This window comes from Xenorhabdus innexi, assembly GCF_002632485.1.
GTDB classification, from domain to species: domain Bacteria; phylum Pseudomonadota; class Gammaproteobacteria; order Enterobacterales; family Enterobacteriaceae; genus Xenorhabdus; species Xenorhabdus innexi.
Window position 1 is genome coordinate 1 of sequence record NZ_NIBU01000004.1, and the last position, 57,671, is coordinate 57,671.

Here is a 57,671-nt window from a genome sequence, read left to right on the forward strand (position 1 = left end):
GGGGCACAGGCCATTAACTTTTTGATGCAACTGGGCAATGGAGGTGATTTTCCCCGAGCTAAGTGCCGTAATAAGGCTAAGGATAAACACATGAGGTTCGATATTTCTCACGCGTTGAATAAATCCACATCGAAAGGCAATCTTTTTCAGAGAAGCTTCATTGAAGAATTACATTAACTGGTGTTTTATAGCGATAATCATCACAAGCTTCATCCGTGGTTTTGATTTATTGTTTGGCGACGATTATCAGATCATAAATGAGGCCTTTTTTCTATCTAAAAATAAACGGTTATTGCTTAAGATCCTGTCTATGTAAGCTGGATAATCAGCAGCAAGAGCGCATCAATCACCTTGCAGAATTAGACAAGCCTCACATTCAGGAACTCGCTCATACCAAGACTGAAATCGAGACTCTTTGGGCTGATGTTGCCGCTGGTCATCGCAAGCAGCGCATCAAGGCCACCTGTCCTATGAGTGATGAGAGGACGGTAGGTAAACACCGTCCTACTGGGTTTTATTGGTCTGTTCAATTTGGTTAATTTGTCGGTGGAATAACTGGTATTACTGGAATGGGTATTACAGGTATTACAGGTATTACAGGTATTACAGGTATTACTGGTATTACATTGTCATCTGTGGATGTTAGAGCACCTATAAAACTATGCGATAAGGTATTTGGAGTATTAGCATAAGTTAGCATTGGAGCTAAAGTCGCTGAACCTGCCAATATGCAAAGAAGAAGATATTTTTTCATAATTACTCTCCATATCTTTTACAACGTTATTATCACAAAAAGCGATAGTTTAATAACCTCATTTCCCTTCAGCAACAAGCGAATAATATTTAACAATTAGTTAACGCTTGAAACTAAAACTAATATTTCTTTACCAATTCCCTTGAGTGGTTAAAGCGATAACCCCTGCCATCAATTCTCGGATGTGGTGGCGAATGAGCAACTGTCTTTCACTTTAAACAGTGTGGAGTGATTCGTCCCACAGTTTATTTGTTTTTACCATTGCATTATGGCCATCAATGCATTTTGTCCAGCCAAGAACAGAGATTCAGCAGGCGATGAGAGAGCTACATCGTGCCAGAGAATCACGCATCAGAGATATAGCAGAATCATAATGATATTCCATAATACCTAAATTCCAATGGCAGGCAGAATTGAGATGGGTTACAGTCTCGATTTCCGAAAAAGAGTCCTGACATACAAAGACAAACATTCGCTGACATTCGAGCGAACCAGCGCCCACTTGCTGACAGACACCAAGCTCAAAAGCCTCAAACTGCCTCTTTGAGAGATTGTGACTCTTTTCACGCTTTACTCCAGATAAAGAGAAAACTAGGAAATTTTCCTAGTTTATCTAAGACGATAGCTCAAGCTAATTTTTAACTCCTTTCTTAGAATCTCAGTAATAACAATACTTACGAAAAATTCGCGTTTTAGCGAGCCGCCTTTTTGATTTCCACCTGCATTAAAAAGGTCTTATTTGTCGTGGTTATCTGAGGATTTCATATGATTAAAATTCTGGAACAAGTTCGCCAACCGACGTTGGATCTTCCAGTCGATGTACGCCGTAAGATGTGGTTTAAGCCTTTTATGCAATCATATCTGGTGGTTTTTATTGGCTATATGGCTATGTATCTGGTGCGCAAGAATTTCAATATTGCCCAGAACGATATGGTTTCCACTTATGGCTTGTCAATGACGCAGCTTGGGTTGATAGGGCTGGGATTCTCTATCACTTATGGTGTAGGCAAAACGTTAGTTGCATATTATGCAGATGGAAAAAATACTAAACAATTTCTCCCATTTATGCTGATTTTATCCGGTCTGGCTATGCTCGGTTTTAGTATGAGTATGGGCAGTTCTGGTATTAGTATTTTCTTGATGGTGGCATTTTATGCATTGAGTGGTTTTTTCCAAAGTATTGGTGGGCCTGCAAGCTATTCCACTATTACCAAATGGACTCCGCGCAGTAAACGAGGCACCTATCTTGGGCTTTGGAATATGTCACATAATGTTGGTGGCGCAGGTGCGGCAGGGGTTGCTTTGTTTGGTTCCTATTACTTCTTTGATGGCCATGTCATCGGGATGTTTATTTTCCCTTCCATCATTGCCCTGATCATTGGCTTTATCGGTTTACGTTATGGAAGCGATTCACCTGAAAGTTACGGTCTGGGTAAAGCGGAAGAGTTATTTGGTGAGGATATCAGCGAGGAAGATATTGCGGCAGAAGAAAAACAAATGACCAAGTGGGAGATCTTTGTTGAGTACATCCTGAAAAACAAAGTGATCTGGCTTCTTTGTTTTGCCAATATTTTTCTCTATATCGTGCGGATTGGCATCGATCAGTGGTCAACAGTATATGCATATCAGGAATTAGGGCATTCAAAAGAAACGGCTATTTCTGGCTTTACTATGTTTGAAGTTGGGGCGTTAGTCGGAACGCTGATGTGGGGATATTTGTCGGATTTAGCAAATGGCCGCCGTGCTCTCGTTGCCTGTGTTTCACTCGGCCTGATTATTGTTAGTCTTGAATTTTACCAACATGCAACCAGCGAGTTTATGTATTTAGGCTCTTTGTTTGTACTCGGATTTTTGGTATTTGGGCCGCAATTATTGATTGGTGTAGCAGCTGTTGGTTTTGTACCGAAAAAAGCGATCAGTGTTGCGGATGGTGTTAAAGGTACATTTGCTTATTTAATCGGTGACAGCTTTGCTAAATTAGGTTTGGGTATGATTGCCGATGGAGTGCCTATTTTTGGGTTAACAGGCTGGAAAGGCACTTTTGTTGCACTTGATACTTCTGCCGTTATCTGTATTACATTACTTGCATTTGTTGCGATTGCTGAAGAGAGGAAAATCCGCAGCAATAGGAATAACAATAGGAATAAATAGTAACACCTTGTTAAACATCATTCTGGCGCTACTGTTTTATACGCAGTAGCGTCTTTGAAAGAAGCGCCTCGTTTTCAGTCTATTGCACAGCTATATTAATGAGAGTAATTTATACAGGTTTCCTGATCTGGCAAGAAATAACGATGATTAAAATAGCATTAGTCGATGACCACGTGGTAGTACGTTCTGGTTTTGCTCAATTATTAAGCTTAGAGCCTGATATTGAGGTTGTCGGTGAGTTCAGTTCATGTGCTGAAGCAAGGTATGGGCTACCCGGTTCAGGGGCAATGGTCTGTATCCTTGATATCTCAATGGCCGATGAAAGCGGGTTATCTTTGTTGCAGGATATTCCTTCCGGCATTAGTTGTATTATGTTGAGTGTCCACGATTCAGCCAATATGGTGGAAAAAGCCCTGAAATCGGGAGCCCGTGGTTATCTCACTAAGCGCTGTAGCCCGGATGAATTAGTACAGGCAGTACGTATTGTAGTGAATAATGGCTTTTATTTTTCACCGGATATTGTGCCTAAACTGACATCATCAAAAAGTAATCCAGCATCTTTGGATCACTTAACGAAAAGAGAGAGGCAAATCGCGGAAATGCTTGCCACAGGAATGGATGTAAAAGCAGTAGCAGCTGAATTAGGGCTGAGTCATAAAACAATCCATGTTCATCGGGCTAATGCGATAAGTAAATTGGGCGTGACAAATAACGTGGGCTTAGCTAATTATTTCGCCTCTAGTGATCTCTAATGTATCGATACCTGATCAACTCTTTTTGCGGTGGGTTACTGTTTTCTTGCTGGTGGTTCTGTTTGTGGGTAATAGCTTATTACTTTGTCAATGACTTAGAGTTGGCTATCTTGTTTTTTCCATTTGCGCTGCGCCTTGGCATTGCTTTACATCTCCCTCAAAAATATTGGCCGACATTATATGGTACAGAGTGGTTGCTCACGATTGGTCTGGCCTTACTAATGAAGCAGCCTCAGTGGCTGACTGTATTAACTGCCAGTATAGCAAGCCTTCCCATAGTCTGGGTTGCCTGTCGTTATTATCGGGGTAATCAGTGGCAACGATTGGCTGTTATGGCTCTTGTCATTATTGTCACTGCAATTATTAATGTGATATCCGTCATCAATCATAACCCGGCTTTAACCATTGCACTTTTGGTTAGTCTGACCGGCGGGGTGATGCTGGTTCCTTTGTGTTACTTGGTTTGGCACTATCTATTTCAGAATATCTGGTTACCGATGACTGCCAATGTTATTGCATATCAAATTCACTTCAATCTGAAACAAGTCATTTTTTACAGTCTGCTATTTATATTGAATATTTTTCTTCAGATCTGGATACCCAACGAACTGCGCTATTTTGCACCATTCTGTCTTGCTATTCCGATTATGTTATTGGCTTTTCGCTATGGCTGGCAGGGAGCATTGCTTGGCACTTTACTGAATAGTGTTGCTTTAATTGCTGCGCGTAGCGGTGTTTCCAATATGGAAATTACGGATTTGTTGTTATCCCTTCTGACTCAGACTCTGACAGGAATTATACTTGGAATGGCTGTACAGCGTCAGCGTGAACTGAATATGCAGTTAAAGAGGGAGCTATCCCGTAATCACAGTCTATCGCGTCAGTTAGTGAAAGCAGAAGAATCAGTTCGGCGGGAAATTGCCCGGGAGTTACACGACGAAATAGGTCAGAATATTACAGCAATCCGGACACAGGCTAATATTATTCAACGCGTTGAGGCAACGCCGATGGTTATTAATTGTGCCAAAACGATCGAAGTCTTATCCTTGAATGTTTATGATACCACCAAAATGTTATTGACCAGACTCAGGCCTAAAGTACTGGACGATTTTGGCCTTAAGGAAGCAATTGAACAGTTATTACGGGATATGGAGTTTGAAGCTCACGGTATATCAGTAGAAATTAATTGGGAGATTGATTCCGATGCTGTTATTGAGCAGTTAAGTGATGCAACGAAAGCCACATTATATCGCCTTTGTCAGGAAGCATTGAATAACGCATTAAAGTATTCTCAGGCTGATTATATTAAAGTCCATTTTTCCATTAAGGAAATGATCCGTTTATTGATCAAAGACAATGGTATTGGTTGTAAAGCTGAAGATCATATGAAAGGATTTGGCTTACGTGGTATGCGTGAGCGTGTACAGGCTCTCGGTGGTAAGTTTTCAATTCATAGTGAGTATAGAGAGAAGCAGCAAAATGAATTTAAACGTTCTGGTACGGATTTATCGATCATTTTGCCTAAACTTTAAGAAATGGTTATGACAGTTTTTTCTCAGCCTAAACGAATCAATCAAAATAATCTGTCTGCTGTAGAAATCAGAGAGCAATATCGTTATTGGCGTTTGCACATAATGTTGAGCTTGTATGTGGGTTATGCGCTATTTTATTTCACCCGCAAAAATTTTAATTATGCAATGCCAGCACTGATTAGTGATCTGGGTCTTGATAAAGGTGAAATTGGGCTGATTGGTACGTTATTTTATATTACCTATGGCTGCTCGAAATTTATCTCCGGTATTCTTTCTGATCGTTCTAATCCTCGTTATTTCATGGGAATTGGGCTTATTGCGACGGGTATCATTAATATTTTCTTTGGTCTCTCCAGCTCTATTGTCATGTTTACCTGCTTATGGGTACTGAATGCCTGGTTTCAGGGGTGGGCTTCTCCTTCATGTATTAAATTACTCACTACATGGTATTCTCGTTCGGAGCGTGGTTTTTGGTGGTCGCTATGGAATACATCTCATCATATTGGGAGTGCACTAGTTGCACTCTTTGTCGGTTTTGTTACGTGGCATTTTAGCTGGCGAGAAGGTTTCATTGTGCCCGGCTGTCTTGGGATTTTAGGCGGAATACTGTTGTGCTGGCGATTACGTGATAAACCGGCTTCAATGGGATTGCCAACTATTGGTCAGTATCGAAATGATTTTTTGGAAAAAAAACATGAAAATCAAGGGAAGGGATTAAGTACCAAAGAAATATTAAGGGATTATGTTTTCAGGAATAAATATATCTGGTTACTTTCCTGTAGTTATGTACTGGTTTACATTGTACGCACGGTTATCAACGATTGGGGAAACCTTTATCTGACTGAATATCATCATTATGATTTGGTAAGTGCAAACTTTGTTGTGTCGCTTTTTGAAGTCGGAGGGCTTGTGGGATCTCTGGTTGCGGGCTGGGGTTCTGACAAGTTATTTGGTGGTAACCGAGGACCTATCAATTTAATATTTTCAATTGGGATTTTCTTATCTGTGGCTGCGCTATGGTTGATGCCTGTAACCGATTTAGTATTTCAATCACTGGGGTTTTTTTCTATAGGTTTTTTCATTTTTGGCCCCCAGTTACTGATTGGTATGGCAGCGGCGGAATGCTCGCATAAAGACTCAGCCGGAGCAGCAACGGGATTTGTCGGTCTTTTCGCCTATACAGGAGCCGCTCTCGGGGGCTACCCTTTTGCAATTATCTTAGAGAATTACCACTGGACAGGGTTGTTTATTACGATCTCTGTGTGTGCTGTCATGATTGGTTTATTATTGCTGCCTTTTTTACAGACTCAGTTTTCTCAGCAAAAGGAGCAGAATTAACTGCTTTCACTATGATCTGATATCTGCCGGTTAAGCCACTCTTCTCTGGTTAACTCCCATAATTCACAATCATGCGTACCTGATACGTATTCTTTTTGCCCGGTTCTGATGACTTTCATACCTTCAGCTAATGAAATTTTTCTCGATTTTTCATTGACTTTAGCTTTGGCTACCCTGAGTGCAGTCTGACCTAACTCATTAAACCAATAGCTTGTGACTCTTTCACAGGCTTCGCGCATTAACCCGCAACCGTGGTATTCCTGAGCGAGCCAGAAACCGCGGTTATTATCCTGTTTATTATACAGCCCGATGATGCCAATGAGTTCATCAGGATTGGTTTTTAGTCTGAGTGACCAAATATAGACTTCTTGGTTCTGCATTGCAGGTATGGCAACGTTATTGACAAAAAATTCTCCGCCATTATCGGGATATGGCCAGGGTACGGCGTTTCTGTCTAAATATTTTACGATGTCCCAATGAGGAAACTTTTGCTGAATGTGAGCAGCATCGGTATTAGCCAATTTTTTTAATAAGAGGCGGTTAGTTTCCAAATCTTCAAATGGCATGTTTTCGATCACTTAATCAAGTGTTAATTTATTGTGAAAAGCATAATGAGCTTTAGTATTGGGATAGTCAATCTGAAGTTTTATAAAAACATGCTAAACCGAAACATGGTATAGTGCACCTCTGATTTATTCTTTATCTCATCGGAATGTTATGTCTTATCAATGTCCTTTATGTCATTTTCCATTACAGTTTTCCCACCATCAATGGCGTTGTGCAAGTAACCATCAATTTGACTGTGCAAAAGAAGGTTATGTGAATTTATTACCGGTTCAGCATAAACGTTCAAAAGAGCCGGGTGATAGTGCTGAGATGATGCAGGCAAGAAGGGCGTTTTTACAGGCAGGCCATTATCAGCCTTTACAGCAAAAAGTTATTGGACTGTTTGAACGTTTTTTACCCGAAAAGGCCGGGATGTTGCTGGATATTGGTTGTGGAGAAGGTTATTACACTGCTGCGGTACAAAAGGCGTTGAACCTAAAGCAGCCTGTAACAGTGTATGGTTTGGATGTGGCAAAAATTGCTGTCCGCTATGGAGCCAAACGTTATCCAGATGTTCATTTTTGTGTGGCTTCCAGTCATCGGTTACCGTTTGGAGATGCTTCTCTTGATGGTATTTTGCGGATTTATGCTCCCTGTAAAGCGGCTGAGTTATTTCGGGTGGTAAAATCAGGGGGGATTGTCCTAACTGTGACGCCCGGCCCACGTCATTTGTATCAGCTGAAGGAATTGATTTATCAGGATGTCCATTTACATCCTGAAAATACCGAGCAGTTGGAAGGATACGAATTGGTGACGGAAGAGACGCTGGCTTATGAAATGCAGCTTGATGGCAAACAGGCTTATAATTTATTACAGATGACTCCATTTGCCTGGAAAGCGTCAGAGGATGCTAAAAGCCGTTTGGTGGTTCAGGAATTATTTAATTGTGAAGCTGATTTCACGTTAAAGGTTTACCGCCATATTTAATTTTTGGCGGCCCATTCCCCGCTATTTATGGCGGGGAACTCATTTATATTATCAATAACATCAGGCATACATAAATAATTTGAGATGTTCAAATAATATATTGAAACCAATAGCAATTAACACTAATCCACCAATAAATTCTGCCCGTTTACCTAATAATGTTCCGATATAACGCCCGATAAGCATTCCCAAAGTCGCCATGATCATCGTCATTAGCCCGATAGTCATCGCTGTGGGCAATATATCAATTTGTAAAAAAGCGAGTCCAATACCAATTGCCATTGCATCCAGACTGGTTGCAATAGCTGTAAATATTAATGTTAATGAGCCATGACGGCACGGAGTAGTGGATTCTATAGTGGCTTCAGAGGGCCGTTTGAAACTTTCTCTCATCATCCGACAGCCAAGAATAAATAATAGCGTGAATGCCACCCAATGATCCCACTCCATAATATACTGGCTGGCATAAACTCCCAGAGCCCAGCCTATTAAAGGTGTACAGGCTTCAACAACACCAAAGATAAGGCCAGTGCGAATTGCTTCACGTAAATGAGGACGGTGCAGGGCTGCTCCTTTACTTACTGCGGCAGCAAACGCATCCATAGAGAGGGCTAGCGCAAGAATGAGTGTTGCATAGAAATTCATTAAAATAGCCTCGGCTGGGTAGTTCCATATACATATAAATCACCCCCAACCAATGGTGATATATATGTCTATGGTCTTGCCAACCGATTCGGCATTCGTACCACGTTTTATTAAAACGAGCATGTTGATACGAATTTTCCAGAGATATTCTGGAACAGGCTACTCCCCAATGACTGGGACGGAAGATAACATATTTAGCCTGAAAGGCAAAAAATATTTTGTAATACTCCAAATAATTAGTTGATAACAATTATCATTATCTACTTCGTGCTGAAAAATAAGGCCGATGTTATCTTACAGCCTTATTTAATATAAGAAGGGAGGCTATTTATTATTCAGTAGAAATTTATAAATTTTTTCAAGGTCATCTAATTTTGTTACAGAAATATATATTTTGTTGACCTCACAATCTATCATCAGGATGCCGTCTTCAGATAAGTTCATCGCTTTAATTTGTGCATAATTAAAGAAACGGTTGGAATAATAAAAACCTTCTTTTTTAAAGATAAGTTTAGGTGAGCGGATATAACCAAGGTATATTGTCATCAAGATGACAAATGATGATAAATAAGTTGTCAGAGATGCACTCAGTGAGGTCATATTATTGTAAATAACAATAATAATTAAAATGATAAATATTAAAGCGTCTACCCGATGTTTTCTTTTTAATTTTATGCTTAGCAGCGTCTTACCTTTGAGGCTATTGATAATAAATTCATCATAGATAGCAAAGGCGATCATTAATAAGATTAAAACTATCAATATGATATCATTCAGATTCATTTTTACTCCTGAATTCTCCTAAGCTGTTCTTATAATCTATTATTATAAATGGGAGAGGGAATTCATCCTCTCCCATATAGTCAGCTAGCCAATTAATTTTTGGAAAAACTACTTTGCTTTACCAAGGAAGCCAAAGTAATAACCAATAATACCGAGAACAAAAAAGCCAATAATGATCCAAAGAGGGTTTACTTTTTTCCGTAATAACCACATACAGCCGAATGTCAGCAGTAGGGGAGCAATACCGGGTAGCAACTGGTCGAGAATAGTCTGAACGGTTGATACTTTCATTTCGCCCGTTGTAGGATCAGGTAGTTCGGAAACAACAAGCGGAATATTGACTTTTGTCCAGCTAGTGACCAAGGCTCCCATTACAAATAATCCCAGAATTGAAGCACCTTCTGTTATTTTTTGCAGGAACCCACCCCCCATATCTTTAACAATATCCATCCCTTTTCTGTAACCATAGGAGACACCATAATAACGAACTAACAGACGCACCAGATTAAACAGGAAGAAGAATAAGACTGGCCCCATCCAGTTACCGGTTACGGCCATACCAGCGCCAAGGGCGGCAAAAACAGGGCGTACAGTACCCCAGAATATTGGATCACCAACACCGGCTAATGGTCCCATCAGGCCGACTTTAACTCCGTTGATTGCACCGGCATCGATATCAGCACCGTTAGCTTTTTGCTCTTCCATTGCCAGAGTAACACCCAGAATAGGCGCTGCGACATAAGGATGAGTGTTGAAGAATTCTAAATGCCGTTTGATAGCCAGCTTACGCTCTTCGGTATTCTCCGGATAAAGGCGTCGGATAGCGGGCACCATTGAGAAACAGAAACCCAGAGCCTGCATACGTTCAAAGTTCCACGAACCCTGAAATAGATTAGAACGCAGGAAGACAGCACCGATATCGCTTTTTGTCAGTTTTTTCTGACCTATGTTTGTTGTATCTGACATGTCTTTCATCCTCTTAATCTAATTCGTTATCAAGGTTATTCGGAGTATTACCGGCAGGAGCGGCTGCCTGAGATTGGTTGTATTTAGGGCTGAGCTGTATATATAGGACAGCCATAACAGCGCCGATGATACCGAGTATAACGAGGTTATGAACATATGCCGCGACGACAAAACCCAGATAGAAGAATGGCATCAGGTGACCGGCACGCATCATATTAATCACCATCGCGTAACCTACGACAACTATCATGCCGCCAGCGATATCGAGACCTGTGGTGACAACTTCCGGAATAGAATTCAGCATGTATTGCACTTCAGAGGTACCGACTGACAGCGCTACAACCAATGCGGGTAAGGCAATACGCATTGCCTGTAGCAAAAGGGCAGAAATGTGAAGCACTGTAATAGCCCGGAGATTACCATTTTCAGCCGCTTTATCTGCTGCATGCTGGAAACCAACGGTCAGAGTACGGACGATGATAGTGAGAACCTGCCCAGCGGCCGCCAGTGGGATCGCCAGCGCAATACCGGCACCAACTTCCTGACCACCAGCAATAACCAGAATGGTGGAAATAATGGATGCCAAAGCTGCATCAGGAGCGATTGCCGCCCCGATATTCATCCAGCCGAGAGCGATTAACTCCAGTGTGCCACCAATGATAATGCCTTTTGTGACATCACCAAGAATCAGACCGATTAATGTACAGGCAATTAATGGGCGATGAAACTGAAACTCATCAAGAATGGAGCCCATACCTGCGATACAGGCAACGAGGAATATCAAGAAAATTTGAACAACGGTAATTTCCATTGTTTTCTCCTGTAACCAAATATAATTTGGTAAGAATTTTGTTATTGAGTAATAGTGAGTAAAAAAATATCTTTATTCTTTAAACTTTTTTAAGTAAATCCATCATATTTAAACGTGTATCACTAGAGACTTTACGTGCTTCAAGTTCTATACCAAGCGAATTCAGTTTTTCAAAAGCAGTAATATCCGTTGCATCAACAGAGATGGCGTTATTAATTTGGGTTTTACCCTGACGGAAAGCCATACCACCAATATTGACAGACTCAAGCGAAACTCCGCCTTCTACAATACGCAGCACATCGGTAGGATTAGTGAATAACAACATAACGCGTTCATCGGTATATTTGGGATTGTTGTAAACACGGATGCATTTCGCAACATCAACCACATGAGCACTAACGCCGGGAGGTGCAACTTGTTTTAACAGAGTAGAACGTACAGTATCCTGAGCAACTTCATCACTGACGACGATGATACGTTTTACATTAGTTTCTTTTGTCCAGCGGGTTGCAACCTGACCATGAATAAGACGGTCATCAATACGTGCCAGTGCTATTTTCATATGACCGCCCGTAACCGGAGTGCTGACCTGAGGTGCAACGGAAACCTCTGGTTTGGCTGGTTCAGGTTTACTGGCTTCTTCTTCCGGCTCTGTTTTAAGAGTACGAATGCCTTCTCTTCCTGTTTCTAAGGCAACAGCAACTAATTCTTTCATCGATGGGTCATCATCACGGCACATGAAGGCTTCAACCAGCATGGGTACATTTACACCAGTAATGATTTCGTAATCCTCTTTGTCTACAGCAATCCGGTTTGCTGCGTTAAACGGGCTACCACCCCAGGTATCAACAAAAAACAGGACTCCTTGCGTTGTATCAAGTGATTCCAGTTTCTTATTGTATTTCTCGAATAACGTATCGGCATTTTCACCGGGCACGAAGTCAATATAAGAAACGTTTTCTTGTTCCCCAATCAACATCTCTGTGGTGCGTAGCAATTGCTCTGCCGCTGCCCCGTGGGTGCCAATCATAATGGCTATACTCACTTATTTTCCCCCTTTCTGTAACAATCGAACTCGGATTTATTGCAAGCTTATGCTCAATACTTCCAACCTGTTTTACTACCGATTAATAAACATAATAGTTCTATTAACAAACATGATAGTTACAAACATTATGTTTTATTGAGGATCCATCCCAATTATTTCATTTCTTATGGTCTATATTTTGTTACATAAGAAAATATGTCATTAGATTATCATTGGAATCATTCAAGAAAATTGCTATCAGTCAGAAAAATTAATTCAAACTGTTTTGACAGGTAAAAACGATACTTGGTTTTTATATTTGGCAAATAAAAAGAAGATGTATCTATTATTTTTAATTTTATGGATTTTTAATCTGTTTCCGGTAACATTTTGTTAATCTTTAAATAAAAAGAAAGTGATGTTTTAGATTGAAAAGAGGAAAAACGTACTTAATTGATCCGTTTCAGCCAAAAAAAATCCCTACTGTATAGCAGGGATTTTTTCCGGATAAGACAAATATGAACTTGAAAAAGGTTAGATATTTTCCTTATGTCGTATTGATAAATAACCGATTTGATTAGTCACACTGTACTTTTATGGCCAGACCACCACGTGATGTTTCACGATATTTGGCATTCATGTCTTTACCTGTTTCGTACATAGTTTCAATGACCTTATCAAGTGAAACTCGTGGTTCACTGGTGCGGCGTAATGCCATACGAGCAGCATTGATCGCTTTGACTGAAGCGATTGCATTACGTTCGATACATGGAACCTGTACTTGTCCCGCTACCGGGTCACAAGTTAAACCAAGGTTGTGTTCCATGCCGATCTCAGCGGCAATGCACACTTGCTCAGGGCTGGCACCGAGCAATTCAGCAATACCCGCTGCTGCCATTGAACAGGCAACCCCAACTTCTCCCTGACAGCCAACTTCTGCACCAGAGATAGATGCATTCATCTTATACAGAATACCGATTGCACCTGAAGCAAGGAAGTAACGTGTGTACAGCTCAGGCGTGACTGGTTCGATACAGTGGTTGTAATAAGCCAGTACTGCCGGAACGATCCCACATGCGCCATTGGTTGGTGCTGTGACAACACGGCCTCCAGCAGCATTTTCTTCATTGACTGCTAAAGCGAACATGTTGATCAGATCAACAACGTTCATCGGATCATTAGAAAGCTTATTTGATGATGTCAGCATACGATGCAGAGCTGCCGCACGGCGGGGTACACGCAGAGGGCCGGGTAAGACGCCTTCTGTATTCAGACCTCGTTCAATACAGGCCTGCATGGTATCCCATACATCTGCAAAGTATTCCGCAATTTCTTCTTTGCTATGTAGATCCAGCTCGTTTTTCATCATCAGGCCGGAAAGAGACAGGCCCGTTTTGCTGCAATTCATCAGCAATTCAGCAGCAGAGCTGAACGGATAAGAAACAGGTTTTGTATTCTGAGATGGCTTGCCGAAATGTTCTTCATCAACAATAAAACCACCACCGATAGAATAGTAGGTCTTACTGTAAACATTTTCGTCACCTGCAAATGCATGAATTTGCATGCCATTTTCATGTAATGAAAGGTTGTCGCTGCGGAAATTCATGCCTCCGTCGCGAGGAAAATCGACTATATGTAAACCATTTGCCAGCGGCAAACGTTGAGTTTGCTCAACATCACGAATAAAACCAGGGATTGAATCAATATCAACAGTTGCAGGCATATTACCGGCCAACCCCATGATAATGGCGATATCCGTATGATGACCTTTCCCGGTTAATGAAAGTGAGCCGTATACATCAACAGCTACACGCGTGATAGAGGACATAAGCCCCTGGTTTACAAGATCATCGACAAATTGTTTTCCTGCTTTCATAGGACCAACAGTATGAGAGCTGGATGGGCCGATACCCACCTTAAACATGTCGAAAACGCTAATCACGCCAGACTCCTTAAAGAAGAAAGAGATATAGTATATTTATAATAAAGCGCGTTACTTTACTGTTATTTAGTGGTGTTGATAAAGGAGTTTACAGTTTTTTTTTAATTATAATAGTTATTGGTATGATTTCGGACAATAAATGTGCAAATAATGTTTGTCCATAGTTATTTTTAGTGTAATTTTTGAACTTGCTGAGCCAGCCGATAAATAATCGCGGCAGTTAATCCCCAAATCATTTGCCCGCGATACCAATAAAAGTAGATCCGATGTTGGCGGTTATGCTTTTTAACATCCAAATACTGATAATTGGGAAGAGAGAGGGCATCAAAAAGCGGGATTTCGAAAAAATTGTCCACTTCAGTTGGATTGGCCTGAAAAGAGAAGGGAGGCGAAATCAATCCGACAACAGGGGTGACATGATACCCGCTGCTGCTTTCCATCGGGGCCAATTGCCCCAGAACCTGTACCTGATGATGCGGAATATTGACCTCTTCTTCAGCTTCACGTAGCGCGGTGGCAGCCAGTGAATGGTCTTCCGGGTCTGCCGCACCACCGGGAAAAGCAATCTGCCCTGCATGTGAACGCAGGTGCCGCGCTCGTTGGGTGAGTAAAAGTGTTGGCTCCGGCTTACCAATAATCGGCAGTAATACAGCTGCATTTCGCTGATTGTTGGCCGAGTGCCCGGGTTGTACAGGTAGTTGCAGTTGAAACCGATGAATAAAATCAGAAAGAGATGTCATGATATATGAAGTTCCCTTAATTTCGGCAAGATATGTGCAAGTTTATCAAATGTTTCCTGATACTCTTTTTCCGCAGTGCTGTCAGCAACAATACCACCACCCGCCCAACAGTACATTTTTCCTTTTTCTGTCAATAGAGTGCGTATAGTAATATTACTGTCCATTGTACCGCAGAAACTAATATAGCCGATAGCGCCACAGTATCCATGTCTGCGATGCGGTTCTAATTCTTCAATAATTTCCATAGCCCGGATTTTTGGCGCGCCAGTAATAGAACCTCCGGGGAAACAGGCTCGCAGTAAATCCGTTGCGTGATATTTATCCGGTAATGTTGCAGTAATAGTACTGACGAGGTGATGAACTGCCGGAAAAGGTTCAACAACGAATAATTCAGGGACTTTGACTGAGCCAGCCGCAGCCACACGCCCGATATCATTTCTGAGTAGATCAACGATCATCAGATTTTCAGCACGGTCTTTCCGCGAGTTGGCTAATTTTTCAGCCTGTAATCGATCTTTTTCCGGATCTTGTTCTCGTGGCAATGTACCTTTGATCGGTCGGGTCTGAATTTTATTCTCTTCCAGTAATAAAAATCGTTCGGGGGAGACACTGATAACGCAATTTTCAGGTAAACGAATGAAAGCTGAGAAAGGAGCACGATTAGATTCATTTAATTGCCTGAAAGCCTGCCATTCATCGCCCTGATAATCGGCGTGAAAACGTTGTGACAGATTAACCTGATAGCAATCGCCATTACGTAGATAACGGTGAATCTGAGCAATTTTTTCATGATATTGCTGTTCACTCATGTTGGACTGCCATGCACTGGTGAGGGCAAAATTTGTTTTACTGTGTTGGGAGTGTGCTTCCAGCCATGCCAAACGAGTATCAATATCGTGATAACTCAGTAAAGTTACTTTTTGCTGGTGGTGGTCAACGATAAGACACCAATCGTAGATCCCGATTGCCATGTCCGGGAAATTCAGTTCATTAATGGTTGTAGCGGGTAATTTTTCAGTCCATCGACCAAGATCATACCCCCATATTCCCAATGCTCCACCCTGAAATGGCAGGTCGGGATCAAATTGAGGGGTAATATTGCAGCCGTGAAGGTACTTTTTCAGTAAAAAAAAGGGATCTTCATGTGAATGGCAGACGGTATCATGGTTTTTGATCTCCGTAGAGTTTCCCTGTGTTACAAGAGTGATAACAGGCTCAGCGACAATAATATCGAAGCGATTATGTGAATGTTGAGCGGCTCCTGAGTGTAACAGCATTGCCCAGGGAGAAGTAGAAAGAGGCGCAAAATAGCTGGCAGCAAGATCAGGGGAATAAGGTAATTGGCGTTTTTGTAATGCAATCTTCATGGTGAACCCGTATTGGCAGGGCAATTCAAAAATAACTGATTAATTGGCGGAGATTATCATAGAATGGTACACCTGTTCACTTGCTGTCAGACAGTAACTTAAGATTGATTGTGTATATAATCACAATCATTACCACCAATTATTATTGTATATATGAGGGAAACTCTATGTTTTCAGGTATGCCAGCGCTGTCTCATGAAGAGCAGCAGGTTGCTGTAGAAAAGATCCATCAATTCATTTCGGAAGGGATGAGTAGTGGGGAAGCAATCGCTATTGTGGCTCAGGAACTACGGGAAAAACATCAGAATAAAGAGCAGATCCATGTTTTATTTGAGGATGACGTAAAATAGTGGCAACGCATTTTTAACAAAACTCACATAATTACCTTCTATTACATGTTAGTTTAACCTAACATTTAATCCACACTATTTGGATGGTAATAGGAGTTAACATGAAGATAAAACAATTCATTCATCGTGCAGGGTTATTGAGTATGGCCGTTGCACTTTCTTTTTCGTTTGCAACTACTGTATCAGCTGCTGAAAATGACCATGTTGCTAAATTTGTTTCCTGCAAAAATCTGACTAAAGATCAAATAGCGGCACAAGTTAAGCAGGATTTTCTGCAAAATCGCCTCAACCATTGGGAAAAAGACAGGAAGCAATTAGGTACTGCAAAACCCGTAGCATGGGTAAATGTGAATGATATTACCGATGATAAAGATGCATTACAGGTTCCGCTGACTGTCAGGGGAACTAAAAAAGACAAAAGCTACAATGTTACAATTGATTGTCAAAAAGAGACTATCAGTTATAGTGAAATCCGGTAGATAAATGTCATGATAGTTTCACATATGGTCGGGATACTGGAGAGGTATCCCTTTTTATACCTTCCCTCTTTCAGGTTGTTTCTTTGTTGGTTGTGATCTCTTAACCACATAATGGGTTATGTTTTATAGCGTTAATGAAAGGCTCCTGCTTCTCAATAGAGCCCGCTTTATCTGATCTGATGAGTTTGTCACACGTTTACTGACGGAGGCAACTTGGGACCCGGTGGCGATATTTAATGAATGAGAGGTCTTTATGACGGAATTGCGGAAACTTTATCCGGCTTATAATGCGTATAAGACCGGATATCTGGATACCGGAGATGGGCATAAGATCTACTGGGAATTGTGTGGTAATCCCAAAGGTAAACCGGCGGTATTTATCCACGGTGGGCCGGGCGGAGAAATAGCCCATTATCATCGGCAGCTATTCAACCCTGAACATTATCATGTCATGCTCTTTGACCAACGTGGCTGTGGGAAATCTAAACCTCATGCAAGCCTTGAGAATAATACAACCTGGCATTTAGTAGATGATCTTGAACGTCTACGCACAATTATGGGAGTTGATAATTGGCTGGTTTTTGGTGGTTCATGGGGTTCAACATTATCTCTGGTTTATGCCCAAAAACACCCTCATGCTGTATCTGAACTGGTATTAAGGGGAATATTTCTACTCCGGCCTCAGGAATTGCAGTGGTATTATCAGGAAGGTGCGTCACGATTTTTTCCGGAAAAATGGGAGCGTATGTTATCCATTCTTTCGGAGGAAGAACGTGCGGATGTGATAGGTGCTTATAGCAAGCGTCTGACAAGTGATGATCCGGCAGTGCAGTTGGAGGCCGCTCAATTATGGAGTATTTGGGAAGGTGAAACTATCACACTGTTACCTTCTGAACATGCTGATTCATTTGCAGAAGAGAAGTTTGCGCTGGCAATTGCCCGTATTGAAAATCATTATTTTATCAATAACGGTTTTATGGGTGAGACGTATCAGCTATTAGATCATATTGATGCTATCAGGCATATTCCTGCGGTCATTATTCATGGACGCTATGATATGGCCTGTCAGGTACAGAATGCCTGGGATCTGGCAAAAGCATGACCAGAGGCTGAGCTGCATATCATTGAAGGTGCGGGGCACTCTTTTGATGAACCGGGAATTATGCATCAACTAATTAAGACAACGGATAAGTTTATTGGAAAATAGGTGGGGTAACCACTCGCTCATGCAGTGGTTACTTTTTGTTAAATTTTCCCGATGGTTTTTATCGAATGACTTTAACGGCTTTTCGGCTCGTAAGGTAAGCGTGATAAAGCTCTTGATTGCTGGCGGTAGTGCCGTAACCGCTGCTGAAAATACTCCCTCAGGTGTTGGGGCTGAGTTTGCTCAACACTATCCGGAATGACAGGCATATTATAGCGCTCTTTAAATGCAACTCCTGATGCTGCTAAATCAGTATTGATTTTATCCATCTCATCTTTTGATAGTCTGGCTAAGTTATGCTCTATCATGTTATCTCCAAAAAAACTATGTATACCTTTCGTCTTTCAAGCCATCTATTGAAATCCATAAGGATATCCTTAGAAGATAAAACTAATGGAGTCTCGTTCATTTAGCAAGTCGTTATTTTGAATAAAAAACAAACCAGTAAATATTAATAATATCAATTATCATTTCTATTAAATTAGTTTTTCCTGAATAAATATTTAATCAAATAAAACTGATTATTATTTACTTATATTTAATGAGATTTATTCTTATTGAAAAATAAATATAAACACTTTATTATCATTATGTTATGAAATTTTAATTTATTTTTGTTTTATTGATTTTTAATAGGCATAATACGCTCCAGTTAATTAATCATCAGGAGATTGGGCTAATGTTGAAACAAGAAATGATCACGAAATTAAATGAGCAATTAAATCTGGAATTTTATTCTGCTAATTTATATCTGCAAATGAGTGCATGGTGTAGTGATAAAGGGTACGAAGGAGCGGCAGCATTTCTGAGAGTCCATTCGCAAGAAGAAATGCAGCATATGCAACGCTTATTTGATTATCTGGGTGATACCGGAGCAATGCCTGTACTGGGTGCAATTCAGGCTCCTCCTGTTGAATTTAATTCCATTTCTGAGGTATTCAATCAAACCTATGAGCATGAAAAGCTGATCACTGAAGAGATTAATAAACTGGCCCATTTGGCGATGACAACTCAGGATTACTCTACATTTAACTTTTTACAATGGTATGTGGCTGAACAACATGAAGAAGAGAAGTTATTCAAATCTATTCTGGATAAACTAGGCATGGTAGGTGAAAGCGGTAAATCTTTATTCTTATTGGATAAGGATTTGAAAGGATTATCTGTTCCTGCACATGCAGCTCATGCTTAAGAAAAGTTTATAACAAATCAGTCTGTATCTGATGACTCTTTTGGCCGTGCTTCCTGTTTTTGACCATTTTAAGCAGGAGTCACGGTTTTTCCGTTTTATTTCCTATTGTTATTTTTTGCGTGGTGCTTCACAGGTCCGGGCTTTCACCACAGATTAAACCTACCTTTTGATATAGAATCCCCCCAGTTATAAAATTCATCTGTATATTAAAAGGTTATAAGTTTATGACTATTTTTAGCATCCGCTCATTCTGGACTAAATTATCAGCCTTGGCGGTTTTGTTTGTTGGTATATCCTGTCAACAAGCTTTAGCCCATGCTCACTTAAAAGATCAGACTCCTGCTGAAAACACAACGGTTGAAGCTGCACCACAAGCTATAACACTGAGTTTTTCGGAGCGTATTGAACTTGGGTTCAGCAAAGTAAAATTATTTGGCCCGGAAAAAGAAGAGATTAAAACCGGAAAACTGGAGCTTGATCCGGAAACTAAAACCAGACTGATCCTGCCGGTTGAAGCCAAACTGCCTGCTGGAGAATATCGCGTTGACTGGAATGTACTATCAGTTGATGGTCATAAAACAAAAGGTGTTTATAACTTTACTGTAAGATAATGATTTCACTCGAGGCATTATACATACTTTGCCGTTTCTTCCATTTTGTGACTGTAATGCTAATGTTCGGGCTTAGCCTGTGTATTACTTTACTCACGTCAGACCATCTTTCAGTATTAATTAGAAAACGGCTGAAGGCCGCTTTAAGTATTAGTACGGTAGCGGCTTTCATGACTTCAATCGTCTGGTTTATTGTACAGGCCGGGCTGATGGGTGATGGGTGGCACGATGTTTACCAGCCTGAAATATGGCAGGCAGTATTAGGAACTGCTTTTGGCAAGGTATGGCAGTGGCAATTACTGATTGCAATGCTCGCTGTGGGAGTAATACTTTTTTTACGTAATAATGCCTTATGTACTAATACCAATGCCTCTCAGACAACGCATTTCTTATTATTAGGCTGTTCCGTTATTTTACTTTCAAGCCATGCGTTCATTGGGCATGCTGCTATGTATGAAGGGGAGCTTGGTCAACTGTTGCAGTTGAATCAGGTTATCCATTTGCTCAGTGCAGGTTATTGGTTTGGCGGATTATGGCCGTTTTTGCTGTGTCTGCAGTTCTTACAACTGAAAAGTACCCGCGTTTTGAATTCAACTTCTGAAAAGGTGGATAATCCTGATAAGGTGAATAGCGGGAACATAGCAAAGAGCCTATATGATGAAAGTGTTGCTGCAATGAGACGATTTTCTAATTATGGGCATCTGGCCGTTTTTCTGGTGATCGTCACTGGCATTGTCAGTAGCGTCATTTTAATTCCGGGCTGGCCATTCTTTGCTGTTCCGGTTTCCGAATATCAGTCCATGCTATGGCTGAAAATTATACTTGTTACAGGTATGGTTATTTTAGCTTTAGTCAATCGCTATATTCTGGTGCCTAAATTAAAGCAAAAAGGACGCTATGAATTATTAATGATTAACAGCTGGCTGGAAATCATTCTGGGTACAGCAGCCTTACTATGTGTTGCTATTTTTGCAACAGAACCTCCTGTGTGATCCTTATGGATTGATGTGGGCCAATGATTTTGGTCAGTAGTGTCACTTTTTCAATCTACGCACATAAGCGCAGAGTTTCTGCGCTACTATTCCTTTACCTGAATGATGCAGTTAAGTGTATTGCTTATGGTAATGAATGTAGTCTTAGCTATATAAACAGGAAAAAGGGCGTTAGAATTCGGGCCATGTATTTATCCGGGGAATGACAATGAAACGAGTATTTTGTGTTTTATCTTTTTTGTTTTTTACTTTTCAGGGAGTAGCAGCTCCAATACAAACGGTAAGTAAGCTACAGTTCGGCAAACAATGGGCTTTTACTCGGGAAGAGGTTATGCTTGATTGCCGTTCAGGAGGTGCATTGTTCGTGATCAACCCCAGCACGCTTATGCAATACCCTCTTAATAAGCGAGCAGAAGAGCTTGTGCAGACCCGTCAGGCGATAGCAACACCGCTAAATACAATCCTTTTGGATGACCCTGAACATAGTAACCAGAAAATGAGTATTGAACCATTTCAAAAAGCAGCTATGGCTCTATGTGATTACAAGTCAGATAGTAATAAATTCAGTGATAAAAAAGAGAAATGATTTTTATTTCTAATATGAATGAAATGTCAATTAATGTATTAATAAACTAGCCAAACTTGGTAAATTATCCTGTGTCAACTACTCTATAAGAGGTAAGTTGTTCTACGTCTCAATGGCATTTTAGCGCACGGCTCTCTAACAGAGCCATTTTCCCTAGGCCGGGTTGAGGAATAAGCTCGGCCTTTTTTTATTATGCTTACCATAAATAATGAATGATTTTACTCTTTTTTCACAAAATCATTTTTCACCTGACTTATATAATGTATTCAAGAGACTTTGAATGGGCAAGTAGTGACAAATAAACGCAAAAATTCTAATAAACCGTCAGTCGCTTTTTGAAGACATATCAGATAATAATTTGAGCGGGAGCGCGGTTTTGACTGTAAATCAGGTAATTTCCTGATATAAGCTGTGATAACTAACTGAATTTTAAAAATGTATGCTGGTAAAATTCCTGAAAGAAAACTCTAATTCTGAGCTTCGGGCATTATGCTGGGGCAGCGAGTACAGGGGAGTAGAAGATTTATCGGAGTGATTGAGAACTTTGAAACAATCCCTGCTCGTTAATTTATTGTTGTTCATTTGTTGTTCTTGACTACTTTATATAGGTACATATGGATAAGTATAAACACTATCAGAATTTGTCAGATAGCTTGATAGCATTATTATCGGGCGAGTATGACCTCATCGCATCTCTTGCAAATACAAGTTCATTGTTATATGAACATTTGGATAATGTTAATTGGGTTGGCTTTTACTTGGTAGATGGTGATACCCTAGTTTTAGGCCCATTTCAGGGTAAAATTGCCTGTGTTCGTATTCCTATAGGAAAAGGGGTGTGCGGAACCGCTGTAGAAAAGAATTGTATCCAGCGTATTTCAGATGTACACGCTTTTCCCGGTCATATAGCCTGTGATGCAACCAGTAATGCTGAAATTGTCCTTCCTTTGGAAATTAATGGGCAAATTATTGGTGTTCTCGATATCGACAGCACGGTTTTTGATCGGTTTGATGAATGCGATGAACATGGCTTGAAAGTGCTTGTCAGCAGGCTTTGTGAGCATTTGGGGCAATGTGTTGTGCCAAAATATCTGCAACAGAATGTAACTTAAATTATGTATGACGTGGCATTTATCGGCAACACCATTATAATGTCGCCTGTTCATGCCTGCGCTGGTTGGCAAAACCGTTGTAATCAGGAAATTTCATGGAAAATCAACCTAAGTTGAACAGTAGTAAAGAAGTCATTGCTTTTTTGGCTGAGCGTTTCCCGTTATGTTTCGCCGCAGAAGGTGAAGCACGTCCTTTGAAAATCGGGATCTTTCAGGATATCGTTGAACGTATTCAGGGCGAAGAGTGTTTAAGTAAAACACAGCTCCGTTCTGCTCTGCGCTTGTATACTTCCAGCTGGCGTTACCTTTATGGTGTAAAAGAAGGTGCTCAGCGTGTTGACCTTGACGGCAATACGTGTGGTGAGTTGGAAGCAGAACATGTTGAACATGCGCGCCAGCAGTTAGCGGAAGCTAAAGCTCGTGTACAGGCTCAACGGGCTGAACAACGTGCCAAAAAACGTGAAACAGAAAACGTATCTGACAAGAAAAGCGAACGTCCTGTAAATAAAAAGGCTGCGCCTCGTCGCCGTCCAGAATCAGGTAAAAAAGATGATAAACGCCCATCTCGTTCGCAAGAGCGTCCGCAACAATCGCGTAAACCAGCAGATAAGACTACCAAAAAAATTGCACAACCTGAGTTAACCTCAGTGACAGATGTATCCTCTTTGAAAATCGGTCAGACAATCAAAGTAAATGTAGGTAAAAGCCTAATGGATGCTTCTGTTCTGGAAATTGCAAAAGATGGTGTAAGAGTGCAGTTACCTACTGGTCTGGCAATGATTGTACGCGCAGAACACTTAAAGTTCTGATACGGAGGCCAACTTGGGCATGAACAAACTCATTACTTTGGCTTTCGTTTTAGGGCTATCATTTTCTGGTACAGGGTATTCAGATACTGTCAATGACGGTACTGCTAGCAGTAATGTTTCGAATGCAGCTGTGCCTGCTGGTGGAACAACGGTTGGAAATCAGTCAGTTACTTTTACTATCAATCAGTTACCTGATCTAAAACCGGAACCACAACATGTGACAGTGAGTAAACGGATTGTCTCCCGTTTTATCCGCTCTCATTACCGCCATTTTAATCTTGATGCTGATTTCTCAGGTAAGATCTTTGATCGTTACTTAAATATGCTGGATTATGGGCATAATGTTTTTTTGGCATCAGATATCTCGCAATTTTCTTCCCAGAAAGGGCTCTTAGGTAAAGAGCTTGAAAATGGGGATTTACACCTTCCATATGCATTATTTAATTTGCAGCAAAAGCGTCGTTTTGAACGCTATCAATATGCTCTTTCCAGGTTAGAGCAGCCTATCTACTTAGATGGCAATGATAAGTTAGAAACTGAACGTGATAAAGCACCATGGCCTACAAGTGTTGAAGCATTAAATAATCTTTGGGATGCCAAGATTAAGTCAGACTGGATAAATCTTAAACTGTCAGGAAAAAATGACAAAGAGATTAAGGAAACACTGACAAAACGTTATAGGACTTTGCTGAAACATTTGACTCAGAGTAAAAGTGAAGATGTTTTTCGAATCATAATGATGGCTTTTGCTCGTGAAATAGATCCTCATACTAGTTACCTTTCACCTCGTGATACAGAGCAGTTCAATTCAGAAATGAGCCTTTCACTTGAAGGTATCGGTGCTGTTTTACAGTATGATGATGAATATGTCACTGTCCGCTCACTTGTAGCGGGAGGCCCAGCCGCCAAAAGTAATTTGCTCAAAATCGGCGATAAAATTATTGGCGTGGGGCAGGCAGGTAAACCTGTTGTAGATGTTGTTGGCTGGCGCTTGGACGATGTTGTTGCTCTGATTAAGGGGCCGAAAGGCAGTAAAGTACGCCTTGAAATTATCCCAAGTGCAAAAGGGGCAAAAAATCATATTATCACTTTAACCCGTGAAAATATTCGCCTCGAAGACAACGCTGTCAAAATGTCAGTTAGAACTGTTGGTAAAGAAAAAGTTGGAGTTCTTGATATTCCGAGCTTTTATGTTGGTTTGACTAACGATGTAAAAGTACAGCTGCAAAAGCTGACCAAACAAAATGTTTCTGCCATTGTTATTGATTTACGCGGTAATGGTGGTGGGGCGCTGACAGAAGCTGTTTCGCTTTCTGGCTTATTCATCAAAACCGGCCCGATTGTACAGATCCGGGATAATACAGGTCGGATTAAAGAAGATTCAGATACTGATGAAGCGATATATTATAAAGGCCCTTTGGTTGTTTTAGTTAACAATCTGAGTGCTTCCGCCTCTGAAATTTTTGCGGCGGCTATGCAGGATTATGGGCGTGGTTTAATTGTTGGTGAGCCTACTTTTGGTAAAGGAACGGTTCAGCAATATCGTTCTCTGAATCGTATTTATGATCAAATGCTGAGCCCTGACTGGCCTGCAATTGGTTCAGTGCAATATACCATTCAGAAGTTTTACCGGGTAAATGGTGGCAGCACTCAGCTTAAAGGTGTAACACCTGATATTCTTATGCCTACAGGTGAAGAACCTGCGGATATAGGTGAAAGTCAGGAAGATAATGCTTTGCCTTGGGATAGCATTCAGCCCGCAACTTATTCTTTCTCAAAGAATATTTCAGAATTAGTACCATCATTAACCAAACTGTATCGTCAGCGTATCGCTAATAATCCTGAGTTTAAATATATTGATCAGGATATTGCCTACTATAAGCTGCTAAAAGCTCGTCATGGTGTTTATTCATTAAACTATGCAGAGCGAGAGAAAGAAAATAAAGAGTATGAAGCGATTAAGCTAAATCGTATCAATGAGCGTTTCAAACGAGAAGGCAAAAAACCACTTTTGTCACTGGATGATTTAGCGAAAGATTATAAGGGTCCCGATCCTTATTTAGATGAATCGGTACAGATTGCTCTGGATTTGGCTCATCAGTCAGCTGAAATGACTCATAAAAAGTAGTCATTCTGAGTTTTATTTCGAATAAAAAACCGGCTTTTATAGTCGGTTTTTTACTTTTGCAGACTTGGCCGGATCTTATGTAAAATTGTAAAGTTATGTTGATTTTATCGCTTAACATCTTAAAAAAATTGAATAATATGGCCTTAGTCCCCATCTTATGATTTACTTTTTGTTGAACTGTCTGATTATTAAAGGAAGCAAATTTATATGATGAGAATTGCCTTGTTCCTGCTCACTAACCTCGCTGTCATGGTAGTGTTTGGGATAATACTTTCACTTACGGGAGTACAGCGCAGTAGTGTTGCTGGCCTCATGATTATGGCTGGTTTGTTTGGTTTTGGTGGTGCATTTATTTCTTTATTAATGTCAAAATGGATGGCATTACGCTCTGTTGGTGGTCAGGTTATTGAAAAACCGTCTAACGAAATGGAATTTTGGCTGATGGAAACTGTTCGCCGTCAGTCTGATCAGGTTGGTATCACTATGCCACAGGTTGCTGTTTATGATGCACCGGATATTAACGCATTCGCCACAGGAGCACGCCGTAATGCGTCTTTAGTTGCTGTGAGCACGGGCTTGCTGAATAATATGAGCCGTGATGAAGCTGAAGCTGTTATTGCTCATGAAATCAGTCACATCGCTAATGGTGACATGGTAACAATGACGTTACTGCAAGGGATTGTAAATACATTCGTTATCTTTATTTCACGTATCATTGCACAAGCGGCTGCAAGTTTCCTGTCCAACAGTGACGATGAGAGCGAAAGCAGTAGTAACGGTAATCCTATTGTTTATATGATCCTTTCCATGGTTCTGGAAATTGTGTTTGGTATTCTGGCAAGTATTATCACCATGTGGTTTTCACGTTACCGTGAATTTCACGCAGATGCAGGGTCCGCAAAACTTGTCGGACGTGAGAAGATGATTGCAGCATTGCAACGTCTTAAAACGAGTTATGAGCCTCAGGAAGAAGGCAGTATGATGGCGTTTTGTATCAATGGTAAGTCAAAGAGTTTTAGTGAGTTATTCTTATCTCACCCACCATTGGATAAACGTATCGAAGCACTGCGTAATGGTGAATATATTAAATAATACTGTCAGGCTCTTATCTATGCTGAGAGTGAGCAGTTAAAAAATAAAATGAAAAAAGCCGGAATTTATTATAAATTCCGGCTTTTTTACCATCAGATTGTTTAATCCTGATTAAATATCTTTTTATCAGTTTTACCCATCAATTGGCTGGTAATAGTACCGGCAGTCATAGCTCCGTTAACATTTAACGCAGTACGACCCATATCAATAAGTGGTTCGACCGAGATTAATAAAGCGACCAGAGTGACAGGTAACCCCATTGCCGGCAGAACAATAAGTGCGGCAAACGTAGCACCGCCACCAACGCCCGCAACGCCCGCAGAGCTGATAGTCACAATTCCAACGAGAGTCGCAATCCACAGAGGGTCAAAAGGATCAATACCTACGGTTGGGGCAATCATAGCTGCCAGCATAGCGGGATAAATCCCTGCACAACCATTTTGGCCGATAGTCGCACCGAATGAAGCGGAAAAACTGGCTATAGATTCAGGAACACCAAGACGACGAGTTTGTGTTTCCACATTTAACGGAATACTGGCAGCACTTGAGCGGCTAGTAAAAGCGAATGTCAGAGCAGGGGCTGCTTTTTTAAAGAATTTGAGCGGGTTTATGCCTGTTATAGCTAAAAAAATGCCGTGTACAACAAACATCAAACCTAAAGCAATATAGGAAGCAACAACAAAGTTACCTAATTGGGCAATATCGTGAATATTAGAACTGGCAACGACTTTTGTCATTAATGCCATTACTCCGTATGGGGTAAGGCGCATAACCAGTCTGACCAGTTTCATTGCCCATGCCTGCATCGTATCAATCGCGATAAGAGCACGTTCACCACGTTCACGATCATCTTTCATCATTTGCAGAGCTGCAATTCCTAAAAATGTTGCAAAGATTACTACACTGATGATTGAAGTCGGATTTGCTCCGGTAAGATCTGCAAATGGGTTCTTAGGAATAAAAGAGAGAATTAGTTGCGGCACGCTCAGGTCTGAAACCCGGTTAATATAGTTTGTCTCGATTGCTGACAGGCGTGCTGTTTCCTGTGTTCCCTGAATTAATCCAGCAGCGGTCAGCCCAAACATATCGGCAATAACAACACTGATTAAAGCAGAAATAGCGGTGGTCAGCAGTAAAGTACCAATAGTCAGCAAACTGATTTTGCCTAAGGAAGATGCTTTATGCAGACGTGCAACTGCACTCAGTATAGAGGCAAAGACTAATGGCATAATGACCATTTGTAACAATTGCACATAACCATTGCCGACAATATTGAACCATTTAATTGATTCTTTCACGATCGGATTATGTGCACCATAAATAACATTCAGTGCTAACCCGAAAAAGACACCAACAACTAAGGCGATAAGAACTTTTTTGGACAGACTCCATTGGTCTGAACTCGTTTTTGCTAAAATAACGAGTAGTGCTGTAAAAATAAGCACATTAATAATGAGTGGTAAATTCATCCCTAGTCTCCAATATTCTGACTAAATATTTTTGTATGGTATATATTCACTGCGCGATATAGCGAAAAGTTTTACCATTATTTTATTAAAGAATTATGGTATCAATATAAGTATTTGCTTTCTTATAATTTTAGAGAATATAATATAATTATTTATCACTATATAGCACTATTGGTTATATGTATTTATGTGATGTTTTTTTATTTTCATTCAAGGTTAACCAGTATCTTTAGAGATTGTTTTATGGATGATAAAGTTTATGGTCTTATCTAATTAATATATACGTTTATTTATCCAAAATGACAGGAATGATTAAAAAGTTAGCCGACTGGATAGTGAAATTAATAAATGAAAATAAAGAAATAATATTTATGATTTTGATTGACCCTATTGTCAAAATAGGGCCATGATTTGATTAAAAATAGACTCAATTACTTACTTGTACAAATTTTGTAATTTATCGATGTGTAATTTGTCGAGTTGCAGTTTATCGAATGGCAACTTATCTAAATAGTCCATAAATGAGAAATCGATATGCTGTGGAATAAGAATAGCAATCACGACAACTAAAACGGCGATAAATCGTTCTGCCTTTTTGCGCTCTTTTCCTCTCAATATAGGAATTCGGAAGCGTGTTTTTAGGGGCCATAAGAGAGGAATACCTGCTGGTGTCAGCATGTCTGCAACCAAGTGGCTGATATAACCGATGATCATGGCATGGAAAAAATCAGTTGGTACAGGCCATTCAGGGGGAATTTCAGTCTGAAATAGCACAACACCGACGACAAGCGCAAGTAGGCTATGGGTGAACCCTCTGTGCCCGCAAAGCCGTGCGATAGGAATGGAAATAAAACGGAATAGTCTGCCTAAAGTTGAATGTGGATGGTCAATATCTGGTAATAAAGCAGCCAAAAGTACACCGGGAAGCATGTGTAACCAATCTCCCTGTGCTATTTCTGGCGTGATTTCTAGCTGGTGAGCCAATACAAGGCTGGCAACTGAAAAGAGAAGATGCCCTTCTGCTGTCATAATTATTTATACTGGATTATCTGTTATATTGGTTATTGGTACTGATTGCTGTTTATGTATACAGTGCGCTAGTATAGAAGGTTTTGCACAAGTTGAACAGGGGGTAAATAAGAAATCAGGCAGTTATCTGTTACCCGTATTTCCTGCTATAGACCTGACAGGCATAGCTCTGCCTTGTGGCTGGTATGGTATGTATCAGCACTAAGCTTCAAATTGTAGTGGTATATTAAATCCAGACACCTCAAAGTGGTCGCTGGTTTGCTCAAATGTCAACGCATGCTTGTTTTTATATGCCAGTACTCTTTTTCGGAAATCCAGACTGTAACCCATTTCAATCCTGCCTCATCATTGGAATTCAGGTATTATGACATAGTATTATGATTCCGCTATAAGTTGTTCATAGTCTGTTCCTCCTCGGAGCTGTTTCGGCATGCACCAAAACTTTGCTCCTGGAACAGGCTCCCGTCAATTTCTTATCCAGAATTCAGGTTATCTACATTGATGACAAGGTGAACAAGGACGGCAGTATCACCATTGAGACGTTCCACCGTCAGCACAATCATTTACCCGAGCGCTTTCAGAACAAGCGCATCAACGCCCTGATTGACGGGGAGAAGGTCTACTATCAGGGTGGGGAATCCTGTGATATTCCCGAAGGTTGCCGGTTAGACGTCCGTGTCCAGATGCCGGCGAACTCGGTGTGGAACCAGCGGCAGAAGGCAGCGGCGGAGACAGTTGCTGATATTGAGCCGCAGGAGCAATAGTCAGAAAAGGGGCGGGTTGCTGATACCATTGTAGTGCAATCAACCAGCAGAGAATTACGGGCCTTAATGAAGATTACTTATCATTTCTTGAAGTTAATGCGCTTAAATTTATAATCAGGTAGTAAGAGCCTAACATATGGTGTCATCAAATACCGTAATTCCTCTGGAGGTTTGTAGTGCCCACTAGCGTTTGACCAAAATAATAATTCACCTTGACGAAATGTTAAAGTTCCCGCATAACGGACTGGTCTTCTATAACCTATTGAGGTATGTCCATCCACTGAATCATACCAATGATAATTAGGGTCTCGTGCGCTTTTAGCGCAGCGGATAGTATGTGGATCATCGGTTGAAATAACAAATATGTATATTCCATCAGCGAGTTTTAAGTTTTTGGTTATATAATTTCTTAAAAAATATTTTTCAGTTTTCTCTAAAGAATAAAGAGCCTCAGGTCTCGCGGCACGTTGTAAGTCTTTATTTTTTCGTACTGAGATAAAATTCTCTGCACTTGCCATGCTGTGTTTATTTGATAGAAAAATATCAATGAGTTCATCGAATGTCATTTCATCATCTTCATCATTACCAATCATAACGGGTTCCTTGAATAAATTTTCAGCTTTAGTGTGTTATTTGACTGATGAATTACTAGAGATTAAAGGTAGGGATTACGTATCAGCAACAAATAGGCTACAAACACTCATACTCGGCATAGCGACCCATCATAGCAACACGCTAAAAATAGTTTACCCATGTTATTTACATAGTGAGTAAATAAATGATATTTCATAGCCCCTGATTTCATCGATCTCCGGTTCTCTGACGGAAATAAGCAAAATCAAATAGTTGCGTTAAACAGGAGAATCCTCCTCTTTAATTCATTGATATATATTCAGAAGACAAATTTGGCGTTTGGTTATACTTTGGCAGACCCAATAACTGTAGGTTAGTTACGTAACTCATTGATTATTTAGAATTCCTCACTTTGGGTTCTTCAGCATTGAGGGAGGTAAATCCAATATCCGATAATCGGGCTTTGGTCTTTACTGTGTGATGAAGGGCTTAATTTCCAATTCCCCGATTTGAAATCGCAAAATTCCACCTCTCCTACATACGGGGTTATCCTATAGTAATTATTTCCTTTTCCTGTACACACCTTGACGACCTCCACTTCACTTGTCTAATGTTGTAAAATTGATTGTTATATGCCCCAGTGAGTACATTTTTCATTTGTACATAATTTGTCTATATTTAAATTTTATAGACCTTAAAATAATACTAACTAGTTGTTTTAAATGGATAATTTATCATGTATAAGTATTCGCAAGCAAGATATGTTGCTATCACGAAGCGGCTGTTGGGATGGATTATTTTTGTACCCGCTTTTTTGTCAACTTTGGTCTCAGTGGTTAACTTAGTATCCCTGCATGGGGTTAAGGGTGAGGGTATCAATGCGGTTCTGAATGATTTTTTAAAAATGATGGCTGAAGTGATTAAGTTCAATACATCATTTTTAGATTTTTTCTGGCGGAATTCTCCGACACCGGATTATATGACGGTTATCACCGGAGAAAATGTTAGTTTTTTAGTCATCTATTTTTTAATGTTTGTGGGTTTGGCGATGAGTGCATCTGGTTTGAGAATATACCGTCAATTCAAATTTATTAAGGAACAGATTGAAGATCATGTCATTCTTGAGAAAGCAAAAGAGAGTGATGTTACTAAAGAGCAATTGGAAGCCAAGGTTAAATTCCCGCGCCACTCATTATTCAGTCAAATATTTACTCTTTATATATCACCCGTTATTGTTGGTGCAATTGCTTATTTTTTATCAAAATTATTAGGTTGGTGATGTAACATATGGCGGTGAGTGTTATTCAGATAATATATTATCAATAATACTTTGTGCAGTGATGAAGCTTTCTCCGCCAAAAAGGTTACAGCGATTTAATAAATAATAAAGTTGATAGAGAGGTTGTCGTTCAATGAAATCTGGCGGAAGTGGCCAGACACTTTGATAGCCATCCAGAACCTGTAAAGGGAGTTCAGGGTAAAAAGGGAGCATAGCAAGATCACACTCACGATCACCCCAATAACATGCAGGATCAAATGCAACAACACCGCTGTTATTTAGGGATGCACAGTTTGTTGGCCATAAATCACCATGTAATAAAGAGGGTTCAGGCTGATGAGAGTGCAGTTTGTTACTCACTTTTTCGACGATTGTATCGATATTTCCGAATACCATGCCATTATCTGATGCCAGTTGTAGTTGCCAGCCAATACGCTTTTCTGCATAAAACTGATTCCAGCGTTTCTGCCACCCATTAGGCTGGATTGTCGTACCAAGCATATTGTCAAAATCAAAACCAAATTTGGGCTGCTCATTCCATTGGTGAAGTCTGGCAAGCTGTTGGCCAAAGCAGTATGCGTTGTGAGCATCAAAGGGTTTGATAGGAAGATATTCGAGTAAAAGGAAACTATGATTACGGTCATGCCCGACACCATAAACCACAGGGACTTTGGTTGTGTTGCTGCGAGCCAATAATTCCAGTTGTTCTGCTTCTGTTTTAAAAATAGGCAACATCTCTTTTGTATTGGATTTAACAAAGATCTGCTGATCACCATACTCAATAGACCAAGAACGGTGAATATCTCCGCCTGATAATTCCGTTTTGTTACGGATTTCTGCCTTTTCAAAATGTTCACTTAATAGATGGCTAACAGTTTGCCACATGACTCACCTCATTAAGTTGACAATTGCTATGCTCATATTACATACAGATACAGCGATTGAACAGGTTTAAACTGAAATCTTGATTGGCAGGGGCACTTTTAAATTAGATATGGCCCCTGATTTGGTTTTACTGAAGACTCACGCTAATGGGGATAATATATCTTTGGCCTGTTTTCCCTGCATTTTTTTTCTGGCTAATTTTATTTGGTCAAAAATAACAGCAAATGCGAAAAAGATTGCCTGAATGATAACAATGCATGCTCCCGTTTCACCATCAATGTGGAAGCTGATTATTGTACCAAGAACACTGGATGTGACTGATGCTATTACGGCAACAATCATCATACGTTCAAAATTCCGGCATAAGATAAAGGCAATAATACCGGGGGATATTAACATTGCAATAACCAGAATAATCCCAACAGCTTGTAATGAAGCAACAATGGTTAAAGCTAAAAGAGACAATAAGCCATAGTGCAGCAGTTTCACTGGCAGACCAACAACTTTTGCCTGATTAGGGTCGAAGCAATATAGCATAAAATCCTTACGTTTCAGAAGGATAGCCGCCAGAGTAAACCCTGCAATGCACATTATTTGGATCAGTTCATTTTGAGTAATACCGAGAATACTGCCGAATAGAATATGGGTCAAATGTTGTTCTGTATCTATGCGGGTAAAAAGCACCAGACCAAATGCAAACATACCAGAGAAAACAACACCCATGACGGTATCTTCTTTAACCCGGCTGTGCTCTTTCAGGTATCCGGTGGCAAATGCGCAGAATATTCCGGAAAGGAAAGCGCCGATAGCAAGTGGTATACCTGCAACAAATGCCAGAACAATTCCCGGTAATACCGCGTGGGAAATGGCATCTCCCATTAATGACCAGCCTTTTAACACTAAATAGCATGATAGGACTGCGCAGACAGTGCCTACAACGATAGCGGCTACAATGGCACGTTGCATAAAATCATGCATAAAAGGTTCTATGATGAACTCAATCACTGTATTCATGAGTGTCCTCCCTGAGTAAGCGCCTGAGATTCTTTTCTGGCTCGTTGGCGGGAGGCCAGCATGCCGTGCTTAGGTGCAAAGAAGAAAGCAAGCAGAAAAATCAGCGTTTGCAAAGTCACAATAACGCCCCCGGTTGCACCATTAAGGAAGTAGCTTATGTAAGCTCCTATACAACTGGTTAAGGCACCAATGGCAACTGAAATGATAAGCAGATTCTTAAAACGGTCTGTCAGCAGGTATGCTGTTGCTCCCGGAGTCACGACCATTGCAATCACCAGAATAGCCCCGACAGTCTGTAAGGCAGCAACAGTGCAGGCGCTTAATAAGGTGAAGAAAATAATTTTCAGGCGCAGCGGGGATAACCCGATAGATCGGGCATGGTTTTCATCAAAGAACACAACCAGCAGGTCTTTCCAGAGCAGCATCAAAACAATAAAAGAGACAGCAATAATAATTTCTACCTGTAAAACATCTTCATCCGCGATGCCCAGAATATTGCCAAGTATGATGGTTTGTACATTGACTGACGTTGGGTTTAAAGAAACGATCAATAACCCAACAGCGAAAAAAGTGGAAAATATGAACCCGATAACGGCATCTTCACGTAATCGTGTGATGTGACGTACTAATGTCATAGATAGTGCCGCAAGCATACCGGTAAAAAAAGCACCACCCGCATAAGGTAAACCGAGAGCATAAGCACCGGCAACGCCGGGCACTACGGAGTGGGAGAGAGCATCCCCCATCAGGGACCAGCCTTTTAACATTAAATAGGCTGACAGAAAAGCACAGACAGCGCCGACAATAGCACTTACCCACATGGCTTTCACCATATAGTTATAATTAAAAGGTTGTAGCAACAGTTCCATCATGGCTGGCTGTCCTTCTGTTTTTGACTTTGTCGTGGAGGAACATGACCGTCATGACCATAAAATACAGCAGCGCGCTCGTCATCTGTAATAACGGTCAGGGAGCGGGGATCATCATCGTCATGCAGTTCGGGGCCAGAGAGATTGATATGACGTAAAACACCACCAAACGTGACCTCCAGATTCTTCTGGGTGAATGTGGTTTCAGTTGGGCCGCTGGCCAGAACGGTTCGATTGATCAAAATAACATGGTCACAAAATTCGGGAACACTGCCGAGGTTATGTGTTGATACCAAAATTAAATGCCCTTCATCACGCAGATCACGAAGCAAATCAATGATGGCATTCTCGGTTTTAACATCGACACCGGTAAAAGGTTCATCTAAAAGTAAGACTTTTCCCTCCTGAGCCAGTGCGCGCGCCAGAAATGCACGTTTTTTCTGCCCGCCGGAAAGTTCACCGATCTGTCTGTCACGCAGTTCAATCAACCCGACACGCTCAAGTGAACGGTTTACGATTTGATGGTCGAGTTTGCTCGGCCTACGAAGAAAACCCATTTTCCCGTAGCGTCCCATCATCACAACATCAGAGACCAGAACCGGAAAGTTCCAGTCTACATCTTCGGTTTGTGGAACGTAGGCAATGATATTCTGCTTCAGTGCTGTTTTGATGGATTGATCATTAAGGCTAACTTTCCCCTGAGATGGCGTAACTAACCCCATAATGGTTTTGAACAATGTAGATTTTCCACTGCCATTCATTCCTACCAATGCACATATGGTACCGCCCGTGATATCAAAGCAAGCATCATAAATTGCAGTATGGCCGTTGTTATAAGTGACAGTCGCGTTATCAACTAATAAATGTGGTTTTTCAAATAATGACGATGCGTTTTTCATTGATTAAATCCTTTTGCAATAGTATCGACTGTCATATTCAACAGATCTATATAGGTAGGAACTGGGCCTTTTGCGGTGGAGAGAGAATCAACATAAAGTACGCCACCATAGCGGGAACCGGTCTCTTTACTGACTTGTTTTGCAGGCTTATCTGAAACAGTACTTTCACTGAAAACAACAGGGATTTTATGTTTTATCATCGTATCAATGACACGGCGAACCTGCTGTGGTGTACCTTGCGCTTCGGCATTAATCGGCCATAAATAGACTTCTTTGAACCCATAGTCTTGGGTGAGATAGCTAAAAGCACCTTCACTGGTTACCAGCCAACGTTCATTTTCAGGAATACGAGAAAGACGTTCTCTTAATGGCGCATCCAATTTTGCTATCTTATCGGCATAAATTTTGGCATTACGGTTATAAGTATCTGCATTTTTCGGGTCGTTTTTGACTAAAGCTTTACGAATATTTTCAATATAAATAAGGGCGTTACTTGGAGACATCCACGCATGAGGGTTAGGGTTCTGATTATAAGGCCCCTCACGGATCGGAAGTGGTGTAATACCTTCGGTAATTACAGCGACGGGAATATCCTGCATATTTTCAAAAAAGCGCTCAAACCAACGTTCTAAATTTAACCCGTTCCAGAGGATCAGATCTGCCCGTTTTGCTTTAATGATATCTTTCGGAGTGGGTTGGTAATCGTGAATTTCTGCTCCGGGCTTTGTAATCGATTCAACAATTGCAGCATCTCCTGCGACATTCTGAGCCATATCTTGAATAATGGTAAATGTAGTAACAACCCTGAATTTTTTATCTGCGTGGGCTTGCAGACTAAATAAGGTGACAGTAAAGAGGGTAATAGCCATACTGAGTATCGGGAAGACAGAAAAAGAGCGTTTTTTGTTCATTATTGTAAGCCTTATTTGTTATACATGTAATTATTGATAATGATTATCAATATCATCTTTGTAAAGTCAAGGTGATACGGTGATATGGGTGATAATTTTGCAGATTGGCCTGAATTTTTGTGATTTATAAAATCACTATGCGAACAAAAAAACAACATGTTGTCTAGTCTTTTGAAGTTTATTGAATATAACTACCTCAATTTATTTTGATGAGATATATAAAAATATTTTCATTTTACTCATAAAATTATATATGCTTTATAAGGTTAATTTTAGTTTAGGAGAACTTTTCGTGAGATTAAAGTTTATTCATACTCATATTTTTCTGATGATATTGTTAGCCGGGTGTACAAGTCAGGAATCTCAGCAAGTAAAGAATGACAACAAATCAATATCGAGAGGAATATTCAGCGGGGATGGCACGTTGGGTTCGCAGAATAAATTGAACCGCCAGAGAAGAGCATCACCCTTTGATCATTTCATTGAACAGGCTGCAAAACGCTATGGAATAGATGAAACTTTGATCAGGGCGATTATTCAGGTGGAATCCGGTTTCCGTCCAGAAGTTATCAGCAAATCCAATGCAGTTGGATTAATGCAGATTAAAGCCTCTACAGCAGGTAGGGATGCTTACCGTTTGAAAGGAAAGTCAGGGCAGCCAACTCTGCGCGAATTGAAAGATCCTGAGACAAATATTGATCTTGGTACTGCTTATATCAGTATTTTGAAAAAACAGCATTTAGATGGGATTATCAATCCTGAAACTTTATATTACGCCACAATCGTTGCCTATGTTAATGGAGCAGGGGCATTATTGCGGACATTTGACTCAAATCGTAAATTGGCAATTAATAAAATTAACCGAATGACACCAGATGAATTTTATCAATATGTCCAGAATAATCATCCTGCCCCACAGGCACCACGTTATTTATGGAAAGTGAAAAATGCTTACAGTGCCTTAGAATAATGTGATTTTCAGCTCACCTGAATATTTATTGTATTGGCAACATTAACGAAAACTTTATGATTTTTTCGTAAAAAACATAACCATTCATTACTCTCATTCCGTTAACTAATCTAATGATTAGAGAAAAATAATATAATTACTTACTTTGATTAAAAATCATTTATAGGAAGAGTTAATGTCACTAAAAAAAGAAAACAGAAGACCCGCATTTATTCAGCACTGGACACAGAACGAAGAAGAAGAAAGCCCCGGATATCACTGATAGTGATGAAATATTTACTATAGGCTCTGCGCTTGGAGAATCTTTGGGTCTGAAGAAACTGGGTATTCACCATGAACGGGTTTTACCCGGTCGCAGAACATCATACCCTCATGCAGAAAAAGATGAAGAAGAGTTTGTATATGTTCTCGAAGGAACTCCTGATGTGTGGATTAATGGGGAATTATATCGGTTAGAACCGGGGGATGCCGTTGGGTTTCCTGCTGGTACGGGGATCTGTCATACAGTCATTAATAATACTGAGTCAGAAATCAGATTATTAGTTGTAGGAGAGAAAAGTAAACCTGAAAATAAAATTTGGTATCCGCTAAATCAGGAACATCAAAAAACCAGAGATGATGGATGGGATTTTCCTCCTGAGCAGATATTTGGTGAGCATAACGGTAAGCCAGATAATAATAAGTAAACGATCATAAGTTATTATCTCTGAGCCACCGGCTATTCAGGTGGCTTTTTACATGGACACCAGAGTAGATTTTGCCAATAAAAGATAACACGAAAGAGGAAAATCTGAGTATGACATTCATACTATAGTTATCTGCTCAAACTATAGTGGTGAATGTATGCTTAATGATCTTCTTGATTGGTCAATAAAAAATTATTCTGCTATCGCATCAGTATTATCTGCTTTGACTGCATTTCTTGGTGGTATTTGGATCATGCTTAAAAATGTCTATAGCAGTTTGAATTTTCTTAGAAACAGGAGGATTACCAATAATATTGACTACCTTGAAAAATATGATGAATATCTGAGTCAGGAAGATAAAACCTACATTAAAGAGATTATTACTTCTGAGATTATGCTTAAAGTTACTAAGATTAAATCGAAGGAGCTTAGGCATTTAGTTATAAAATTAACGGAACTTGGTATCGAATCAGGTTATATATTCGATATTAAAAGATTAAAAAAATATGTCATTGTGAATTCGGATTTTGCAAAAATAAAAATTGATGCTTCTTATGTTTTCAATTATTGGATCGAAAAACTAATGTCAGTAGTTATTTTTGCTTTAATGGTTTTTATTGCGTTTAAAATATTATATGTGGATAGTCAGGTTATCAGTAGCCTTAATACGGTAGCCATGATATTTCTGATGATTATTCTGGAACTCTTGGGGATCTGTTTTTTAACATTAAGTGTATCACCGGGGCGAATAAGAAAAATAAATGCAGAGTTATCGAAGCATAAACTGAGTAGTTAGCGTGCAATTATGCCTGAAAGCAGAAAATTCGGGGAAGTAAAGAATTAATCGAAGAAATGCCGGTTTTTTGACGAAAAGGATTTTATGCCCAGTGAATAACTATACCTATGTTGTTCTTTTTATTTGTTGCTGAATGATATGGGTGATAACATTCTTCATCGAGTTAAAGCGGTGTACATGAGTCGTTTGTCATTTTGTGTACTTAACTGTGTGCATAACTTGCATGGTGCAGCAAGTGCCCGCAATTAACGTATTAAATTTTTTTAAGGTAAATATTTCATACAAGTGATCTTTCGTGTGGGTCACCACTGTAGATAAGGATTTTAAATGCCTGTAATTACTCTTCCTGATGGTAGTCAACGTCAATTTGAGCACGCTGTTTCTGTGATGGATGTTGCTCGCGATATCGGTACTGGTTTGGCAAAAGCGTGTATTGCTGGCCGTGTTAATGGCGAATTGGTGGACGCGTGTGAATTAATTGAAACTGATTCCACACTTGCCATTATTACCAGCAAAAATGACGAAGGTCTGGAAATCATCCGCCATTCATGTGCGCATTTGTTGGGTCATGCAATCAAACAATTATGGCCTGATACTAAAATGGCAATCGGCCCGATAATTGATAATGGCTTCTATTACGATATCGACTTGGACCGCTCTTTGACGCAGGAAGATATTGAGCTGCTTGAAAAACGTATGCTGGAGCTTGCCAAGAAAGATTATGATGTTATCAAAAAAAGGGTAACCTGGCAGGAAGCTCGTGATGCTTTCGCAGCTCGTGGTGAAGAGTATAAAATCCAGATTCTGGATGAGAATATCAGCCGTGATGATCAGCCGGGCCTCTATCATCATGAAGAATACGTAGACATGTGCCGTGGTCCGCATGTACCTAATATGCGTTTCTGCCATCATTTCAAATTGCAGAAAGTTGCGGGTGCATACTGGCGTGGCAACAGTGACAACAAAATGTTGCAACGTATTTATGGCACTGCATGGGCAGATAAAAAGCAGCTGAATGCTTATTTATCGCGTCTGGAAGAAGCGGCAAAACGTGACCATCGTAAAATTGGTAAGCAGCTTGATCTATATCATATGCAGGAAGAAGCGCCGGGTATGGCTTTCTGGCATAATGACGGCTGGACAATTTTCCGTGAACTGGAAACGTTTGTTCGTGTCAAACTGAAAGAGTACCAATATCAGGAAGTAAAAGGCCCATTCATGATGGATCGCATCCTGTGGGAAAAAACCGGGCACTGGGAAAACTATAAAGAAAATATGTTTACCACCTCATCGGAAAACCGTGAATACTGCGTAAAGCCGATGAACTGCCCGGGACACGTCCAGATTTTCAATCAGGGGCTGAAATCCTATCGTGACTTACCGCTGCGTATGGCTGAATTTGGTAGCTGTCATCGTAATGAGCCTTCAGGCGCTCTGCATGGTTTGATGCGGGTTCGCGGCTTTACTCAGGATGATGCGCATATTTTCTGTACTGAAGATCAGATTCTTCAGGAAGTCAGCAGCTGCATCAAAATGATTTATGATGTATACGGTACATTTGGTTTTGAGAAGATTGTTGTTAAACTATCGACTCGTCCGGAAAAAAGAATTGGCACTGAAAAACAGTGGGATGAAGCAGAAGCTGATCTTGCTGAGGCCTTGAAAACAAATGGTATTGAGTTTGAGTACCAACCGGGTGAAGGTGCATTTTATGGACCTAAAATTGAATTTACTTTGTATGATTGTTTGGATCGAGCGTGGCAATGTGGTACTGTGCAGCTCGATTTTTCATTGCCAGCACGCTTAAGTGCATCGTATGTCGGTGAAAATAACGAACGTAAAGTTCCTGTAATGATCCACCGGGCTGTTTTGGGTTCCCTTGAACGCTTCATTGGTATCCTGACAGAAGAATATGCCGGGTTTTTCCCGACATGGCTGGCACCGCAACAGGTGGTTGTCATGAATATTACTGATGGTCAGTCAGATTATGTACAGGAATTGGTTAAAAAACTTCAAGACGCAGGCATTCGTGCAAAAGCAGACTTGAGAAACGAGAAGATTGGCTTTAAAATTCGCGAACACACTCTGCGTCGTGTACCTTATATGCTTGTCTGTGGTGATAAAGAGGTCGAGTCAGGAAAAGTTTCCGTTCGTACCCGCCGCGGTAAGGATTTAGGTAGCATAGATGTCAGCGATTTCTCAGAGAAATTACTGGCAGAAATACGCAGTCGCAATCTTCGTCAATTGGAGGAATAAGGTATTAAAGGCGGAAAAAGAATTCAACCGGCGCGCCCAAATCGCATTAATGAAGAGATTCGCGCCTCTGAAGTTCGTTTAACTGGGTTAGATGGCGAGCAGATTGGTATTGTCAATCTGAGAGAAGCTCTTGAAAAAGCTGAGGAAGCTGGTGTTGATTTGGTGGAAATCAGCCCAAATGCCGAACCGCCGGTTTGTCGTATCATGGATTACGGCAAGTTCCTCTATGAGAAGAGTAAGTCAGTCAAAGAACAGAAAAAGAAACAAAAGGTTATTCAGGTCAAGGAAATTAAATTCCGTCCTGGTACAGATGAAGGCGACTATCAGGTCAAACTACGCAACCTGATTCGTTTTCTGGAAGATGGCGATAAAGCCAAAATCACCCTGCGTTTCCGTGGACGTGAAATGGCGCATCAACAGATTGGTATCGAAATGCTTAACCGCGTTCGTGAAGATTTGAGTGAACTGGCAGTGGTCGAATCCTTCCCATCGAAGATCGAAGGCCGCCAGATGATCATGGTGCTCGCTCCTAAGAAGAAATAGTCAGGCAAACCAAGTAGCAGGCTCCAACCAGTTTGGGGGGAGTCTGTTCGCCTTACTAGTTCGTTGTAATTAACAATGCGAAGTGGATTATTAAAATGCCAAAGATTAAAACAGTACGCGGCGCAGCTAAACGCTTCAAGAAAACTGCCAGTGGTGGTTTCAAGCGTAAGCACGCTAACCTTCGTCACATTCTGACTAAAAAATCAACCAAGCGTAAACGTCATTTACGTCCAAAAGGCATGGTCTCCAAAGGTGATCTGGGCCTGGTTGTTGCTTGTCTGCCATACGCATAAGCAATAGCATTTTTTTTAGATTAGAACTCAGAGACGATAGGAGAAGTATATGGCTCGCGTAAAACGTGGTGTTATTGCCCGTGCACGTCACAAGAAAATTTTGAAACAAGCGAAAGGTTACTACGGTGCCCGTTCGCGCGTTTACCGTGTTGCTTTCCAGGCAGTTATCAAAGCTGGTCAGTACGCTTACCGTGACCGCCGTCAGCGTAAACGTCAATTCCGCCAATTGTGGATTGCTCGTATTAACGCTGCTGCACGTCAGAACGGCATGTCTTACAGCCGTTTCATCAACGGCCTGAAGAAGGCTTCGATTGAAATCGACCGTAAGATTCTGGCTGATATCGCTGTATTCGACAAAGTAGCATTTGCTGCTCTGGTTGAAAAAGCAAAGGGCGCTCTGGCATAAGTCAGGTTAAAAGAGGGAGCCTTTGCTCCCTCTTTTACTTTTTTCCAAAATATGCTTACTATTAGCCAGCTCATAAATAGTCAGGTTGACAAGGATACAGGGGAGAGAATAAAAATGATGAAATTGGCTTTTTTTCGTTTCTTTTTTTACTTTAGCGCCTGAAATTAGGGGGCTTTGCGCGTAAGAAAAGAAACGAAAAACAGCGCTTGAGCCTCCGGTCTGGAGGCTTTTTTATTTTTATGACCTCATTAAGAGCAACAGACTTTGAGGGCATAGTCGATAACAACTAAAAGGCCATCTGGCCGAAGGAAGAGGAAAACGATGTCACATCTTACTGAGCTGGTTGCAAAAGCAAAAGCAGCCGTAGAAGAAGCCCAGGATGTTGCCGCGTTGGATTTGGTGCGAGTTGAATACCTGGGAAAAAAAGGCCATTTAACTCTCCAGATGTCATCGTTGCGTGACTTGTCCGCTGAGGAACGTCCAGCGGCAGGGGCTGTTATTAACCAGGCAAAACAAGAAGTGCAGGAAGCTTTGAATGCACGTAAAGCCAAATTGGAAGCAGATGTTCTGAATGCCCGTCTGGCAGCAGAAAAAATTGATGTTTCATTGCCTGGCCGTCGTATGGAAAATGGCGGATTACATCCAGTCACTCGTACGATTGAACGAATTGAAACTTTCTTTGGTGAGTTGGGCTTCTCTGTTGAGTCAGGCCCGGAAATTGAAGACGACTATCATAACTTTGACGCGCTGAATATCCCTGCACATCATCCGGCGCGTGCTGATCATGACACATTCTGGTTTGATGCAAAACGCCTGCTGCGTACGCAAACTTCAGGTGTTCAGATCCGCACTATGAAAAATGGTCAGCCGCCTATCCGTATTATTGCGCCGGGTCGGGTATACCGGAATGATTATGATCAGACACATACCCCAATGTTCCATCAGATAGAAGGGTTGATTGTTGATAAAAATATCAGCTTCACCAATCTTAAAGGTACGTTGCATGACTTTTTGAATAACTTCTTTGAAGAAGATATGCAGGTTCGCTTCCGCCCGTCTTATTTCCCGTTTACTGAGCCATCCGCAGAGGTTGACGTGATGGGTAAAAATGGCAAGTGGCTGGAAGTATTAGGCTGTGGCATGGTTCATCCGAACGTATTGCGTAATGTTGGCATCGATCCCGAAGTTTATTCTGGTTTTGCCTTTGGTATGGGAATGGAACGCTTGACGATGCTGCGTTATGGCGTCACCGATCTACGTGCTTTCTTCGAAAATGATTTGCGTTTCCTCAAACAGTTTAAATAAGGCGGGAATATTTCATGAAATTCAGTGAACTCTGGTTACGCGAATGGGCGAATCCTGCCGTCAGTAGCGAAGAATTGTCTGATCAAATCACTATGGCGGGTTTGGAAGTTGATGGCGTTGAAAAAGTAGCGGGTCAATTCCACGGTGTTTTTGTCGGTGAAGTTGTTGAATGTGGTCAGCATCCGAATGCAGATAAACTGCGCGTCACAAAAGTTAATGTTGGCGGTGATCGTCTGTTGGATATCGTCTGTGGCGCACCAAATTGTCGTCAGGGGCTGCGTGTAGCGGTTGCTACCGTTGGTGCGGTATTACCGGGTGATTTTAAAATTAAAGCTGCCAAATTGCGTGGTGAGCCATCAGAAGGTATGCTGTGCTCGCTTTCCGAGCTGGGAATTAGCAGTGATCACGAAGGTATCATTGAATTACCTGCTGATGCGCCGATTGGTTCCGATTTACGTGATTACATGAAATTGGATGATAGTGCGATTGAAATCAGCATTACGCCTAATCGTGCAGATTGCCTGAGTATTCAGGGAGTTGCCCGTGATGTTGCTGTTATCAATAAACTGACCATGAATGAGCCGGTCATTGAGCCGGTTAAACCGGCTACAGATGCGTCATTTGCTATTCGTGTTGATGCTCCAGAAGCATGTCCGCGTTATTTAGGGCGTGTTATCAAAAACGTCAATGTTAAAGCAGTAACACCATTGTGGATGCGCGAAAAACTGCGTCGTGGTGGTGTTCGTTCTATTGATCCTGTTGTTGATATCACCAACTATGTGTTGCTTGAGCTGGGTCAGCCATTACACGCGTTCGATTTAGAACGTTTGGACAGTTCTATCGTTGTCCGTCTGGCAGAGCAGGGTGAAAAATTAACCCTGTTGGATGGTAATGAAGTGGAACTTTCTGTTGATACTCTTGTGATTGCTGATGAAAAGCAATCACTTGCAATGGCAGGGATTTTTGGCGGCGAATATTCTGGTGTTAGTACAGAAACTCAGCATATTCTGCTGGAGTGTGCTTTCTTTGCACCATTGGCAATTACTGGTCGTGCTCGTCGTTACGGCTTGCATACCGATGCCTCTCATCGCTTCGAACGTGGCGTTGACCCACAGCTGCAATTTAAAGCAATGGAATATGCAACACAGTTACTGCTTGCTATCTGTGGTGGGGAAGCTGGTGAGATTATCGATGTTACCAGTGAATCTCATTTACCGAAGCCAGCAACTATCACACTGACTCGTAATAAATTGGACCGCTTGATTGGTCATCATATTGTGGATGAACAAGTCACGGACATCCTGACCCGTCTGGGTTGTCAGGTAACGATTCAGAGTGGTAACTGGGAAGCTGTAGCGCCGAGCTGGCGTTTTGACATGCAGATTGAAGAAGATCTGGTTGAAGAAGTTGCCCGTATTTATGGCTATAACAATATTCCGGATGTACCGGTACGCGCTGATTTGGTTATGACTTCACACCGTGAAGCGGATCTAGCCCTTAAGCGCGTCAAAACCATGCTGGTGGACAAAGGTTATCAGGAAGCCATTACCTATAGTTTCGTCGATCCGAAGCTTCAGCAGCATTTACATCCGCAACAGGAAGCGCTAATCCTGCCAAATCCGATTTCGGCCGATATGTCAGCAATGCGCTTGTCTTTGTTGACCGGTCTGCTGACTACAGTTGCTTATAATCAGAACCGTCAGCAGAATCGAGTACGATTATTTGAATCAGGTCTGCGTTTTGTACCTGATGAAAGTGCAGAATATGGTATTCGTCAGGAATTGATGCTTGGTGGTGTTATAGCCGGAAATCGTTTTGATGAGCATTGGTCGATTGAAAAACAAGCAGTTGACTTCTTCGATTTGAAAGGTGATTTAGAATCCGTTTTAGAACTGACGGGTAAACTATCAGAGGTTTCCTTTAAAGCGGAAGAACATCCTGCCTTGCATCCCGGACAAAGTGCTGGGATTTATCTGGGAAATAAATACATTGGTTACATCGGGGTCGTTCATCCGGAGCAGGAACGCAAACTTGACTTGAATGGCCGCACCGTGGTATTCGAATTGTTGTGGAACAAACTTGCGGACCGCATAATTCCTGAAATGAAGGAAGTTTCTCGCTTCCCATCCAATCGCCGTGATATCGCGATAGTTGTGCCTGAAAATGTAGCCGCAGAAGATATTCTGGTTGAATGTAAGAAAGTTGGCGTAAATCATATAGTTGGCATAAACTTATTTGACGTGTATTGTGGTAAAGGTGTCGCGGAAGGCTATAAAAGCCTTGCTATTAGCTTAATCTTGCAGGATACCTCGCGTACACTGGAAGAAGAAGAGATTGCTGCGACCGTTAGCAAATGCGTTGCTGCATTAGAACAGCGATTCCAAGCATCCTTGAGGGACTGAACTTATGGCGCTTACTAAAGCTGAAATGTCAGAAAATCTGTTTGAAAAACTGGGTATTAGCAAGCGTGACGCTAAAGATCTAGTGGAAATGTTCTTTGAAGAAGTGCGTCGTTCTTTGGAGAATGGGGAGCAGGTTAAGTTATCTGGATTTGGTAACTTTGATTTGAGAGATAAAAATCAACGTCCGGGTCGTAATCCGAAAACTGGTGAGGATATTCCTATTACTGCTCGCCGGGTTGTCACCTTTCGCCCTGGGCAAAAGTTGAAGAGTCGGGTAGAAAAAGCGTTACCAAAAGAATAAAATCTAAAAAGGCCGCAATTATGCGGTCTTTTTCTTGCCTTTTATCCTGAATAATTTCACTTCTCATGTTACCGAAACATCATTTACCGACATATTCTGTTTCTGAACTCATCACCCGTCAGAAAAAACGTGACTATCGAGTGATCGCTCTCCTGTTTATTTTATCCACTATATTATTTATTTTATCGCTGTCTGCCGGTGAAATATGGTTCTGGCCTACTCAATGGTTGTCTGATTCTGCCCAGTTATTTATTTGGCAGTTGAGATTACCCAGAGCACTGGCAGTATTTACTGTTGGTGCAAGTCTGGCTGTGTCAGGTGCGGTAATGCAGGCGTTATTTGAAAACCCATTAGCTGAACCCGGATTATTAGGAGTCAGCAATGGTGCCGGGGTCGTGGTTGTTTTTTTGATACTTATTTTTCATGGCATTGCGCCATTATGGCTATTAAGTGTTGGTGCAGTTTTAGGTGCTCTTTTTATGACGGCAATTTTGCTGGGCTTCGCTAAAAGGCATCAAGTCACTAATGCGCGCTTACTATTAATAGGTGTTGCTTTCGGAGTGGTATTCGGTGCTGTGATGACATGGATGGTTTATTTCAGCACCAGTCTCGACTTACGCCAATTGATGTATTGGATGATGGGCAGTTTCAGTGGTATTGACTGGCGCCAGATATGGCTGGTGGTTGCACTATGCCCATTGATTCTCTGGTTAAGTGGAACCGGAAAAACACTTAATTACCTCTCTCTTGGTGAATTACAGGCACAGCAATTAGGGATATCACATCATAAGTGGCGTAATTTATTCGTATCGGCAGTAGGGTTATTGGTTGGTTTGAGTGTAGCTCTTGCCGGGGCGATTAGTTTTATCGGATTAGTCATCCCCCATATTTTAAGATTAACAGGGTTGACCGATCATAAAACTTTATTGCCAGCCTGCACATTAGCCGGAGGAAGTTGTTTATTACTGGCAGATTTATTCTCCCGTTTATCTTTATCCCATGCTGAAATACCGATAGGTGTTGTTACTGCAACTTTGGGAGCACCTGTTTTTATCTGGTTGTTATTAAAAACATCGAGAATATAAACAGGTTAAGAAAATGTTGGAAAATCATCAGAAAAATCAGAATAGGGAAGAAAGTATGATCCGGGCAGCGCTTTTAGTATTGGATAATATTACTGTCCACAATAGACTGAATTCGTTATCTGCCTCCGTTAAGGCGGGAGAGAAAATTCATTTGGTTGGGCTGAATGGTTCCGGGAAAAGTACCTTACTTACAGCTATTGCCGGGATGCTACCCTATAATGGCTCTATTTACCTTAATGGAAAAAATTTATGTGATTATCGGCAGAGTGAACTGGCCAAATGTCGGGCATGGTTCTCTCAATCGGTTTCGGCTCCTGTAATGCCTGTTTTTCAATATCTCGATATGTATCGTCCTGAGTCAGCTTCCTTGTCTGAAAGCGAAAAAGTATTACATGAAATTTGTCAGCAACTGAAACTGACTGCTTTACTGACTTCAACAATCGGCCAATTATCTGGAGGAGAGTGGCAGCGAGTGAGGTTAGCAGGTGCTTTTTTGCAGGTATCGCCTGAACTTAATCCGGCCGGTAAGCTGCTGATTCTTGATGAGCCGACCAATAATCTTGATATTACACAGCAAGCTATTTTAGATAAATTAATTAACCAATTTTGTGTATCAGGTGGGACAGTTTTAATGAGCAGCCATGATCTTAATCACACTTATGAACAGGCTGACAATGTATGGTTGCTTGCTCGTGGTGAGTTATTTTTATCGGGTGAGCCACATAATACGATGAATGAAGTAAATTTATCCGGAATTTTTGAAGTAAACATTAGACATATCCAAAATACTAGCTATAAATTATGGAGGGTAGATCATCTCTAATCTTTAAAGGTAGAAAGTCACTTAGGTTGACTGTTTTTTCTCTCTTTTTTCTGTTGATTGCCCTTAGTTTGTTTGCTTGTAGTTATTTTGTCTATGAAGTGTTCGTCAGAATCTCTTTAATTATAAAATGAGTCAGGCTACGCAAGGCGATTATGAACAATTTTTTACCATTCTCCCGTCCATCGATTGGACGTGAAGAAATTGAGGCAGTAGAACAGGTTTTACGTTCAGGTTGGATTACCACAGGGCCACAAAACCAGCAGCTAGAACAGAATTTTGCCCAAATGTTTGGTTGCAGACATGCTATTGCCCTGTATTCTGCTACGGCTGGAATGCATCTGGCATTACTGGCATTGAAAATAGGCTCCGGTGATGAAGTCATCACACCTTCTCTAACTTGGGTCTCCACCATTAATATGATTTGCCTGTCAGGTGCTGAACCGGTCATGGTCGATGTGGATCGTGACACATTGATGGTCAGCGCAGAGACGGTCAGGCAGGCGATTACTCCAAAAACTAAAGCGATTATTCCCGTCCACTATGCCGGGGCTCCCTGTGATCTCGATGCATTGCGCGAGGTTGCCAAAGAGGCAGGCATTCCCTTAATTGAAGATGCGGCTCATGCAGTCGGAACCCGTTATAAAAATGAATGGGTAGGCGAGCGGGGAACCGCTATTTTTTCTTTCCACGCTATCAAAAACATGACATGCGCTGAAGGTGGCATGTTTGTGACTGATAATGATGAACTTGCGAAGAAGATCCGCAGCCTGAAATTCCACGGTTTGGCTGTTGATGCATTTGATCGGCAGGTTCAGGGCCGGAAGCCACAGGCTGAGGTTATTGAACCCGGTTTCAAATACAACCTGTCGGATATTCATGCGGCAATGGCGGTTGTTCAGTTAGGTAAACTGGCATCTATGAATGCCCGTCGGCGGGAATTGGTGTCCCGATATACAGCCGCTCTCCATGATTCTCCTTTAAAAATGCTGAGTGTTCCTGAATATGAACATCAGCATTCTCATCATTTATTCATGGTACGGGTTGATCCAAAATTTTGTGGTATTGACCGTGACACTTTCATGACTCGTTTGAAAGAACGCAATATTGGTACAGGGTTACATTTCAGAGCAGCGCATACACAAAAATATTATCGGGAACGTTATCCAACTTTATCTCTGCCTGAATCTGAATGGAATTCAGCGACACTTTGTTCATTACCTCTTTTTCCAGATATGAGTAATGACGATGTGGATCGGGTTGTTAACGCGGTATTGGAAATTATTGCGGAGTAAAAACAGTGGGATTTGAAGAAATTAAAAAAGTTTCAGTTGTTATTCCTGTTTATAACGAAGAAGAAAGCCTGCCCCAGTTATTAGAAAGGACTATCTCTGCCTGTCAGCAACTCAAGCAGGAATACGAATTAATTATGGTGGATGATGGCAGCCGTGACAGCTCTGCGGATATTTTAACCCGAATAGCCGCAGATCCTGAAAGTTATGTCATTGCAATTTTGCTGAACCGTAATTACGGGCAACACTCTGCAATTATGGCGGGATTCCATCAGGCAAGCGGTGATCTTGTTATCACTCTTGATGCCGATTTGCAGAACCCGCCAGAAGAGATCCCCCGTTTAGTGGAGGTTGCCGAAGAAGGCTATGATGTTGTGGGAACACGCCGTGCCAACCGACGTGATTCATGGTTCCGCAAAACCGCTTCTAAAATGATTAACGCAATGATAACGAAAGTGACGGGTCGTTCTATGGGCGATTACGGCTGTATGTTGCGGGCATATCGTCGCCATATTGTGCGGGCGATGTTGCAATGCCATGAACGCAGTACATTTATTCCTATTCTTGCCAATACATTCGCCCGCCGAACGATTGAAATCGATGTCACCCACGCAGAACGCGAATTCGGTGATTCTAAATACAGTTTTATGAAGTTGATAAACCTGATGTATGACCTGCTGACCTGCCTGACGATTGCGCCGTTACGGTTACTGAGTGTAGTGGGAAGCATTATTGCCGTGACGGGTTTTCTGCTGGCTGTATTGTTAATCGCTTTGCGCCTGATTTTTGGCTCCATGTGGGCTGCTGAAGGTGTTTTTACCCTATTTGCTATTCTTTTCATGTTTATTGGTGCTCAATTCGTCGCAATGGGGTTACTCGGAGAATATATCGGTCGCATATATAACGATGTTCGTGCCCGCCCACGTTACTTTATTCAAAAAGTGGTCGGAGATAAAAAGACCAACAATAATCAGGAAGAAAAAGAATGAAAGCAGTAATTTTTGCCTACCATGATATTGGTTGTACCGGACTTAATGCATTAATGAAAGCAGGTTTTGATATCCGGGCTATTTTTACTCATGCGGATGATCCGAATGAAAATAATTTTTTCTCTTCTGTGGCTCGTGCGGGTGCAGATTTAGGTTTATCCGTATTTGCTCCGGAAAATGTGAATCATCCACTCTGGGTTGAACGTATTCGTGAAATGCAGCCGGATATCATTTTTTCATTTTATTATCGCAATATGCTCAGCCAGGATATTTTATCATTGGCAAAAAAAGGGGCATTTAATCTGCATGGCTCTTTGCTGCCAAAATATCGAGGCCGTGCTCCGGTTAACTGGGCAGTTTTAAATGGTGAGACAAAAACAGGCGTGACATTACATAAAATGTCAGTAAAAGCTGATGCCGGAGATATTGTTGCACAGCAGGCCGTACAGATTGAGAAAACAGATACCTCACTGATCGTACATGGGAAAATCCGTGAAGCGGCAATTGAATTACTGGATGATATTCTGCCCCGGCTTAAAGCAGATAATTACACCTCAATCCCACAGGATGAAAGTCAGGCTACCTACTTTGGCCGCAGAGCCGCAGAGGATGGTGAAATTTTCTGGCATAAATCTGCGGAAGAGATCAATAACCTTGTCAGAGCTGTGACAGAACCATATCCCGGCGCTTTTACTTTCCTCGGTGAGCGAAAAATCACAATCTGGCGCTCAGCTCCGTTGAATAAAACACACGGTAAGCAGGCAGGCACTGTGCTTTCCATCGATCCGCTGGTTATTGCATGTGGAACGGGAGCTCTGGAAATTGTCACCGGGCAGAGTGAAACAGGCATTTACGTACAGGGTGGTCGGCTTGCTCAGGAGATGGGCATAGTAACAGAGGTTCAGGTCGGGCAGAAAGCCACTGCACAGTTTCCTCGGCGTAAACGGGTTTTGATTCTGGGGGTGAACGGTTTTATCGGCAACCACCTGACAGAACGTCTGCTGAATGACGGCAATTATGATATTTACGGCATGGATATTGGTTCTTCTGCGATTGAGCGTTTTATTGGTAACCCTCATTTTCATTTTATTGAAGGTGATGTCAGCATTCACACCGAATGGATCGAATATCACATCAAAAAATGTGATGTCATTCTGCCATTGGTTGCGATAGCCACACCTATCGAATATACCCGTAATCCACTGCGTGTTTTTGAATTGGATTTTGAAGAAAACCTGAAAATTGTTCGTTATTGTGTGAAATACAATAAACGGATTATTTTTCCTTCAACTTCAGAAGTCTATGGCATGTGTGATGATAAGGAGTTCGATGAAGATACCTCGCGTCTTATTGTGGGGCCAATTAACAAGCAGCGCTGGATTTATTCCGTCTCCAAACAGTTACTCGATCGGGTCATCTGGGCATACGGTGAAAAAGAGGGTTTGAAATTTACTCTGTTCCGTCCGTTTAACTGGATGGGGCCACGTCTGGATAATTTAAACTCAGCGCGTATTGGCAGTTCCAGAGCAATTACCCAGTTAATTTTAAATCTGGTAGAAGGCTCTCCGATAAAGTTAGTGGATGGTGGAGAACAAAAACGCTGTTTTACTGATATTAATGATGGAATTGACGCGCTATTCAGAATCATTGAAAACAAAAATGGCTTATGTGATGGAAGGATTATCAATATCGGTAATCCGACGAATGAAGCCAGCATCCGTCAGTTAGCTGAAATATTACTGAATAGTTTTGAAAAGCATGAATTACGTGGGCATTTTCCTCCTTTTGCCGGTTTTAAGAAGATCGAAAGCAGCAGCTATTACGGTCAGGGTTATCAGGATGTTGAACATCGCAAGCCCAGTATTAAAAATGCGGCACGTTTGCTGGGGTGGAAACCCACGATCGGTATGGAACAGACGGTTGATGAAACACTGGATTTCTTTTTGCGTGATGCAGTGCAGGAATTAAACAGGAAAAAGAAGCATACAGAGCATATACCTGATGGATTTTAAGTTGTGTCATGGTGAATGAGCGTAGCCAAAAAGAGGCAATTTGAAAGACGAAGGATAGATATTATGCAAAAAGTCGGTTTAAGAATTGACGTAGACACTTATCGGGGCACTAAGGAAGGTGTTCCGCGATTGCTTAAAATTTTACAGCGTCATTATATTCAGGCCAGTTTTTTTTTCAGCGTTGGCCCGGACAATATGGGGCGTCACTTGTGGCGCCTGCTGAAACCTAAGTTTTTGTGGAAAATGTTAAGATCAAACGCTGTTTCTCTCTATGGCCCGGATATTTTGTTGGCAGGGACAGCATGGCCGGGAAAGAAAATTGCAAAAGACTTAGGTCATCTGATGAAACAGACGATAGAAGAGGGCCATGAAGTCGGCCTGCATGCCTGGGATCATCAAAGCTGGCAGGCAAAAGCAGGGCGTTGGTCTGAATCAGAATTAGCAGAACAGATACAGCTCGGTGTTGATGCATTAGAAACGGCGACAGGGCAGGCTGTAACATGTTCGGCTGTTGCGGGCTGGCGCGCAGACGAGCGGGTGCTGGTGGCTAAGCAGCAATTTGGTTTTAATTACAACAGTGATTGTCGAGGAATACACCCATTCAGGCCGCTGTTGCCTGACGGAAGTTTAGGAGCCGTTCAAATCCCGGTGACATTGCCAACTTATGATGAAGTTATCGGTACACACGTCAATGATACCCGCTTTAACCATTTTATTCTGGATGCTATTCAAAACGCTCGTGGTGTTCCTGTTTATACCATTCATGCAGAAGTTGAAGGTATGTCTAAATCTTCACAGTTTGAAACACTATTGGACATGCTCCATCAGCAGGGTATTCAGTTCTGTCAATTAGGTCATCTACTCCCTGAAAACCCGGAAACATTGCCTGTCGGGAGAATTGTTCGTTCCGATTTTCCCGGTCGTGAGGGCTGGTTGGGTTGTCAACAAGAGGTATAAAAAATATGTCTGATATTCGAACGAATAAAGTCGGAGCCGTTTTAATGGCTCTTTTTTTTATTTTTACTTACTTGATCCCTTTAAATGGACGTCTTTTATGGCAACCCGATGAAACCCGATATGCTGAAATCAGCCGGGAAATGTTACAACATGGCGATTGGATTGTACCCTATTTTCTGGATATCCGTTATTTTGAGAAACCGATTGCTGGCTATTGGATAAATAACATCAGTCAGTGGATTTTCGGAGATAACAATTTTGCTGTGCGTTTTGGCTCAGTATTCAGCATCATGCTCAGCGCATTTCTTCTTTATCGGTTAGCCATGATGATGTGGCAGTGTCGTCAGACTGCATTTGTCTCCTGCCTGATTTATATCTCCATGTTTATGGTGTTTTCTGTCGGAACTTACAGTGTGCTCGATCCCATGCTTTCATTGTGGGTCACCGCAGGCATTGTCTGCTGTTATTGGGCACTGAAAGCCAGTCGTACCCGCGAGCGGGTGTTCGCTTGGTTTGTTCTGGGTATAACCTGTGGCATGGCCTTTATGACAAAAGGCTTTCTGGCACTGGCTTTGCCGGTAATCTCAATGATACCTATCACGCTATACCAGAAACGTTTTCTGGAGATGCTCCGCTTTGGCCCGATAGCCGTTATCAGTGCTGTTTTGGTTAGTCTGCCGTGGGTGATTGCTGTGGCTTTGCGGGAGCCTGATTATTGGCATTATTTTTTCTGGATTGAACATATACAGCGTTTTGCTGCTGAGAATGCACAACATGCATCCCCGTTCTGGTTTTATCTGCCGATAGTGGTTTTGGGTGTCATTCCATGGTTAGGGTTATTACCCGGTGCATTAGTTACCGCTTGGAAAGCGAAAAAAAATCACTCTGAAATGTTTTTTCTCTTGTGCTGGTTTTTGATGCCGCTGATATTTTTCAGTATAGCGAGAGGCAAATTACTGACCTATATCCTGCCATGTATGGGGCCGTTAGCATTGATGATGGCAAAGTACGCCATTGATAGTATAAAAAATGGCAAAATACAGGCATTGAAATTTAATGGGTTAATAAATGTATTCATTGGCCTGCTTGCAATATTGGCACTTATCGTGATGGAAATTTTCCCCAAAACCCCGCTTTATCAGGCTAATGAATGGCGTAAATTGGTATTGGGGATTTTGGCGTTTGCCGTTTGGGGCGCGGTCGGCTATCTGTGTTTTATGCATAATGGTAAGCGCTGGAAATGGGCCGCAGCCTGTTCAATTATGCTCAGTTTATCAATTGGCAGTGCACTACCTGATAGAACGATTAATTCTAAACTTCCACAGGATTTCATCCGGCAACACGAAAAAGAGCTGGCAGAAAGCAAATATATTTTATCTCCATCAGTCGGAGTAGGAGCAGCAGTTGCGTGGGAACTAAAACGCAGTGATATTTATTTATTCCAGAACAAGGGAGAGCTGGCCTACGGGCTGGATTATCCAGATAGCCGAAATCGGTATATCACACAGGAACAATTTCCTTACTGGCTGGCTAATGCACGAAAAAATGGTCAGGTTGCAATCGTTTTTTTATTGTCTGCAAAAGGAAAACTTCCTGAATTACCTACACCTGATCTTGTAGAGAGAAAATCCCGTTTTGTTCTTGTTATTTATAAGAAGCAATTATAATGAGCAGTAGTACAGGATTATTGATACTGGTTAGTCTATTAACCTGCGCAGGACAGATTTGCCAGAAACAAGCGGTTCTTGGCTGGAAAAAAGATACGCCCTATAAAATCCCGTTTGTGATGGTATGGTTAGTGAGTGCTGTGCTTTTTCTGGGAGCCGGAATGATATTCTGGCTGCGTTTGCTGCAATTTTTACCGCTGAGTATTGCCTACCCGATGCTGAGCATCAATTTTGTGGTAATCACGTTGATTGGGCAGTTTTTGTATAAGGAGAAAGTGGGGTTAAAACACTGGATCGGTGTTTTAGCGATTATGTTGGGGATTTTACTAATGAGCCTGAATCAATGAGAGGGTATTTTTGGGGAGTAGCAAGTGTTTTGCTGGTTACGGTAGCTCAGCTCTTTCTGAAATGGGGAGTTGACCGATTACCTGAGCTATCCATATTACTACACTGCATCAGTATTGACTGGTTGTGGTCAAATTATAATCCTTTGCTGGTGGTGATGGCGGGGTTGATCAGTTATGCACTCTCTATGTTTTGTTGGATTTTTACTTTGAAATATCTGCCGTTGAATAAAGCCTATCCGCTATTAAGTCTGAGTTACATTTTTGTTTATTTGATGGCAGTATTATTACCTTGGTTTAATGAAAATATCTCCCCGCTAAAAACGGCAGGCGTCTTGCTAATTCTATTTGGTGTTTGGTTTATTAGCAGGCCAGAAAGCCGGAGGGCTGATTAATGTTAATAAAAATCAGGTATTTATATCTGCTTCTGAGTCTGTTGCTTATCGGTTGCTCTAACCCTGTTACACAATCGAATTTGCCACCATTACGAGCCTCTCTTTCTGATCCGATTATGGTTATTGCAAAATTAAAAGAGCAGCTTGAGCAGTGGAGGGGGACGCCTTACCGCTACGGAGGTATGGATCGGCGTGGAGTTGACTGTTCTGGTTTTGTTTATCGCACTTTTCATGATCGCTTTAATATCCTCCTTCCACGGACAACAAATCAACAGACTCAACTGGGAACTCGGATCAACAAAAAAGATCTGATGCCGGGTGATTTGGTTTTTTTCAAAACAGGCAGTGGTAAGAACGGGTTACATGTGGGGATTTATGATATTAATAATGAATTTATTCATGCCTCTACCAGCCACGGTGTTATACGTTCCTCGCTTGATAATGTTTATTGGCAGCGTGTTTTTTGGCAGGCCCGCAGATTATGATCCAGAACTGAATCACCAATTTAATCGGAGCGTTATGGTATTCTAAGGCGTTGTTTTTCTTTGTCCGGAGACAAATAATGTCCACATTACGCTTGCTGCTGTCTGATTCTTATGATCCCTGGTTTAATCTTGCTGTTGAAGAATGTATTTTCCGGCAAATGTCGCCGGAGCAGAGTGTTTTATTCTTATGGCGTAATGCTAATACTGTTGTCATAGGGCGTGCGCAAAATCCGTGGAAAGAATGTAATACGCGACGTATGGAACAGGATGGTGTGAAACTAGCGCGGCGCAGTAGTGGTGGCGGTGCGGTTTTTCATGATTTGGGCAATACATGTTTTACCTTTATGGCTGGTAAACCTACATATAACAAAGAAATTTCGACTCAGATTATTCTGGACGGATTAAAAAAATCCGGTATTCATGCCATGGTTTCTGGTCGTAATGATTTGGTTTTATCATCGCCGGAAGGGGAGCGTAAGATTTCAGGTTCTGCATATCGGGAAACTAAAGATCGCGGGTTTCATCATGGAACTTTGCTGATTAATGCAAATTTGAACCGCCTCGCTGATTATCTCAATCCTGACCCTAAAAAATTACAGGCTAAAGGTATTACTTCTGTTCGTTCCAGAGTGGCAAATCTGTCAGATTTGTTACCGGATATCACGCATGAAAAAGTATGTGCAGGCATCACAAATGCGTTTTTCGAGTATTTTGGTGAGATTGTGGAACCGGAAATTATTTCACCACAAGCGTTACCGGATTTACCCGGTTTTATTGATGTCTTTGCTAAACAAAGCAGTTGGGAATGGAATTTCGGGCAGGCACCGGCATTTAGCCATGCATTAGATACCCGATTTCATTGGGGTGGCATTGAACTGCATGTTGATATTGAACATGGGATCATCGGTCGTTGCCAGATTTTCACTGACAGTCTGGAACCTGCGCCATTTGAAGCACTGGCTGAAAAATTATCTGGTGTGACATATCAACCAGAGGCTGTCGGGCAGGTTATTCAGGCTATCAGAGAGCAATATCCCTTGTTAGATACCGAGTTGCAGCAGTTCTCATTTTGGCTGGTG

The 57,671-nt window shown here is 41.4% G+C and carries 58 protein-coding genes, 5 pseudogenes, 1 riboswitch and 1 other annotated feature (1 of these 65 running past the window's edge); of the genes and pseudogenes, 43 read left to right on the forward strand and 20 right to left on the reverse strand.

Annotated elements, in window-relative coordinates; genetic code table 11:
* Positions 1–257 precede the first annotated feature (257 nt).
* Positions 258–539, forward strand: a complete 282-nt coding sequence (locus Xinn_RS02460; RefSeq protein ID WP_099137597.1) for a lysis system i-spanin subunit Rz — start codon at positions 258–260, stop codon at positions 537–539.
* Here Xinn_RS02460 and Xinn_RS22385 read toward each other — a convergent pair.
* On the reverse strand, positions 536–754 hold the full coding sequence (locus tag Xinn_RS22385; RefSeq protein WP_143706504.1) for a hypothetical protein: 219 nt from the start codon (positions 752–754) through the stop codon (positions 536–538). The genes Xinn_RS02460 and Xinn_RS22385 overlap by 4 nt on opposite strands.
* 272 nt (positions 755–1,026) lie before the next feature.
* On the opposite strand from Xinn_RS22385, the pseudogene Xinn_RS22610 reads away from it, so the two are divergent.
* From Xinn_RS22610 to uhpC, 6 genes and pseudogenes are all read left to right on the forward strand, one after another.
* Positions 1,027–1,113: pseudogene (locus tag Xinn_RS22610) on the forward strand (hypothetical protein); the annotation flags it as partial.
* 59 nt (positions 1,114–1,172) lie between these two features.
* Positions 1,173–1,256 (forward strand): annotated as a pseudogene (locus Xinn_RS23375) (IS630 transposase-related protein); the annotation flags it as partial.
* Between the two features lie 263 nt (positions 1,257–1,519).
* Positions 1,520–2,905 (forward strand): hexose-6-phosphate:phosphate antiporter, encoded by a 1,386-nt coding sequence (uhpT, locus tag Xinn_RS02465; RefSeq protein WP_086953440.1) that lies wholly within the window; start codon positions 1,520–1,522, stop codon positions 2,903–2,905.
* Between the two features lie 143 nt (positions 2,906–3,048).
* Positions 3,049–3,657, forward strand: coding sequence for a response regulator transcription factor UhpA (gene uhpA / locus Xinn_RS02470; RefSeq protein ID WP_086956434.1), 609 nt, complete (start codon positions 3,049–3,051; stop codon positions 3,655–3,657).
* Positions 3,657–5,189, forward strand: coding sequence for a signal transduction histidine-protein kinase/phosphatase UhpB (gene uhpB / locus Xinn_RS02475; RefSeq protein ID WP_086953439.1), 1,533 nt, complete (start codon positions 3,657–3,659; stop codon positions 5,187–5,189). Before uhpA ends, uhpB begins: the two co-directional genes overlap by 1 nt.
* Before the next feature lie 9 nt (positions 5,190–5,198).
* On the forward strand, positions 5,199–6,527 hold the full coding sequence (gene uhpC / locus Xinn_RS02480; RefSeq protein WP_086953438.1) for an MFS transporter family glucose-6-phosphate receptor UhpC: 1,329 nt from the start codon (positions 5,199–5,201) through the stop codon (positions 6,525–6,527).
* Here uhpC and Xinn_RS02485 read toward each other — a convergent pair.
* Positions 6,524–7,093 (reverse strand): GNAT family N-acetyltransferase, encoded by a 570-nt coding sequence (locus Xinn_RS02485; protein WP_086953437.1) that lies wholly within the window; start codon positions 7,091–7,093, stop codon positions 6,524–6,526. The two genes, uhpC and Xinn_RS02485, sit on opposite strands and share 4 nt — an antisense overlap.
* A 151-nt stretch (positions 7,094–7,244) precedes the next feature.
* On the opposite strand from Xinn_RS02485, the gene rlmA reads away from it, so the two are divergent.
* Positions 7,245–8,060: a 23S rRNA (guanine(745)-N(1))-methyltransferase gene (rlmA, locus tag Xinn_RS02490; protein ID WP_086953436.1), complete on the forward strand. Its 816-nt coding sequence runs from the start codon at positions 7,245–7,247 to the stop codon at positions 8,058–8,060.
* A gap of 60 nt (positions 8,061–8,120) precedes the next feature.
* Here the strand turns inward: rlmA and mntP are convergent, their stop codons facing one another.
* The 8 genes from mntP to pabB form a co-directional block, all read right to left on the reverse strand.
* The gene (mntP, locus tag Xinn_RS02495) at positions 8,121–8,705 is read right to left on the reverse strand and encodes a manganese efflux pump MntP (RefSeq protein WP_143706503.1); all 585 of its coding nucleotides are present in this window, start codon (positions 8,703–8,705) and stop codon (positions 8,121–8,123) included.
* A 6-nt stretch (positions 8,706–8,711) separates the two neighbouring features.
* Positions 8,712–8,887, reverse strand: a riboswitch (yybP-ykoY riboswitch).
* A gap of 142 nt (positions 8,888–9,029) precedes the next feature.
* Complete coding sequence (locus Xinn_RS02500; RefSeq protein WP_086953434.1) at positions 9,030–9,488, reverse strand: DUF986 family protein; 459 nt, start codon at positions 9,486–9,488, stop codon at positions 9,030–9,032.
* 108 nt (positions 9,489–9,596) lie between these two features.
* Complete coding sequence (locus Xinn_RS02505) at positions 9,597–10,454, reverse strand: PTS mannose transporter subunit IID (RefSeq protein ID WP_086953433.1); 858 nt, start codon at positions 10,452–10,454, stop codon at positions 9,597–9,599.
* 13 nt (positions 10,455–10,467) lie between these two features.
* The gene (locus Xinn_RS02510; RefSeq protein WP_086953432.1) at positions 10,468–11,265 is read right to left on the reverse strand and encodes a PTS mannose/fructose/sorbose transporter subunit IIC; all 798 of its coding nucleotides are present in this window, start codon (positions 11,263–11,265) and stop codon (positions 10,468–10,470) included.
* 79 nt (positions 11,266–11,344) lie between these two features.
* Positions 11,345–12,310: a PTS mannose transporter subunit IIAB gene (gene manX, locus Xinn_RS02515; RefSeq protein WP_086953431.1), complete on the reverse strand. Its 966-nt coding sequence runs from the start codon at positions 12,308–12,310 to the stop codon at positions 11,345–11,347.
* Positions 12,311–12,869: 559 nt separating this feature from the next.
* Complete coding sequence (locus tag Xinn_RS02520) at positions 12,870–14,234, reverse strand: L-serine ammonia-lyase (RefSeq protein WP_086953430.1); 1,365 nt, start codon at positions 14,232–14,234, stop codon at positions 12,870–12,872.
* A gap of 170 nt (positions 14,235–14,404) precedes the next feature.
* Entirely contained in the window at positions 14,405–14,974 is a 570-nt protein-coding gene (locus tag Xinn_RS02525; protein ID WP_086953429.1) for a CoA pyrophosphatase, read from the reverse strand.
* A complete protein-coding gene (gene pabB / locus Xinn_RS02530; protein WP_086953428.1) occupies positions 14,971–16,341 on the reverse strand; it encodes an aminodeoxychorismate synthase component 1 in 1,371 nt (456 codons plus the stop codon). The genes Xinn_RS02525 and pabB overlap by 4 nt, the downstream gene beginning before the upstream one ends.
* 167 nt (positions 16,342–16,508) lie before the next feature.
* Here pabB and Xinn_RS02535 point away from each other — a divergent pair, with 167 nt between their 5' ends.
* From Xinn_RS02535 to pip, 3 genes and pseudogenes are all read left to right on the forward strand, one after another.
* Entirely contained in the window at positions 16,509–16,691 is a 183-nt protein-coding gene (locus Xinn_RS02535; protein WP_086953427.1) for a YoaH family protein, read from the forward strand.
* Between the two features lie 101 nt (positions 16,692–16,792).
* The gene (gene yebF, locus Xinn_RS02540) at positions 16,793–17,170 is read left to right on the forward strand and encodes a protein YebF (protein ID WP_086953426.1); all 378 of its coding nucleotides are present in this window, start codon (positions 16,793–16,795) and stop codon (positions 17,168–17,170) included.
* Positions 17,171–17,423: 253 nt separating this feature from the next.
* Positions 17,424–18,377 (forward strand): annotated as a pseudogene (pip, locus tag Xinn_RS02545) (prolyl aminopeptidase).
* Positions 18,378–18,448: 71 nt separating this feature from the next.
* Here pip and Xinn_RS02550 read toward each other — a convergent pair.
* Complete coding sequence (locus tag Xinn_RS02550; RefSeq protein ID WP_086956433.1) at positions 18,449–18,679, reverse strand: DNA polymerase III subunit theta; 231 nt, start codon at positions 18,677–18,679, stop codon at positions 18,449–18,451.
* Between the two features lie 374 nt (positions 18,680–19,053).
* Here Xinn_RS02550 and ftnA point away from each other — a divergent pair, with 374 nt between their 5' ends.
* The 8 genes from ftnA (at position 19,054) to htpX (ending at position 26,896) form a co-directional block, all read left to right on the forward strand.
* Positions 19,054–19,566: a non-heme ferritin gene (gene ftnA, locus Xinn_RS02555; RefSeq protein ID WP_086953425.1), complete on the forward strand. Its 513-nt coding sequence runs from the start codon at positions 19,054–19,056 to the stop codon at positions 19,564–19,566.
* 224 nt (positions 19,567–19,790) lie between these two features.
* The gene (gene yobA, locus Xinn_RS02560; RefSeq protein ID WP_086953424.1) at positions 19,791–20,177 is read left to right on the forward strand and encodes a CopC domain-containing protein YobA; all 387 of its coding nucleotides are present in this window, start codon (positions 19,791–19,793) and stop codon (positions 20,175–20,177) included.
* Positions 20,177–21,169, forward strand: a complete 993-nt coding sequence (locus tag Xinn_RS02565) for a CopD family protein (RefSeq protein ID WP_086953423.1) — start codon at positions 20,177–20,179, stop codon at positions 21,167–21,169. Before yobA ends, Xinn_RS02565 begins: the two co-directional genes overlap by 1 nt.
* Before the next feature lie 208 nt (positions 21,170–21,377).
* The gene (locus Xinn_RS02570; protein WP_086953422.1) at positions 21,378–21,755 is read left to right on the forward strand and encodes a YebY family protein; all 378 of its coding nucleotides are present in this window, start codon (positions 21,378–21,380) and stop codon (positions 21,753–21,755) included.
* 614 nt (positions 21,756–22,369) lie between these two features.
* Positions 22,370–22,867: a GAF domain-containing protein gene (locus Xinn_RS02575; RefSeq protein ID WP_086953421.1), complete on the forward strand. Its 498-nt coding sequence runs from the start codon at positions 22,370–22,372 to the stop codon at positions 22,865–22,867.
* A 95-nt stretch (positions 22,868–22,962) separates the two neighbouring features.
* Positions 22,963–23,676 (forward strand): RNA chaperone ProQ, encoded by a 714-nt coding sequence (gene proQ / locus Xinn_RS02580; protein WP_086953420.1) that lies wholly within the window; start codon positions 22,963–22,965, stop codon positions 23,674–23,676.
* Between the two features lie 19 nt (positions 23,677–23,695).
* Positions 23,696–25,804, forward strand: coding sequence for a carboxy terminal-processing peptidase (prc, locus tag Xinn_RS02585; protein ID WP_086953419.1), 2,109 nt, complete (start codon positions 23,696–23,698; stop codon positions 25,802–25,804).
* A gap of 207 nt (positions 25,805–26,011) precedes the next feature.
* The gene (gene htpX, locus Xinn_RS02590) at positions 26,012–26,896 is read left to right on the forward strand and encodes a protease HtpX (protein ID WP_086953418.1); all 885 of its coding nucleotides are present in this window, start codon (positions 26,012–26,014) and stop codon (positions 26,894–26,896) included.
* A gap of 101 nt (positions 26,897–26,997) precedes the next feature.
* Here the strand turns inward: htpX and Xinn_RS02595 are convergent, their stop codons facing one another.
* From Xinn_RS02595 to Xinn_RS23250, 3 genes and pseudogenes are all read right to left on the reverse strand, one after another.
* Positions 26,998–28,365, reverse strand: a complete 1,368-nt coding sequence (locus Xinn_RS02595; protein WP_086953417.1) for an L-cystine transporter — start codon at positions 28,363–28,365, stop codon at positions 26,998–27,000.
* 435 nt (positions 28,366–28,800) lie between these two features.
* Positions 28,801–29,394 (reverse strand): metal-dependent hydrolase, encoded by a 594-nt coding sequence (locus Xinn_RS02600; protein WP_086953416.1) that lies wholly within the window; start codon positions 29,392–29,394, stop codon positions 28,801–28,803.
* Between the two features lie 234 nt (positions 29,395–29,628).
* A pseudogene (locus Xinn_RS23250) lies at positions 29,629–29,724 on the reverse strand (IS630 transposase-related protein); the annotation flags it as partial.
* Between the two features lie 113 nt (positions 29,725–29,837).
* Here Xinn_RS23250 and Xinn_RS02610 point away from each other — a divergent pair.
* Positions 29,838–30,158: a phage tail fiber protein gene (locus tag Xinn_RS02610; protein ID WP_086953415.1), complete on the forward strand. Its 321-nt coding sequence runs from the start codon at positions 29,838–29,840 to the stop codon at positions 30,156–30,158.
* 80 nt (positions 30,159–30,238) lie between these two features.
* Here the strand turns inward: Xinn_RS02610 and Xinn_RS02615 are convergent, their stop codons facing one another.
* Positions 30,239–30,751: a hypothetical protein gene (locus Xinn_RS02615; protein WP_086953414.1), complete on the reverse strand. Its 513-nt coding sequence runs from the start codon at positions 30,749–30,751 to the stop codon at positions 30,239–30,241.
* A gap of 716 nt (positions 30,752–31,467) precedes the next feature.
* Here Xinn_RS02615 and Xinn_RS02620 point away from each other — a divergent pair.
* Positions 31,468–32,010 (forward strand): YniB family protein, encoded by a 543-nt coding sequence (locus tag Xinn_RS02620; RefSeq protein WP_086953413.1) that lies wholly within the window; start codon positions 31,468–31,470, stop codon positions 32,008–32,010.
* Positions 32,011–32,031: 21 nt separating this feature from the next.
* On the opposite strand, the gene Xinn_RS02625 is transcribed toward Xinn_RS02620, so the two are convergent.
* The 5 genes from Xinn_RS02625 to Xinn_RS02645 form a co-directional block, all read right to left on the reverse strand.
* Positions 32,032–32,895 carry a fructosamine kinase family protein gene (locus Xinn_RS02625; RefSeq protein WP_086953412.1) on the reverse strand — a complete coding sequence of 288 codons (864 nt, stop codon included), beginning with the start codon at positions 32,893–32,895 and terminating at the stop codon, positions 32,032–32,034.
* Positions 32,896–33,033: 138 nt separating this feature from the next.
* Positions 33,034–33,909: a metal ABC transporter permease gene (locus Xinn_RS02630; RefSeq protein WP_086953411.1), complete on the reverse strand. Its 876-nt coding sequence runs from the start codon at positions 33,907–33,909 to the stop codon at positions 33,034–33,036.
* Positions 33,906–34,781, reverse strand: a complete 876-nt coding sequence (locus Xinn_RS02635) for a metal ABC transporter permease (RefSeq protein WP_086953410.1) — start codon at positions 34,779–34,781, stop codon at positions 33,906–33,908. Before Xinn_RS02635 ends, Xinn_RS02630 begins: the two co-directional genes overlap by 4 nt.
* On the reverse strand, positions 34,778–35,677 hold the full coding sequence (locus tag Xinn_RS02640; protein WP_086953409.1) for a manganese/iron ABC transporter ATP-binding protein: 900 nt from the start codon (positions 35,675–35,677) through the stop codon (positions 34,778–34,780). The genes Xinn_RS02635 and Xinn_RS02640 overlap by 4 nt, the downstream gene beginning before the upstream one ends.
* Positions 35,674–36,588: a metal ABC transporter substrate-binding protein gene (locus Xinn_RS02645; protein ID WP_086953408.1), complete on the reverse strand. Its 915-nt coding sequence runs from the start codon at positions 36,586–36,588 to the stop codon at positions 35,674–35,676. Before Xinn_RS02645 ends, Xinn_RS02640 begins: the two co-directional genes overlap by 4 nt.
* Positions 36,589–36,880: 292 nt before the next feature.
* On the opposite strand from Xinn_RS02645, the gene Xinn_RS02650 reads away from it, so the two are divergent.
* From Xinn_RS02650 to lplA, 22 genes and pseudogenes are all read left to right on the forward strand, one after another.
* Complete coding sequence (locus Xinn_RS02650) at positions 36,881–37,558, forward strand: transglycosylase SLT domain-containing protein (RefSeq protein WP_422645993.1); 678 nt, start codon at positions 36,881–36,883, stop codon at positions 37,556–37,558.
* Between the two features lie 175 nt (positions 37,559–37,733).
* Positions 37,734–38,244: pseudogene (locus Xinn_RS02655) on the forward strand (cupin domain-containing protein).
* Positions 38,245–38,401: 157 nt separating this feature from the next.
* Positions 38,402–39,040, forward strand: coding sequence for a hypothetical protein (locus tag Xinn_RS02660; RefSeq protein WP_086953407.1), 639 nt, complete (start codon positions 38,402–38,404; stop codon positions 39,038–39,040).
* 327 nt (positions 39,041–39,367) lie between these two features.
* Entirely contained in the window at positions 39,368–41,296 is a 1,929-nt protein-coding gene (thrS, locus tag Xinn_RS02665) for a threonine--tRNA ligase (protein ID WP_086953406.1), read from the forward strand.
* Positions 41,297–41,299: 3 nt separating this feature from the next.
* Positions 41,300–41,839: a translation initiation factor IF-3 gene (gene infC / locus Xinn_RS02670; protein ID WP_086953405.1), complete on the forward strand. Its 540-nt coding sequence runs from the start codon at positions 41,300–41,302 to the stop codon at positions 41,837–41,839.
* A gap of 95 nt (positions 41,840–41,934) precedes the next feature.
* The gene (gene rpmI, locus Xinn_RS02675) at positions 41,935–42,132 is read left to right on the forward strand and encodes a 50S ribosomal protein L35 (protein WP_006118955.1); all 198 of its coding nucleotides are present in this window, start codon (positions 41,935–41,937) and stop codon (positions 42,130–42,132) included.
* Positions 42,133–42,181: 49 nt separating this feature from the next.
* Complete coding sequence (gene rplT / locus Xinn_RS02680; RefSeq protein ID WP_010847342.1) at positions 42,182–42,538, forward strand: 50S ribosomal protein L20; 357 nt, start codon at positions 42,182–42,184, stop codon at positions 42,536–42,538.
* Between the two features lie 111 nt (positions 42,539–42,649).
* Positions 42,650–42,774, forward strand: a sequence feature (Phe leader region).
* Positions 42,656–42,700 (forward strand): pheST operon leader peptide PheM, encoded by a 45-nt coding sequence (gene pheM, locus Xinn_RS23380; RefSeq protein ID WP_198688755.1) that lies wholly within the window; start codon positions 42,656–42,658, stop codon positions 42,698–42,700. (Overlaps the previous feature by 45 nt.)
* Positions 42,775–42,859: 85 nt before the next feature.
* A complete protein-coding gene (gene pheS, locus Xinn_RS02685) occupies positions 42,860–43,843 on the forward strand; it encodes a phenylalanine--tRNA ligase subunit alpha (RefSeq protein ID WP_086953404.1) in 984 nt (327 codons plus the stop codon).
* 14 nt (positions 43,844–43,857) lie between these two features.
* The gene (pheT, locus tag Xinn_RS02690) at positions 43,858–46,245 is read left to right on the forward strand and encodes a phenylalanine--tRNA ligase subunit beta (RefSeq protein WP_086953403.1); all 2,388 of its coding nucleotides are present in this window, start codon (positions 43,858–43,860) and stop codon (positions 46,243–46,245) included.
* Between the two features lie 4 nt (positions 46,246–46,249).
* Positions 46,250–46,546 carry an integration host factor subunit alpha gene (ihfA, locus tag Xinn_RS02695; RefSeq protein WP_086953402.1) on the forward strand — a complete coding sequence of 99 codons (297 nt, stop codon included), beginning with the start codon at positions 46,250–46,252 and terminating at the stop codon, positions 46,544–46,546.
* A gap of 65 nt (positions 46,547–46,611) precedes the next feature.
* Positions 46,612–47,631 carry a vitamin B12 ABC transporter permease BtuC gene (btuC, locus tag Xinn_RS02700; RefSeq protein WP_086953401.1) on the forward strand — a complete coding sequence of 340 codons (1,020 nt, stop codon included), beginning with the start codon at positions 46,612–46,614 and terminating at the stop codon, positions 47,629–47,631.
* Between the two features lie 13 nt (positions 47,632–47,644).
* Entirely contained in the window at positions 47,645–48,454 is an 810-nt protein-coding gene (gene btuD / locus Xinn_RS02705) for a vitamin B12 ABC transporter ATP-binding protein BtuD (protein ID WP_422645994.1), read from the forward strand.
* A gap of 152 nt (positions 48,455–48,606) precedes the next feature.
* Positions 48,607–49,746 carry a UDP-4-amino-4-deoxy-L-arabinose aminotransferase gene (gene arnB / locus Xinn_RS02710; RefSeq protein WP_086953400.1) on the forward strand — a complete coding sequence of 380 codons (1,140 nt, stop codon included), beginning with the start codon at positions 48,607–48,609 and terminating at the stop codon, positions 49,744–49,746.
* 5 nt (positions 49,747–49,751) lie between these two features.
* Entirely contained in the window at positions 49,752–50,732 is a 981-nt protein-coding gene (arnC, locus tag Xinn_RS02715) for an undecaprenyl-phosphate 4-deoxy-4-formamido-L-arabinose transferase (protein ID WP_086953399.1), read from the forward strand.
* Complete coding sequence (gene arnA / locus Xinn_RS02720) at positions 50,729–52,744, forward strand: bifunctional UDP-4-amino-4-deoxy-L-arabinose formyltransferase/UDP-glucuronic acid oxidase ArnA (RefSeq protein WP_086953398.1); 2,016 nt, start codon at positions 50,729–50,731, stop codon at positions 52,742–52,744. Before arnC ends, arnA begins: the two co-directional genes overlap by 4 nt.
* A 63-nt stretch (positions 52,745–52,807) precedes the next feature.
* On the forward strand, positions 52,808–53,701 hold the full coding sequence (gene arnD / locus Xinn_RS02725) for a 4-deoxy-4-formamido-L-arabinose-phosphoundecaprenol deformylase (protein WP_086953397.1): 894 nt from the start codon (positions 52,808–52,810) through the stop codon (positions 53,699–53,701).
* Positions 53,702–53,706: 5 nt separating this feature from the next.
* Complete coding sequence (gene arnT, locus Xinn_RS02730) at positions 53,707–55,368, forward strand: lipid IV(A) 4-amino-4-deoxy-L-arabinosyltransferase (protein WP_086953396.1); 1,662 nt, start codon at positions 53,707–53,709, stop codon at positions 55,366–55,368.
* Positions 55,368–55,715: a 4-amino-4-deoxy-L-arabinose-phosphoundecaprenol flippase subunit ArnE gene (gene arnE, locus Xinn_RS02735; protein ID WP_086953395.1), complete on the forward strand. Its 348-nt coding sequence runs from the start codon at positions 55,368–55,370 to the stop codon at positions 55,713–55,715. The genes arnT and arnE overlap by 1 nt, the downstream gene beginning before the upstream one ends.
* Positions 55,712–56,107, forward strand: a complete 396-nt coding sequence (gene arnF / locus Xinn_RS02740) for a 4-amino-4-deoxy-L-arabinose-phosphoundecaprenol flippase subunit ArnF (protein WP_086953394.1) — start codon at positions 55,712–55,714, stop codon at positions 56,105–56,107. The genes arnE and arnF overlap by 4 nt, the downstream gene beginning before the upstream one ends.
* Positions 56,107–56,592, forward strand: a complete 486-nt coding sequence (locus Xinn_RS02745) for a C40 family peptidase (protein WP_086953393.1) — start codon at positions 56,107–56,109, stop codon at positions 56,590–56,592. The genes arnF and Xinn_RS02745 overlap by 1 nt, the downstream gene beginning before the upstream one ends.
* A 77-nt stretch (positions 56,593–56,669) precedes the next feature.
* Positions 56,670–57,671, forward strand: partial view of a lipoate--protein ligase gene (gene lplA, locus Xinn_RS02750; RefSeq protein ID WP_086953392.1) — the 5' portion only. Its footprint extends 15 nt past the window's final position; 1,002 of the gene's 1,017 nt are visible here — the first part of the coding sequence; the start codon lies at positions 56,670–56,672; its stop codon lies off the right edge, out of view.

Coding starts and splice junctions, on each gene's coding strand:
- arnA (WP_086953398.1), top strand. CDS start 50,729: ATGAAAGCAGTAATTTTTGCCTACCATGATATTGGTTGTACCGGACTT.
- rplT (WP_010847342.1), top strand. CDS start 42,182: ATGGCTCGCGTAAAACGTGGTGTTATTGCCCGTGCACGTCACAAGAAA.
- arnE (WP_086953395.1), top strand. CDS start 55,368: ATGAGCAGTAGTACAGGATTATTGATACTGGTTAGTCTATTAACCTGC.
- Xinn_RS02745 (WP_086953393.1), top strand. CDS start 56,107: ATGTTAATAAAAATCAGGTATTTATATCTGCTTCTGAGTCTGTTGCTT.
- htpX (WP_086953418.1), top strand. CDS start 26,012: ATGATGAGAATTGCCTTGTTCCTGCTCACTAACCTCGCTGTCATGGTA.
- Xinn_RS02615 (WP_086953414.1), bottom strand. CDS start 30,751: ATGATTGGTAATGATGAAGATGATGAAATGACATTCGATGAACTCATT.
- uhpC (WP_086953438.1), top strand. CDS start 5,199: ATGACAGTTTTTTCTCAGCCTAAACGAATCAATCAAAATAATCTGTCT.
- btuC (WP_086953401.1), top strand. CDS start 46,612: ATGTTACCGAAACATCATTTACCGACATATTCTGTTTCTGAACTCATC.
- Xinn_RS02620 (WP_086953413.1), top strand. CDS start 31,468: ATGTATAAGTATTCGCAAGCAAGATATGTTGCTATCACGAAGCGGCTG.
- ftnA (WP_086953425.1), top strand. CDS start 19,054: ATGTTGAAACAAGAAATGATCACGAAATTAAATGAGCAATTAAATCTG.
- prc (WP_086953419.1), top strand. CDS start 23,696: ATGAACAAACTCATTACTTTGGCTTTCGTTTTAGGGCTATCATTTTCT.
- Xinn_RS02645 (WP_086953408.1), bottom strand. CDS start 36,588: ATGAACAAAAAACGCTCTTTTTCTGTCTTCCCGATACTCAGTATGGCT.
- yebF (WP_086953426.1), top strand. CDS start 16,793: ATGAAGATAAAACAATTCATTCATCGTGCAGGGTTATTGAGTATGGCC.
- yobA (WP_086953424.1), top strand. CDS start 19,791: ATGACTATTTTTAGCATCCGCTCATTCTGGACTAAATTATCAGCCTTG.
- Xinn_RS02660 (WP_086953407.1), top strand. CDS start 38,402: ATGCTTAATGATCTTCTTGATTGGTCAATAAAAAATTATTCTGCTATC.
- pheT (WP_086953403.1), top strand. CDS start 43,858: ATGAAATTCAGTGAACTCTGGTTACGCGAATGGGCGAATCCTGCCGTC.
- Xinn_RS02565 (WP_086953423.1), top strand. CDS start 20,177: ATGATTTCACTCGAGGCATTATACATACTTTGCCGTTTCTTCCATTTT.
- uhpA (WP_086956434.1), top strand. CDS start 3,049: ATGATTAAAATAGCATTAGTCGATGACCACGTGGTAGTACGTTCTGGT.
- Xinn_RS02500 (WP_086953434.1), bottom strand. CDS start 9,488: ATGAATCTGAATGATATCATATTGATAGTTTTAATCTTATTAATGATC.
- thrS (WP_086953406.1), top strand. CDS start 39,368: ATGCCTGTAATTACTCTTCCTGATGGTAGTCAACGTCAATTTGAGCAC.
- Xinn_RS02570 (WP_086953422.1), top strand. CDS start 21,378: ATGAAACGAGTATTTTGTGTTTTATCTTTTTTGTTTTTTACTTTTCAG.
- Xinn_RS22385 (WP_143706504.1), bottom strand. CDS start 754: ATGAAAAAATATCTTCTTCTTTGCATATTGGCAGGTTCAGCGACTTTA.
- pheS (WP_086953404.1), top strand. CDS start 42,860: ATGTCACATCTTACTGAGCTGGTTGCAAAAGCAAAAGCAGCCGTAGAA.
- Xinn_RS02600 (WP_086953416.1), bottom strand. CDS start 29,394: ATGACAGCAGAAGGGCATCTTCTCTTTTCAGTTGCCAGCCTTGTATTG.
- ihfA (WP_086953402.1), top strand. CDS start 46,250: ATGGCGCTTACTAAAGCTGAAATGTCAGAAAATCTGTTTGAAAAACTG.
- uhpB (WP_086953439.1), top strand. CDS start 3,657: ATGTATCGATACCTGATCAACTCTTTTTGCGGTGGGTTACTGTTTTCT.
- Xinn_RS02635 (WP_086953410.1), bottom strand. CDS start 34,781: ATGATGGAACTGTTGCTACAACCTTTTAATTATAACTATATGGTGAAA.
- Xinn_RS02595 (WP_086953417.1), bottom strand. CDS start 28,365: ATGAATTTACCACTCATTATTAATGTGCTTATTTTTACAGCACTACTC.
- pabB (WP_086953428.1), bottom strand. CDS start 16,341: ATGAAGATTGCATTACAAAAACGCCAATTACCTTATTCCCCTGATCTT.
- Xinn_RS02535 (WP_086953427.1), top strand. CDS start 16,509: ATGTTTTCAGGTATGCCAGCGCTGTCTCATGAAGAGCAGCAGGTTGCT.
- arnF (WP_086953394.1), top strand. CDS start 55,712: ATGAGAGGGTATTTTTGGGGAGTAGCAAGTGTTTTGCTGGTTACGGTA.
- mntP (WP_143706503.1), bottom strand. CDS start 8,705: ATGAATTTCTATGCAACACTCATTCTTGCGCTAGCCCTCTCTATGGAT.
- rpmI (WP_006118955.1), top strand. CDS start 41,935: ATGCCAAAGATTAAAACAGTACGCGGCGCAGCTAAACGCTTCAAGAAA.
- Xinn_RS02640 (WP_086953409.1), bottom strand. CDS start 35,677: ATGAAAAACGCATCGTCATTATTTGAAAAACCACATTTATTAGTTGAT.
- uhpT (WP_086953440.1), top strand. CDS start 1,520: ATGATTAAAATTCTGGAACAAGTTCGCCAACCGACGTTGGATCTTCCA.
- Xinn_RS02460 (WP_099137597.1), top strand. CDS start 258: ATGAGGCCTTTTTTCTATCTAAAAATAAACGGTTATTGCTTAAGATCC.
- Xinn_RS02505 (WP_086953433.1), bottom strand. CDS start 10,454: ATGTCAGATACAACAAACATAGGTCAGAAAAAACTGACAAAAAGCGAT.
- arnB (WP_086953400.1), top strand. CDS start 48,607: ATGAACAATTTTTTACCATTCTCCCGTCCATCGATTGGACGTGAAGAA.
- Xinn_RS02485 (WP_086953437.1), bottom strand. CDS start 7,093: ATGCCATTTGAAGATTTGGAAACTAACCGCCTCTTATTAAAAAAATTG.
- proQ (WP_086953420.1), top strand. CDS start 22,963: ATGGAAAATCAACCTAAGTTGAACAGTAGTAAAGAAGTCATTGCTTTT.
- arnT (WP_086953396.1), top strand. CDS start 53,707: ATGTCTGATATTCGAACGAATAAAGTCGGAGCCGTTTTAATGGCTCTT.
- arnD (WP_086953397.1), top strand. CDS start 52,808: ATGCAAAAAGTCGGTTTAAGAATTGACGTAGACACTTATCGGGGCACT.
- rlmA (WP_086953436.1), top strand. CDS start 7,245: ATGTCTTATCAATGTCCTTTATGTCATTTTCCATTACAGTTTTCCCAC.
- Xinn_RS02575 (WP_086953421.1), top strand. CDS start 22,370: ATGGATAAGTATAAACACTATCAGAATTTGTCAGATAGCTTGATAGCA.
- Xinn_RS02630 (WP_086953411.1), bottom strand. CDS start 33,909: ATGAATACAGTGATTGAGTTCATCATAGAACCTTTTATGCATGATTTT.
- Xinn_RS02510 (WP_086953432.1), bottom strand. CDS start 11,265: ATGGAAATTACCGTTGTTCAAATTTTCTTGATATTCCTCGTTGCCTGT.
- Xinn_RS02525 (WP_086953429.1), bottom strand. CDS start 14,974: ATGACATCTCTTTCTGATTTTATTCATCGGTTTCAACTGCAACTACCT.
- Xinn_RS02625 (WP_086953412.1), bottom strand. CDS start 32,895: ATGTGGCAAACTGTTAGCCATCTATTAAGTGAACATTTTGAAAAGGCA.
- btuD (WP_422645994.1), top strand. CDS start 47,645: ATGTTGGAAAATCATCAGAAAAATCAGAATAGGGAAGAAAGTATGATC.